The organism is Metapseudomonas otitidis (genome assembly GCF_900111835.1).
Taxonomy (GTDB): domain Bacteria; phylum Pseudomonadota; class Gammaproteobacteria; order Pseudomonadales; family Pseudomonadaceae; genus Metapseudomonas; species Metapseudomonas otitidis.
Genome location: NZ_FOJP01000013.1, coordinates 166952 through 223149, shown reverse-complemented (window position 1 = coordinate 223149; position 56198 = coordinate 166952). Strand labels below are relative to the sequence as shown.

The following is a 56198-nucleotide window of genomic DNA, read 5'->3' as shown; positions in this document are numbered from 1 at the left end:
CTTGTAGCGCACTTGGGCGTCCTTGGCGTAGCGGCTGAACACGAAGGGGCCGGTGCCGATGGGCTGCTGGTTGAGCTGGTTGGTCTTGCCGGCCTTGAGCAGCTGGTCGCCGTACTCGGCGGAATAGATGGAGGCGAAGCCCATGGCCATGTCGGCGAGGAAGGGCGCCTCGGGGCGGCTGAGGGTGAAGCGCACGGTGAGGTCGTCGACCTTCTCCACGGACTTGATCAGCTCGCGCATGCCCATGGCGTCGAAGTAGGCGTAGCCGCGCTGGGCCGACTCATGCCAGGGGTGCTTGGGATCGAGGGCGCGCTGGAAGCTCCAGAGCACGTCGTCCGCAGTCAGGGTGCGGGTGGGGGTGAAGTAGTCGGTGGTGTGGAACTTCACCCCCGGGCGCAGGTGGAAGGTGTAGACGGTGCCGTCGGGGCTGATGTCCCAGCGTTCCGCCAGGGCCGGTTCCAGCTCGGTGGTGCCGGGCTTGAAGGCCACCAGGCGGCTGAACACCGTTTCGGCGGAGGCGTCGGCGGTTACCGCGCCGGTGTACTGGACGATGTCGAAGCCTTCCGGCGCGGCTTCGGTGCAGACCACCAGGTTGGCCGCCTGGGCCAGCGGGGTGCCGGCGGCCAGGGCCACCAGCAGGGGCAGGGTACGGAGCGTCATGCGCATGTGAGTCTCCTTGTGGGGCGCCGCTGGGCGGCGCCCGTCTCAATCTAGAGCAGGTCGAAGGGGAAAGTGCTGACCACGCGCAGTTCGTTCACGCTGCCGTCGATCTGCTGCTTGCTGGCCTTGTGGGACATGTAGGTGACCTTGAAGGTGCTGTCCTTGATGGCCCCGCTCTGCACCTTGTAGGCCGCCATCAGCCCGTACTCGTGGTGGCGTTCGTCGTCCATGCCGCGCACTTCGACGTAGTTGCCGTAGGCGCCGTTGCGATCACCGTCGTAGTGGGTGCCGTCGATGTCCCAGCCCTTGGCGTACCAGGCGGTGGTGGACAGGCCAGGGACGCCGAAGTAGCTCCAGTCGGTCTCGTAGCGGATCTGCGCGGACTTCTCGTTGGGGCCGTTGTAGTCCGAGAGCAGGGAGTTGGCCAGGTAGATGGCCGCCGTTTCGTGGACGTAGTCGAAGTACTCGTCGCCGTCGATCTGCTGCCAGGCCAGGGTCAGCGCGTGGGCCTGGTGGGCGAGGGTGAATGCCAGGCTCCAGGCGTTGTTGTCGATGTAGCCGGCCTTGCGCGAGCCGGTGTCGCGGGTGCGATAGCCGTTCAGCGCGGTGCGCAGGGAAAGGTTTTCGCGGTCCCCCAGGGTGTGGGTGATGCCCAGGTAGTACTGGTCCCAGATGTCTTCGAAGCGGCCACCGTAGGCGGCGATCTCCAGGCTCTCCAGCGGCTTGTAGTTGCCGCCCAGGTAATGCATGTGCTCGCCCTTCACTTCGCGGGTGCCGTACTCGGTGGTGAAGGCTTCGTCGCCTGAGCCGGTACGCGGGCTGACGCGGCGGAAGCTGCCGGCCTGCAGGGCCAGGTTGTCCAGCTCTTCGCTGGTGATGGCGTAGCCGGTGAAGCTGGAGGGCAGGGCGCGGTTGTCGAAGTAGCTGAATACCGGGGTGTCCACCTGGAAGCGGCCGGCCTTCAGCTCGGTGTTGGAGACGCGCAGGCGCACGTTGGCGATGCCCAGCTTGGACCACTCCTCCACGCCGTGGCCGTTGCTGTCGGCCAGGGTGCGGTTGCCGCCACCGCCGATGCGGCCCTTGCCGCGTTCCAGGTTGATGGCGTTGAACGCGGCGACATCGAGGCCGAAGCCGATGGTGCCCTGGGTGTAGCCGGAGCTGTACTTGAGCTGGGTGCCTTGCACCCATGCGCGGCGGCTGTGGGTGCGCTGTGGGCCGTCATCCTTGGGGATGGTGAAGCCGAAGCTGTCCTTCATCTGCTCGCGGGCGGCGAAGTTGCGGGTGCTGAGGGTCAGGCTCTGCCCCTCGATGAACCCGGTGGCGCCGGCCTGGCCCTTCACCGGCTTGTCCACCGCCGGGATGTTCTGTACCTGGGCGGCGTAGCTGGGATTCTCCGGCACCGGTGGCATGGGCTGTTCCTCGGCCCCTGCCGCGCCGGTGGCGGCCAGCAGGGCCAGGGCCAGGGTCGCTCGGGAATGGTCTTTCTTCATGTCGTTCGCTCCTTTGTTGTTATTGCTTCGCTTTGAAGCAAGGAGCGCTGGCGCGGACTGCCGTCGTCATCGGGCAAGCCGGTGACGTCGCACGCAAGCGCAGCTTCCTTGCGGACTCGTTGGGGCAGGTATGAAAAAAGGTCTCCTCCGCTCTGCGGCGGATGGAGGGGTGGGTCACGGAAGACCGGGGCCTGGCGGGGGCAGCCGCCAGGCCCCTGTGCTCACGGGGCGTTGGCCACGCCGTAGAAGGAGTTGGTGGAGAACGGGCTGATGCGGAAGCCCTCCACGCTCCGGCTCATGGGCTGGTAGACGGTGGAGTGGGCGATGGGGCTGATCGGCACCTGGTTGTGCAGGCGCTGCTGGGCCTGTTTGTACAGCTCGGTGCGCTGGGCCTGGTCGGTGCTGGCCTTGGCCTGCTTGACCAGCTTGTCGTAGTCGGCGTCGCACCACTTGGAGACGTTGTTGCCGTTGACCGAGTCGCAGCCGTAGAGGGTGCCGAGCCAGTTGTCCGGGTCCCCGTTGTCGCCGGTCCAGCCGAACAGCATGGCGTCGTGCTCGCCGGCGTGGGCGCGCTTGATGTACTCGCCCCACTCGTAGGTGACGATGCGCGCCTTGACGCCGACCTTGGCCCAGTCGGCCTGGATCATCTCGGCCATCAGCCGCGCGTTGGGGTTGTAGGGGCGCTGCACGGGCATGGCCCAGAGGGTGATCTCGGTGCCTTCGGCGATGCCGGCGGCCTTGAGCAGTTCCTTGGCCTTCTCGGGGTTGTACTCGCTGCCCTTGATGGTCTCGTCGTAGGACCACTGGGTCGGCGGCATGGCGTTGACCGCCAGTTGCCCGGCGCCCTGGTAGACGGCCTCGATGATGGCTGGCTTGTTCACCGCCATGTCCAGCGCCTGGCGCACCTCCACCTTGTCGAACGGCGGGTGGGTGACGTTGTAGGCGATGTAGCCGAGGTTGAAGCCGGGCTGCGAGGGCACCTGCAGGCGCGGGTCTTGCTTGAGGCCCGCGATGTCGGCCGGGCGCGGGTTGAGGGTGATCTGGCACTCGCCGGCCTTGAGCTTCTGGGCGCGCACGGAGGCGTCGGTGTTGATGGCGAAGATCAGGTTGTCGATCTTCACATCCTCGGGCTTCCAGTAGTCCTTGTTGCCGGTGAAACGGATCTGCGCGTCCTTCTGGTAGCGCTTGAACACGAACGGGCCGGTGCCGATGGGCTTCTGGTTGAGCAGCTGCGGCGTGCCGGCCTTGAGCAGCTGGTCGGCGTACTCGGCCGAGTGCACGGCGGCGAAGGGCATGGCCAGGTTCTGGATGAAGGCGGCGTCCACCTGGTTGAGGGTGAACTTGACGGTGTGGTCGTCCAGCTTCTCGACCTTGGCGATGTTCTTGTCCAGGCCCATGTCGGTGAAGTAGGGGAACTCGCTGGGGTAGGCCTTACGGAACGGGTGGTTCCTGTCGAGCATGCGCTGGAAGGTGAACAGCACGTCGTCGGCGCTGAACTCGCGGCTGGGCTTGAAGTACTCGGTGGTGTGGAACTTCACGCCCGGGCGCAGGTGGAAGGTGTAGGCCAGGCCGTCTTCGGAAACGTCCCAGGACTCGGCCAGCGCCGGCCCGGCACGGGTGCTGCCGCGCTCGAACTGCACCAGGCGGTTGAAGAGGGTTTCCGCCGTGGCGTCGAAGTCGGTGCCGGTGGTGTATTGGCCGGGGTCGAAGCCGGCGGGGCTGCCTTCAGAACAGAACACCAGGTTGCTGGCGGCGGAGGCGAAGGAAGTGCCGAGGAGCAGGCCGGCAGCGAGCAGGGCCTGGACGAGGGTGTTCTTGGGCATGCGGGACCTCGATTGTTCTTTTTCTGAGGGCGTCACGGGCTCGCGGCCTTATGGACCGGGCACGTGCTCGGTACAACCCGCTGCGTTCCGGTCCCGGGGTCAGGTGGCCGGCCCTGTGCAGCGGTGAGTGCCCTGGCCGGGGCTCCTTGCCCAACGCCAAAGCGTGGCCGAAATTAAGTCATGCTGAAAAAGTGGTCAACAGAAATTAAGCAAGACTTACATTCAGGCGTCACCGGGCGTCGCATCGTGGTAAATGCGAGAGGTCAGGAGGCGTTGCGGTCGTCGAACAGCGGCATGGTGGTGACGGTCAGCACCTCGGCCACGTTCTCGCCGACGTTGGCCAGGCAGTGGGTCTTGCCGGCGTCGAAGTGCACCGAGTCGCCGGCAGCGAGCGGGTACTGGCGACCGTCGATGGTGTAGACGATCTGCCCGGAGAGCACATAGGCGAACTCCGAGCCCTCGTGGGCGATCAGCTCCGACTGGTAGCCCACCGGCATGTTCATCTTCACCGCGTTGAGCAGGTTGCCGGGGAAGGAGGTGGACAGGCGCTCGTAGGCCAGCGGCTGGCCCTCGATGGTGTAGCGCACGCGCTCGTTCTGGTGGGAGTCTGGCTGGGGCTGCGGCGGCTGGTCGAACAGCGCGTTCATCGGTACGCCGAGGGACTTGGCGATGTTGGCCAGGGAGGAGATGGACACGCCCGTCAGGTTGCGTTCGGCCTGGGAGAGAAAGCTGGCGGTGAGCCCCGATTCGGCGGCGACCTGGTTGAGGGTCTTCTTCGCGGCACGCCGGTAGCGGCGCAGGCGTTCTCCGATGCGGTCGACGGACATGGCGGGTGCTCTGGTGACGGGAGGCGGCCAGTATACCGAGCGGTGCGGCGGGCGGCAGTCCCGGCGCAAGCGCCCGGGCCACCGGCTTGTGGCCGGCGGTGGGCACGGTACCGCGCAAGGGAAGGGTGGAGCTGCCGGGCGATCGTGTCGCCGGGCCTGCGCAGCATAGTGGCTGAAGCTGTCGGGAAGCTGTCAGCGAAAGGTCGAATGGCGCGCGCGTCGTGCATCGGTGGTCATAAAATTAAGTCACACTTAAAAAATCCTTTGACCGCCTCGTTCAGCCTCCCTTAAATTCCGCCGCCGGATTGTCAGACAAGCGAGGACCACGGGATGACCAGGGGTGTAGGCGGCAGCACGCCAGAGGCGGCGCTCGCCCAGTTGCACGACATGACTGCCGGCGCACGGCCCATCGAGGCGGCGGAGTACCACGCACGCATCGCCCGCGCCCAGCGCTTCATGGCCGAGCAGGGCATCGGCGCGTTGTACCTCCATGCCGGGGCCAACCTGCGCTACTTCACCGGCGTGCAGTGGCACCCCAGCGAACGCCTGGTGGGCGCGCTGCTGCCGGCCGTGGGCGAGCTGGAATACCTTGCCCCGGCCTTCGAGGAAGGCACCGTGCGCGGCTTCCAGGTGGTGCCGGGCGCCATCCGCACCTGGCAGGAGCACGAGTCCCCCTACCGCCTGCTGCTGGATCGCCTGGCCGCCCTGGGCCTGGCCGACGACGCCTGCGTGGCGCTGTGCCCGAGCCTGCCGTTCTTCATGTTCGACGGCCTGCGCAATGAGTCGCCGCGCTACCGCTTCATCGACGGCGGCCGCGTCACCCAGCACTGCCGGGCTCGCAAGTCCGCCGCCGAAATCGCCCTGATGCAGCGCGCCAAGGACATGACCCTGGCCGTGCACAAGGCCGCCGCCAGCATCCTCCGCGAGGGCATCACCCCGGCCGAGGTGGAGGCCTTCATCCACCAGGCCCACCGCCGCGTCGGGGCCAGCGGCTCGTACTTCTGCATCGTCCTGTTCGGCGCCGATAGCGCCTTCCCCCACGGCGTGGCCCAGCCCCGGCCATTGCGGGACGGCGACATGGTGCTGATCGACACCGGCTGCCGCCTGCACGGCTACCTCTCGGACATCACCCGCAGCTACGTCTTCGGCACCCCCAGCCCGCGCCAGCGTGCCCTGTGGGACGCCGAGAAGCGCGCCCAGTTGGCCGCCTTCGACGCTGCCCGCCTGGGCGCCCCCTGCGAAGCGGTGGACGCCGCCGCCCGACGCTCCCTGGAGGCCGACGGCCTCGGCCCGGACTACCAGCTCCCCGGCCTGCCGCACCGCACCGGGCACGGCATCGGCGTGGAGATCCACGAAGGCCCCTACCTGGTACGCGGCGACGCCACGCCCTTGGCACCAGGCATGTGCTTCAGCAACGAACCGATGATCTGCGTGCCCGGCGAATTCGGCATCCGCCTGGAAGACCACTTCTACATGGCCGAAGACGGCCCGCGCTGGTTCACCCAGCCGAGCCACTCCATCGACGACCCGTTCGGGTTGGCCTGAGGCGCTGGCCGGGAGCGGCGTGTCCTAACGGGATAGGTCCTCGAAGCTGCTGCGACTGAATCGGGTCACCGCGCCTTATCACCCCCTCCCCGGCCGCCGCCGAGGAAGGGGGGCGGCGCGCTTCTGCAGTCCGACGTTCGCCGGCGCCTATAATCGCCGGCTTCGAACGTGACCCCCGCACAGGACTGCACATGATCCGCCTGGCCCGCCCCGACGAGTACGCCGACCTGGTGGACATCTGGCTGGAGGCCTCCCTCCAGGCCCATGACTTCATCCCCGAAGCCTTCTGGCACAGCCAACGGGACGCCATGCTCAACCACTACCTGCCCGCCGCGGAAAACTGGGTCGTGGAAGAGAACGGCCAGGTGCGTGGCTTCCTGTCCCGGGTCGAGCACCACCTGGCCGCACTCTTCATCCACCCCGACCACCAGCGCAGCGGACTCGGCCGTCGCCTGCTGGACAGCGCCAAGGTGCGGCATCACTCACTGGAACTGAACGTCTACCGCGCCAACGTCAAGGCGGTGGGCTTCTACCGTTCGGCTGGTTTCGAAGTCGTCGCCGAAGCGCGGGATGCCGCGACCAGGCAGCCGGAGTTGACCTTGCGTTGGTTGGGTGAGTTGGGGGCGGGATAAAGATGTACCCATTCGAACCGCAGGTTATTCCCTCCCCTCCAACCTCACCCGCGCAAAGTTGTTCGACCCCAGCGGGTTGAGCTGGTAGCCGCTGACGCCCTTGCGCACGACGGAGAATTGCCGGGGGTGGGCGAGGGGGATCCAGGGGGCTTGCTGGTGGAAGATGCCCAGGGCCTGGCGGTAGAGGGCGGCGCGCTGGGTGTCGTCGCGTTCGGCGCGGGCCTGGCGGATCAGGGCGTCGAAGGCGGGGTCGCACCAGCCGGCGAGGTTTTCGCCGGAGCTTGCTGCAGCGCAGGAGAGGTTGGGGCCGAGGAAGTTGTCCGGGTCGCCGTTGTCGCCGACCCAGCCCATGAACACCAGGTCGTGCTCGCCGTTCTTGGCGCGTTTGATCAGTTCCCCCCATTCGAAGACGCGGATGTCGGCCTGGATGCCGACGGCGGCGAGGTCTGCTTGGAGCATCTGCGCGCCGATGCCGGGGTTGGGGTTGGTGGGGCCACCGCCGGGGCGGGTCCAGATGGAAAGGTGGAAGCCGTCGGCGTGCCCGGCCTCGGCCAGCAGCTGGCGGGCGTGCGCGGGGTCGTGGGCCCAGGGTTTCAGGGCGGGGTCGTAGCCGAGCACGCTGGGCGGGTAGGGGGCGGCGGCGAGGGTGGCGTTGCCTTCGCCGAACTGGGCGCGCAAGTAGGCGTCGCGGTCGAAGGCGAGGTTGATGGCCTGGCGTACGCGCACGTCGTCCAGCGGCGGGTGGCGGGTGTTGAGGCCGACGTAGGCGACCAGCAGGGCGTCCATCCCCAGCACGTTCAGCTCCGGCTCCTGTCGCAGTACCGGGATGTCGGTGGGGCGCGGGTAGATGGCCACCTGGCAGTCGTTGGCCTTGAGCTTCTGCACCCGCACGTTGGGATCGGGAGTGATGGCCAGCAGCAGCCGGTCGATGGCCGGGCGGCCGCCCCAGTAGTCGGGGTGGGCGGTGAAGCGCACCTGGGCGTCCTTCTCATAACGCTGGAAGACGAAGGGGCCGGTGCCGATGGGGCGGCTGTTGAGGGCCTCGGGCGTGCCGGCGGCGAGCAGGTGGTCGGCGTATTCGGCGGAGTAGATGGAGGCGAAGCCCATGGCGAGGTCGGCGAGGAAGGGCGCTTCGGGGTGGCGCAGGACGAAGCGGACGCGGTGGTCGTCGAGCTTTTCGATGCGCTCGATCAACTGCCCCAGGGCCATGGATTCGGCATAGGGAAAGCCCCGGGGCGAGCGGTCGTGCCAGGGGTGCCTGGGGTCGATCTGGCGCTGGAAGCTCCAGAGCACGTCGTCGGCATTGAAGTCGCGGGTGGGGGTGAACCAGGGCGTGGTGTGGAACTTGACGCCCTGGCGCAGGGTGAATTCGTAGCTGAGGCCGTCATCGGAAAGCGTCCAGCGTTCGGCCAGCGCGGGTTCGATGCGGGTGCTGCCGGGGGCGAACTGCACGAGGCGGTCGAAGAGGGTTTCGGCGCTGGCGTCGGCGGTGTTGGCGGCGGTGTACTGGACGATGTCGAAGCCTTCCGGGGCGGCTTCGGTGCAGACCACCAGGCTGGGGGCGGCCTGCGTCCAGAGGGGCAGCAGGAGCAGGAAGGGCAGCAGGCGTGGGTGCATCGGGCGTCCTTGGCGTGATGGCCTGCCGCGAATGCGTGCCTGCGGTGGCGGATGGAGGAGGGCGCCCTGAGCGGGCGCCTGGTGCCGGGAGGGCGGGGCGCGGTGCCCCGCCTGCCGGATTACTTGCCGACGCTCACGCCGTAGAACGAGTTGAGGGCGAACGGGCTGATCTTGAAGTCCTGCACGTTCTTGCGCATCGGTTGGTAGACCGTGGAGTGGGCGATCGGGGTGATCGGCACCTGGTCCTTGAGGATGTGCTGGGCCTGCTTGTACAGCTCGGTGCGCTGGGCCTGGTCGGGGTTGGCCTTGGCCTGCTTGACCAGCTTGTCGTAGTCGGTGTTGCACCACTTGGAGAAGTTGTTGCCGTCGATGGCGTCGCAGCCATAGAGGGTGCCGAGCCAGTTGTCCGGGTCGCCGTTGTCGCCGCTCCAGCCGATCAGCATGGCGTCGTGCTCGCCGCCCTTGGCGCGCTTGATGTACTCGCCCCATTCGTAGGTGACGATGCGGGCCTTGATGCCGACCTTGGCCCAGTCGGCCTGGAGCATTTCGGCCATCAGCTTGGCGTTGGGGTTGTAGGGGCGCTGCACGGGCATGGCCCAGAGGGTGATCTCGGTGCCTTCGGCCACGCCGGCGGCCTTGAGCAGTTCCTTGGCCTTGTCGGGGTTGTAGCCGGCGTCCTTGATGGTCTCGTCATAGGACCACTGGGTCGGCGGCATGCCGTTGACGGCGAGCTGGCCGGCACCCTGGTAGACGGCGTCGATGATGGCCTTCTTGTTCACCGCCATGTCCAGCGCCTGGCGCACTTCGAGTTTGTCGAAGGGCTTGTGGGTGACGTTGTAGGCGATGTAGCCGAGGTTGAAGCCCGGCTGGGACGGCATGTTGAGGTTGGTGTCCTTCTTCAGCGCCTCGAGGTCGGCGGGGCGGGGGAAGAGGGTGATCTGGCACTCGCCGGCCTTGAGCTTCTGCATGCGCACGGAGGCGTCGGTGTTGATGGCGAAGATCAGGTTGTCGATCTTCACGTCCTCGGGTTTCCAGTAGTCCTTGTTGCCGGCGAAGCGGATCTGCGCGTCCTTCTGGTAGCGCTTGAACACGAACGGGCCGGTGCCGATGGGCTTCTGGTTGAGGTCGGCGGCCTTGCCCTGCTGAGCAACTGGTCGGCGTACTCGGCGGACTGGATGGAGGCGAAGCTCATGGCGAGGTTCTGGATGAAGGCCGCGTCCACCTGGTTGAGGGTGAACTTGACGGTCATGTCGTCCAGCTTCTCGACCTTGGCGATGTTGGCGTCCATGCCCATGTCGGTGAAGTAGGGGAATTCGGTGGGGTAGGCCTTACGGAACGGGTGGTCCTTGTCGAGCATGCGCTGGAAGGTGAACAGCACGTCGTCGGCGTTGAAGGTGCGGGTGGGCTTGAAGTACTCGGTGGTGTGGAACTTCACACCCGGGCGCAGGTGGAAGGTGTAGGTGAGGGCGTCGGGGGAGACATCCCACTTTTCCGCCAGGCCGGGGACGACGGCGGTGCCGCCCCGCTCGAACTGGGTCAGGCGGTTGAAGACGGTCTCGGCGGCGGCGTCGAAGTCGGTGCCGGTGGTGTACTGGCCGGGGTCGAAGCCGGCGGGGCTGCCTTCGGAGCAGAACACCAGGTTCCCGGCGGCGCTGGCCAGCGGTGCGCCGGCGATCAGCCCGGCGGCGAGAAGCGCTTGGATGACGGCGTTTTTACGCATTTTGACCTCATGTCTTGTTGTGTTCTTCATCGTGAGGGGCGCCCTCGTAAGGCGCCTCGCCCGAAACTATGCATGGCACATGCCCGAGGCAAGCCATGGTGGGACATGAGTGTAGAAGCTGTGGCGATGCTGTAAGGCGGTGTCGCAATTCTGCAAGTTCGCGACCGTTCGCAGCCTGGGGCCACCCGTTCGTGCAGGTGGCCCTGGCCCCGTGTCAGGGCATCTGCACCTCGATGACGCCATCGGCGGTGACGTTGACGCGGCTGGTGCCGGCTTCGATCTCCGGTGCCGGGGCGTCTTCGGCCATCATCATGCTGGCCTTGGCGGCGCGCATGGCCATCATCGGGCGCGGCTGGAAGCCGTCGCTGTTGAGGTTGAGGCTCACCAGCTTGTAGCCGGAGCCGCCCAGGGCCTGGGTCGCCAGTTGGGCGCGGGCCTTGAAGGCGTCGACGGCATCCTTCAGCAGGGCGTCTTCGTTCTTCTTGCGGGTGGCGTCGGCGATGCTGAAGTCCATGCCGGCCATCTTCAGGCTGCCCATCAGGTCGGCGCTGAGCTGGGACAGCGCGGCGAAGTCGGCGCTTTCCAGGCGCACTTCGGCGCGCTCGCGCCAGCGGGTGATCTTCTGGCCCTTGTCGTCGTAGACCGGGTAGCTGTTGCGGCTGCCGAGGCTGACGGTGATGCCCTTGGTGGCGCGGGCCTTTTCGACGGCAGCGTTGAGGGTGCGGGTGATCTCGGCGGCCAGCTTGGCCGGGTCGCTGTTCTCGGATTCGCTGAACAGGGTGACGTGCATCAGGTCGTGGGCCACGTCCTGGCTGACCTCGGCACGCAGGGCCACCTGGTTGTAGCGTGCCTCGTCGGCCATGGCCGGGAGGCTGGCGAAGGCGGCGGTGGCCAGGGCGAGGGCGGCGGAGAGGCGGGTGATGGCTTGCATGTCGGCTCCTTGTGAGAGGCAGTGGGTGTGCGCGCGGTTTGCGGCAGTCAACAGGGTAGACGGGCGTTCCGTGCGGTCCGGGTTAAGACCGCAGGAATTTTTTTCGTTCGATCACGGCCTCGCCTTTCCACCGCTCTGGCACGCAGGCTGTGCAGTCGCGCTGTCCATGGTCCACCGCTGCGCAACGATGCGGCGAGTTGACGCATATCAGCGGTGCGCCAGGCGCCTTGGTTATACTCCGCCGAATTCTTGGAGTGCCCATGCTCGAACCCTTACACCACCTGTCCGCCAGCCGGCAGAACCTCCTGCGTCTGACCCTCATCCGTGTGCTCGTACTGGCCGCCCAGGCCGGTTCGGTGGGCCTTGCCTACCGCGCGCAATTGCTGGAACTGCCCTGGCTGGAGCTGTCGGTGACCCTGGCGGTTTCGCTGGTGCTCTGTGTGAGCACCACCCTGCGCCTGCGCGGCCCGTGGCCGGTCACCGAGTTGGAGTATTCGGTGCAGCTGGCCTGCGACCTGGTCATCCACAGCGTGCTGCTCTATTACTCGGGCGGCTCCACCAACCCCTTCGTTTCCTATTACCTGGTGCCGCTGACCATCGCCGCCGCCACCTTGCCCTGGGTCTACACCCTGGTGCTGGCGGGGCTGGCGCTGGCGGCGTACACCCTGCTGCTGGTGTGGTTCCACCCGCTGGAGATGCCGGTGGAGCAGCGCGAGGCGATGCTGATCTACGGCATGTGGCTGAGCTTTGCCCTGGCGGCGGCGCTGATAACCTTCTTCGCCGCCCGCATGACCGAGGAGCTGCGCCGCCAGGACCAGCTGCGCGCCGTGCGCCGCGAGGAAAGCATGCGCGACCAGCAACTGCTGGCCGTGGCCACCCAGGCCGCCGGCGCCGCTCACGAGCTGGGCACCCCGCTGGCGACCATGAGCGTGCTGCTCAAGGAGCTGCGCCAGGAGTACGGCGACAAGCCGGCCCTGCAGGATGACCTGGCGCTGCTGCAGGAGCAGGTGAAGCTGTGCAAGGAAACCCTGCAGCAACTGGTGCGCGCCGCCGAGGCGGACCGCCGCCAGGCCGTGGTGGACCAGACCGCCGTGGAATGGCTGGAGGCGACCCTCAACCGCTGGCACCTGATGCGCCCGGAAGCCACCTACCGCTACCAGTGCCTGGGCGTTGGCCTGGCGCCGCGCCTGCGCCCGCCGGCCGACCTGACCCAGGCCCTGCTGAACCTGCTGAACAACGCTGCCGACGCCTGTCCGGAGAAACTCGACATTCGCCTGGACTGGGACCATCAATGGATGGTGCTGAGCATCCGCGACCAGGGCGCCGGCGTTCCCCTGGCCATCGCCGAGCAACTCGGCCGGCCCTTCTTCACCACCAAGGGCAAGGGATTCGGCCTCGGCCTGTTCCTCAGCCAGGCCAGCGTGACGCGCGCCGGTGGCACGGTGAAGCTGTACAACCACGAAGAGGGCGGTACCCTCACCGAGCTGCGCCTACCCCGCAGCCACGGTGTCGCCTGAGCCCACCACGAGAGGACTCGACATGAGCGAAGAACCCCTGATCGACGGCGAAGAACAGCCCCACCTGCTGCTGGTGGACGACGACGCCACCTTTACCCGCGTCATGGCCCGCGCCATGAGCCGCCGGGGCCTGCGCGTGTCGGTGGCCGGCTCGGCCGACGAGGGCCTGGCCCTGGCCAAGGACGACCTGCCGGACTACGCCGTGCTGGACCTGAAGATGGAAGGCGACTCCGGCCTGGTGCTGCTGCCCAAGCTGCTGGAGCTGGACCCGGACATGCGGGTGGTCATCCTCACCGGCTACTCCAGCATCGCCACCGCCGTGGAGGCCATCAAACGCGGCGCCACCAACTACCTGTGCAAGCCGGCTGACGCCGACGACGTGCTGACCGCGCTGCTGTCCCAGCAGGCCGACGTGGAAAGCCTGGTGCCGGAAAACCCCATGTCGGTGGATCGCCTGCAGTGGGAACACATCCAGCGCGTGCTGGCCGAGCACGATGGCAACATCTCCGCCACCGCTCGCGCGCTGGGCATGCACCGCCGCACCCTGCAGCGCAAGCTGCAGAAGCGCCCGGTCCGTCGCTGAGGCCGTACGCGGCGCGCTCCGTAGCCCGGGCTTCAGCCCGGGAGCGGGGTGGGCGACCAGCCCCGGACTGAAGTCCGGGCTACGCCTACGACACGGCACCCGTAGGGGCGACTTCAGTCGCCAAGCGGCGCGCAGCGCCGCCGCCCCACAGGCGCGAATACATTCGTGATGGTGAAGCCAAGGATCGTTCAGAGTCCTCCGGTTTTTCTTCCCCTGAAAGCGTCCTGAAAGCCACTGGTGGCCGGGCCTTGGTATTCTTAGCCGCCTAACCAATCCCGCCCAGGCCCGTCATGTTCTCCGTCGTCCAGCAGATCCTCGGCATCACCGCCCCGGTGTTCACCATGCTGTTCCTCGGCGTGTTGCTGCGCCGCCTGGGCTGGATCGACGCTCCCTTCATCGACACCGCCTCCAGCCTGGTCTTCCGCGGCACCATGCCGACCCTGCTGTTCCTCGGCATCATCAAGGCGGACCTGAGCACCGCCCTGCAGCCCGCGCTCATCGCCTACTTCGTCGTTGCCACCCTGGGCTGCTTCGGCCTGGCCTGGCTCTGGGCCATCTGGCGCTGTCCGGAGGCGGATCGGGGCATCTACACCCAGGGCGCGTTCCGTGGAAACAACGGCATCATCGGCCTCGCCCTGGCCACCAGCATGTACGGCGACTACGGCCTGTCGGTGGGCGGGTTGCTCGGGGGTGTGGTGATCCTCTGCTACAACACCCTGTCGTCCATCGTGCTGACGGTCTACGCACCGGGCATGCGCGCCGATCCCTGGAGCCTGATCAAGGGCGTGCTGAAGAATCCGCTGATCATCGGCGTGCTCGCCGCCATCCCCGTGGCCTACCTGCAACTGCCACTGCCGGCCTGGCTGATCACCTCCGGCGAGTACTTCGCCCAGATGACCCTGCCGTTGGCGCTGATCTGCATCGGCGGCACCCTGTCGCTGGCGTCCCTGCGCGAGAGCGGCCGCCTGGCCATCAGCTCCAGCCTGATGAAGATGGTCTGGCTGCCGCTGCTGGCCACAGCCGGTGCCTGGGCCCTGGGGTTCCGCCAGGCCGAGCTGGCGATCCTCTTCCTCTACTTCGGCAGCCCCACGGCTGCCGCCAGCTTCGTCATGGCGCGGGCGGTGAACGGCAACCATGCGCTGGCTGCCTCCATCATCGTCATCACCACCCTGGCTGCCGTGGTCACCACCAACATCGGCCTGCTGAGCCTGCAGCTGCTGGGCCTGATCTAGGCCCGGTGCCCCGGCCTGCGGGGCCTTGGGCAAGCTGTATCAAAATGTGAGGCGCTTCCGACTCCTCGGTCCCGCGCGTTGCGTCTTGGCGTGGGGAGGGCTAGCATCGCGGCCTTTGCGCCATTAACGGATTAAACATGCGCGCCGTTTCGCTGCTCAGCCTGCTGCTCCTGGCCCCCCTTGTCTGGGCGGCCGAGCCGTCCGCGACGCTGGAGGGCCCCAGTGCTGGCTGGCGCTACGCCGGCCTGCTCGATCGCAGCGAAAACCCGGCGGTTGCCTACCCGACGCCGCCCATCGACCGGGGCGCACAGCGCAACCGCACCCTCATCGAAGGACGCCTGGCCAACATCGGCCACGTCCGCCCGCCGCACCGCCTGGTGGTCAACGGCAACCCACTGCCGCTCTACACCGATGACGCCGGACGTTTCGTCCGCCCGTACGCGTTCGGCGCCGGCTCCAACAGCGTCGAAGTGGTGTCCGGCGACGGCAAGTCGCTCAAGCGCGTGCAGTTCTACGAAGCCAACACCGGCCGCACCCCGGCGCGCCTGCGCGTGGTGCTCGGCTGGGACGATCCCAAGGCCGAACTCGACCTGCACATCGTCACCCCCGACGGCCAGCACGCCTTCTGGGCCGACCCGGTGATGAGCAACGGCGGCGGCCTGGACACCGACAGCGTCGACGGCCCCGGCCCGGAAATGTTCACCATGGCCGCGCCCCTGCACGGCACCTACCTGGTGTACGTGAACTACTGGGGCAACTACGGCGCCAATGGCTACAACTTCGAAGCCGGCAGCAACCAGAACGAGGTCATCACGTCGCAGATCAGCCTGGTGTTCAACGAGAACACCGTGAACGAGAAGCGTGAGTCCTTCGTCGTGCCCTTGCGGGCCATCGGTGAGCTGGTGCTCGTCAAATCCTTCAACTTCTGATGTCCCGCCGCGTGGATGAACCGGGGTTTTTCACCATGAACCAGAACACCACTCCTGAAAGCGCCCGCACTGCCCTGGCGCGTCACCCGCGCGCTCTGGCCCTCGGCCTGCTGCTGCCGCTGGCGGCCGCCGGCCTGCTGGGGGGCTGCGACAAGCAGGAGCCGCGCGACCTGGCGGAACAGAGCGCCCTGGGGCTGGACCTCAAGCGCCCTGACGCCCTGATCGAAAGCGCCTCCCTCAGCCGCCTGCCCAAGGACATCCTCGCGGTGCCGCTGCTGCGCGACACCCTCACCGAGGACTTCGTCTTCTACTACCAGGACAACGCCGACCGCCTCGGCCTGGCCGGCAGCCTGCGTCGCATCATCTACGAGCACGACCTCAAGCTGCAGGACTCGCTGATCGACGAACTGCTCGACCAGCCCGCTGAAGTCGCGGCCTGGCGGGGTGCCGACGGCAAGCTCAAGCACGTGCTGGTGACCCTGCAGCGCGGCGGCCTGGCCCGCGTGCTGGAGCCCCTGGCCCACGCCGCACTGGACGACACCCAGCTGAGCCAGGTGGGCGAGCTGCGGGTGGACGGCGACAGCGTGCCGCTCTACAGCCTGCGCTACCTGGGCGAGCGCTCGGTGCTGCTGGCCAGTCATGGCGACAAGCTGCTGGTGCTCTCCAGCCCCGGCATGCTGCTGGACGAATCCGGCAAGCTGGCCCGCGCCGAGACCGAGACGGTCGAAGGCCTGATGGCCGGCGATGATCCCTTCCCCGAGCGTTTCGGCCTCAAGGCCCGTGGCCAGGAGCAGCAGCGCATCGCCCTGGGCGGTGAATTCCTCGCCTTCGGCTACCAGCGCTTCCTGCCCAGCTTCGCCGGCCTGCGCTTCGAGATGGACGACAAGGGCTGGCGCAGCTACGTCGCCCTCAACGAGGTGGACGACCAGGCCAAGTTCGACTTCAAGCCCGTGTGGCAGGCCATGCCCATGGGCGCCAGCGCCTGCGTCGCGCTGCCCGTGGCACCGGGCGTGAATGCCCGCCTGCTGGACCGCGTCGGTGCCGGCAAGGAGGTCACCGAACAGCTCGGCAAGCGCCTCGGCACCACCGCCGGCCTGTGCTGGTACGCCGACTCCCGCCTGCATTCGCCGCTGTTGGTCGCCCACCTCGACGAGGCGGCCTCCGGCCAGATGGACCCGGCCATCGAAGGCCTGTTCGGCTCGGTGATCGGTGCCTTCGAACCCTATGCCGAAGGTGGCCGCTTCCCGCTGGAGAGCCAGACCCGTGGCGCCGCCCGCATCTGGGCCCGCGACGTCGGTTCCAACTTCGGCCAGTACCCCGCATCCCAGAGCGCCAACCCCGATGCCCTGGCCTCCCGTGGCTACTTCCACGTGAGCCTGGCGCGCCATGGCGACACCCTGCTGTTCTCCCTGGACGACAAGCTGGTGACCAAGGGCCTGGATACCCTCGACAAGCGCTTCCCGCCGCTGGGCGAGACCCTGCCCAAGGACGCCCTGGTGCCGGCCTACCTGGCCCCCGAAGGCCTGGCCAAGCTGCTGGAGCGGGAAACCCTCGACAGCCTGCCGAGCAACGACGAGCCGGTGTTCCGCAACGCCGCCGAAGCCCACCTGCTGCCCAAGCTGCGGGCTCTCGGTGGCCACGGCAAGTACGCCCTGGCATTGCCGGCCGACACCCAGGCCAGCGACCCGTGGGAATGGCTGCCCCTGGAATGGCGCTCCCTGTGATCCGTCGCCTGCCGTTCGGGCTGGCCGCGCTGCTGATGGCGTGGAGCCTGGTGCTGCGCGCCGACGAAACGGTGGGGCTCGACCCCGAGCAGTCCCAGGTGTTCCGCGCCTGGTTCGTGCGCATCGCCCAGGAGCAGCTGCGCCAGGGCCCGAGCCCGCGCTGGCACCAGCAGGATTGCGCCGGCCTGGTGCGCTTCGCTGCCAACGAGGCGCTCAAGGTCCACGACGCCAAGTGGCTGCGCGCCAATGGCCTGTCCAACCGCTACCTGCCGCCGGAGCTGGAGCTGAGCGACGCCCAGCGCCAGCTCGCACAAAACTGGCAGCAGGGCGGTGGCAAGGTCGGCCCCTACGTCAACGCCATCAAACTCATTCAGCACAACAGCCGGTTCGCCGGCCGCGACCTCAACCAGGCCCGTCCCGGCGACCTGATCTTCTTCGACCAGGGTGATGACCAGCACCTGATGATCTGGATGGGGCGGGAAATCGCCTACCACACCGGCACCAGCACCCCGACCGATAACGGCATGCGCTCCGTCAGCCTGCAACAACTCATGAAATGGAAGGACACCCGATGGATCCCCGACGAATCCAACCCCAACTTTATCGGCATCTATCGACTGAACTTCCTCGCCCGATGAACGCCAGCCCCCTGCGCCGTGCGGCGCGCCTGTCCGCTGCCGCGCTGATGGCGCTGGTACTGCCCCTGGCCCTGCCGGCGCTCACCCAGGCCGAGGACGAGGTGCCGGCCAGCGGCTACACGCCCCTGGCGGGCGAGTCCTTCTTCCTGCTCTCCGACAGCAGCTTCGCCACCGATGAAGTGGCCCAGGTGCGCCTGGAGGCTCCGGGCCGCGACTACCGCCGCTACCGGATGGAGGAGTACGGCGGCGTCGACATCCGTGTGTACCGCATCGAGAACCCCCTCGACTTCCTCAAGCGGCAGAAGAACCTGCACCGCGTGAGCACCGAGGGCGACTTCAAGGGCGAGGGCCTGTCCAACACCCTGGCCTACCTCTGGGACAACTGGTACCGCAAGTCGCGTCGGGTGATGCAGCGGGCCTTCTCCTACGAGTCGCGCAAGCAGGTCACCGAAGAAGCCCCCGAACTGAGCATGGGCGAGGCCATCCGCCAGCCCACCGAGTTCACCCCGCAGGTGCAGTACGCACCGCTCAAGGGCATGCCGATGGTGGCGCAGTTCCGCTACCCGCTGTGGCAGGCCAAGCCCATCGAACCGCCGAAGGGCGTCGAGCTGGCCGGCTCCTCCAGCCAGTTCACCAGCACCCAGCCGGGCAACGTCTACATCCCCCTCGGCAAGCTCAAGCCCGGCCTGTACCTGACCGAAGCCATCGTCGGTAAATACCGCGCCACCACCGTGGTGTTCGTCTCCAACACCGTGGCCGTGAGCAAGATCGCCGGCGGTGAGCTGCTGGTGTGGACCGCCCGCAAGCACGAAGGCACGCCCGTGGCCGATGCCAAGGTGCTGTGGAGCGACGGCCTGGGCGTGATGACCAGCGGCACCACCGACGCCCAGGGCCTGCTGCGCCTCGGCCACGGCAGCCCCGAGCGCTCCTACGTGCTGGGCGAGGACGCCGAAGGCGGCGTGTTCGTCTCCGAGAACTTCTATTACGACAGCGAGATCTACGACACCAAGCTCTACGCCTTCACCGACCGCCCGCTGTACCGCCCGGGCGACTGGGTCGAGGTGAAGATCGTCGGCCGCGAATTCAAGAACGCCCGCGACTCGGTCGCCCCCACCGCCGCGCCGCTGAAACTCAGCGTGCTCGACGCCAACGGCACCGAGCTGCAGACCCTGGACCTGGCGCTGGACGGCCAGTCCGGCACCCAGGGTCGCTTCCAGCTGCCGCGCAACGCCGTGGCCGGGGGCTACGAACTGCGCTTCCGCTACCGCGACCAGATCTACAGCAGCGCCTTCCGAGTGGCCGAGTACATCAAGCCGCACTTCGAAGTGTCGCTGGACCTGGCCAAGCCGGACTTCCGCACCGGCGAACCGGTCAAGGGCGCCCTGGTGCTGCTCTACCCGGACGGCAAGCCGGTGGCCAACGCCCGCCTGCAACTGAGCCTGCGCGCCCAGCAGCTGTCGATGATCGACAACGAGCTGCAGTACCTCGGGCAGTTCCCGGTGGAGCTGGAGAGCACCGAGCTCACCACCGACGCCCAGGGCCGTGCCGAACTCAACCTGCCGGCCGCCGAGAAGCCCAGCCGCTACCTGCTCACCGTGTTCGCCAGCGACGGCGCCGCCTACCGCGTGCGCACCAGCAAGGAGATCCTCATCGAGCGCGGCGCCGCCCGCTACGCCCTGACCGCGCCGCAGCGCTTCAGCAGCGCCGGTGAGTCGGTGCACTTCAGCTTCCGCAGCGAGCGCCCGAGCGACCTCAAGCCGGCCCGCTACGACTGGGTCCGCCTGGAAGACCAGAGCACCCAGGGTGGCACCCTGGCCGGCGGCAGCGACGGCTTCGACCTGAAGTTCGAGCGCCCCGGCACCTACAGCATCACCCTGAAGGACGACAAGGGCCTGATCCTCGGCGCCACCGGCCACTCGGTCAGCGGCGACGGCGTGAAGTCTGTGGCCGGCACCATCGAGATCGTCCTCGACAAGGCCGAGTACAAGGCCGGCGAGGAAGCCCTGGCGCTGATCACCTTCCCCGAGCCGGTGAGCGATGCCCTGCTGACCCTGGAGCGCGACAAGGTGGAAGCCACCGCGCTGCTGTCCAAGGGCGGCGACTGGCTGAAGCTGGAGCGCCTTTCCGACACCCAGTACCGCGCGCGCATTCCGGTGGGCAAGACCTTCTCGCCCAACATCACCTTCTCCGCGCTGTACACCCGTGGCGGCGACTACAGCTTCCAGAACGCCGGCATCAAGGTGGCCACGCCGCAGATCGACATCGAGGTGGTGGCCGACAAGGAAGTGGCCCGCCCGGGTGACACCGTCACCGTCGAGCTGACCACCCGCTACGAAGGCAAGCCCACCGCCTCGCGCCTCACCGTCAGCGTGGTGGACGAGATGATCTACGCGCTGCAGCCGGAGATCGCCCCGGGCATCGACCAGTTCTTCTACCACCCGCGCCGCAACAACGTGCGCACCAGCGCCAGCCTCTCGTTCATCGCCTACGACCTGGCCCTGCCCGGCAGCGCCACCGCGCCCGGCCGCGCCAACCGCAGCGACCGCGGCGTGAAGGTGCTGGAGCGTCCGCGCCGCGAGGACGTGGACACCGCCGCCTGGCAGCCGGACCTGGTCACCGACGCCAACGGCAAGGTGCGCTTCAGCTTCCGCGTGCCGGACTCCCTGACCCGCTGGCGCATCACCGCGCGGGCCATGAACGCCGATGGCCAGGTGGGCCAGAAGCGCCAGTTCGTGCGCTCCGAGAAGCCGCTGTACCTCAAGTGGAGCGGCCCCACCAGCTTCCGCAAGGGCGACCGCCCGACCCTCGGCCTGTTCGCCTTCAACCAGGGCGAAGCCGGTTCCAAGGCCGAGTTGGTGACCCGTTACGCCGGCCAGGAACAGCGCACCACGGTGGAACTGGCCAAGGGCATCAACTACCTGCCGCTGACGGTTCCGGCCGTGGCCGAAGGGGACTTCCACGCCGAACTGGTGCGTGACGGCCAGGCCGTCGATGCCCTCGACGTGGCCCTGCACCTGGCCGCCGACGGTTGGCCGAGTGCCCAGAGCAAGAGCCTGGTGGCCTACGCCGGCAAGACCGAGCTGGGCCTGCCGGCCGATGCCAGCGCCATCCGCCTGCGCCAGGACGACAACGGCCAGGCTCTGTTCCGTGGCGCCCTCGACGACCTGCTCGCCTACCCCTATGGCGGCGTCGAGCAGACCGCCAGCCGCCTGCTGCCGCTGGCCGTGGCCTACCCGACCCTGGCCCAGGGCGAGCGCCGCGTGAGCGACCGCCTGCGCCTGGTCATGCAGACCGGTCGCCTGCGCCTGGTGCAGATGGCCGGCCCGGAAGCGGTGTTCACCTGGTGGGGCGACGAGGCCGATGCCGACGCCTTCCTCACCGCCTACGCCTACTACGCCGACTGGTACACCAGCCGTGCCCTGGAGGTTCAGCTGCCGCCGGACCACTGGCAGCGTGTGCTGGACACCTACGCCGCCCAGGCCCCCAACACCCCGCTGCTGCAGCGAGCCCTGGTGCTGGCCTTCGCCCGCGACATGGGCTTGCCGGTGAACACCCTGATGGAAGGCCTGATGGCCGACCTGGCCGCCGCCGGTGACGGCGAGGACGTGCCCGAGGTGGACGACGGCCGCGCCAGCCTGGTGATGGCCGCACCGGAGTCGTCCCTCGGCCTGGCGGCTGCCCGCGTGCTCACCGCCGGTCTCGCCCGTCAGCTGCAAGTCCGCGTGCCGGCAGCGCTGGACGCTCAGCTGGGTGCCGCCCGCGAGCGCCTGTCCGCCAGCCAGCAGCCCTTCGCCGAAGCCCTCGGCCTGTACCTCAATGGGGCCGACCCGGTGCGTGCGGCTGCCCTGCTCAAGCGCCTGGCGCCGGGGCAGTCCACCGTCGAGCGCGCCCTGGCCCTGACCTGGCTGCAGCGCAGCCTGGACAAGGCCGGTCCCGACCTGGCCATCGCCCCGCAAGGCGACTGGCAGGCCCGCGAAGGCGACAGCGGCGAACGCTACTGGCAGTGGCATGGCCAGGGTGTGCCCGCCACCCTTGACCTGCCGACCGACCTGGCTCACCCGGTGGACGTGCGCCTGGATTACCAGAGCGCCCAGGCTGCCGGCGCGGGTGCCGCACTGCCGGTGGAGATCAGCCGCCGCCTGCTGCGCCTGGTGCCGGGCAGCGAGCCCTTCACCTTCAAGGCCGAAGAGGCCAAGCCCGGTGACATCTCCAGCGACGCCCTCTACCTGGACGAAGTGGTGCTGAACGCCCAGGCCGGTCGCGCCCTGCGCTACGGCCTGCTGGAAGTGCCGCTGCCGCCCGGTGCCGATGTCGAGCGCACCACCTGGGGCATCCAGGTTTCCGGCCTGGAAGGCGAGGAAGCCTCCGCCCTGGAGAAGGCCCGCAACGAGCCGGGGCAGATGGTCTACGCCGTCCCGGTGGATCGCCTGGAAGGTGCCCTGGTGCTGCGTCACCTGGTGCGCTTCTCGCAGAAAGGCGAGTTCCAGCTGCCGCCGGCGCGCTACGTCCGCCTCTACGCGCCGCAGGAGCAGGCGCTGGAGAGCGAACCGGCGCTGGGACAGATCAAGGTCGATTGAGATTGACCAGGGGCCTGCGCGTGGCCGCTGCGCTGCTGGCGCTGGCGGCCCTCCCGGTGGGGGCCGCCGAGGCGCCCCTCGCCTTGGCCTGGCGTACCCCGACCGGTAACGAACTGCTCGAACTGGACCGCAGCCGCGTGTTGGCGCGCAGTCCCTTGCCCGCCGAGCGCCAGGCGCCCCTGGGCAGCCTGTGGAAACTCTTCGTCTACGCCTACCTGGTGGACCGGCAACAGCCGGACCCCGGCTACCAGTGCCTCGGCCACGACCGTGACGAGGTGTATTGCTGCAACCCCGGCGAACGCATCGACCGTGACCAGGCTCTGGTGAAATCCTGCGGCCTGTATTTCGACCCGGCACGCCTCGGGGTGACCCCGGATGACTGGTCCCGCTACTGGCAGGCACGCAGTGCCCCGGCCTGGCTGCACCGCCTCGATGCGCTGAAGCCCGAGGCGCGGGTCCCGGTGGCCGACCTGCTGGCCCAGCTGCAGACCCTGCCGGCCCAGGACGAGGCCCGCCGCGTGCTGCTCGATGTACCGCTCCAGGCCCGTGATGCCGGCGTGCTCGCCACCCTGGGCGCGCGCCTGCGGGTGAAGACCTGGAGCTGGCTCGCCGACGCCGATCCCCAGGCCCGCCAGGGCGGCTTCGCCGGCTGGCTGAACGACGGCACGCCGGTCTGGGCCAGCGGCCCCGGCACCAGCCAGCGCGTTCTCGGGCAGTACGCCGAGGTGCTCGAACGCACGTTGCCGGTGAGCTGGCCCCGCGAGCCGGGCAGCTGCGTGGAGGTGCGCCTGTTCAGCCGCTATCCGCTGCGCGAGGTGAGCCTCGCCGGCCAGTCCACGCCTGTGGCGCCCGGTGCCCTGCGCGGGCGCTATCAGGTGCTGTTCGAGAACGGCAACCGCCTGGACATCGAAAGCCAGGGCGAGCTCTTCCTCGAGCGCCGTGACGACGGCCTGGCGCTGACCGCTCACCTGGAGCGCGAGGACTATGTGGCCCGCGTGCTCGACCGCGAGGCGGCACCCGAACCCGCCGAGGCCGCCAAGGCCCTGGCCGTGGCAGTGCGGACCTACCTGGTGCAGAACGCCGTGCGCCGTGGCGAGTGCCTGGTCATCGACGACAGCAGTTCCAGCCAGCGGGTCGCCCCCCGCCCGGCTTCCGCTGCTAGTCGCAGCATCGCCGCCTGGACCGCCGACCTGGTGCTGGCTGGCAGCACGGTGACCTACCACAGCGAGCGCGCCGGCCCGGATCGCCTGTCCTGGCAGCAGGCCGTGGCGGAGGCCAAGGAGGGTGTGCGCTACGACAGCATCCTCGCCCGTGCCTTCCCCCGCGCCAGCCTCAGCCGCTGGGACAAGCCCGTGGCAGCCTGCCAGGCCCTGCCCAACGCCGAGGACTGGCTGCGCCGCCAGCGCCGCGAGTGGCGCCCGGTGCTGGATGCCGAGCCGGGCTACGCTGAAATCCCGCAGTTCTCGGTGTGCCGCCTGGCCTCCGGCCGACCCCATGTCGACCGCGAGCGGCGGCGCATCTTCGTGCGCGGCCTGTTTTCCCTGCAGGACCGCCTCGACCTGACCCACGAATACCTGCACCTGGCCTTCGAAGCCCACCCCAATGGCCAGGACGAAGCCTACGTCGAGCGGCTCGCCCGCCAACTGCTACTGGAATGATCCCCATGCGCTGCGCCTCCCTTGCTTCCCTGTTCCTGGCCCTGACGCCGCTGCTCGCCAGCGCCGAGGTGCGACTCGATACGCCGCGCGGTGGCTGGCGCGAAGGCGCCGGCTCGGGCGAGCACTTCATGCAGGAGGTCAACTACCCGGCCTCCTCGGTGAACACCGCGTCGGACCAGGCCGATACCGCGCTGATCAAGGGCGCGATCACCGGCATGCCGAAGGCGGCCAGCGGCCCCGGCACCCTGGTGGTCAACGGCGTGAGCATGCCGCTGAAGGTGGACGAGGACGGCAGTTTCCAGCGGCCCTTCGTGTTCCCCTCCGGCAGCAACAGCGTCGAAGTGCGCAGCCCGGACGGCAAGCAATCCCACCGCGTGCAGTTCTACAGCCGGGCCAAGGGCGGCGTACCGGCACGCATGCGCGTGGTGCTCTCCTGGGATGCCGACAACACCGACCTGGACCTGCACCTGGTGACGCCGGACGGCGCCCACATCTGGTACGGCGACCGCAGCGCGCCCAACGGCACGGCGCTGGACGTGGACGTGACCACCGGCTACGGCCCGGAAATGATCGCCAGCCCGACCCCGCTCAAGGGGCAGTACCTGGTGTACGTGAACTACTACGGCGGCGGTTACTACGGCAGCGACGACGGCACCGAAGGCCCTGCCCAGCCGCTGATCACCGCCCAGGTGACGGTCATCACCGAGGAAGGCACACCGAGCGAGAAGCAGGAAAACTTCATCGTGCCCATGCGCCAGCCGGGCGAACTCACCCTGGTAAAGAGCTTCAGCTACCCCTGATCGGTTCTTTGGGCTGAGCCTCGGCGCATGCTGGGGCGCCTGGGGCGGTGGATCGATGGTGCGCGAACCGCCCTACGCGTCGTATGAGCGCCGAGCGGTGCGCACGACGTTGGCCTGGTGAGCGGGGTTTGATGCGGTTCGCGGGCTCACCACATCCTACGGGTGAAGGCGTGCCGGCGGCTGGGGCTTATCGGTCGCTCTCCCTCAAGATCTGCCAGCCCTCGCGGAACCGAAGGGTGGGCCGGGCGGCGTTCCGCTTCAGCCCACCAACGAAGCAGCTGTCAGCTCCTTGGGTGGATGGAAACAGCGCCATCCCCCTACGCTTTTTCCTCCCACAGTTTCGGCGCCGGCGGGCGTCAGCCCTGCGGGTCCGCCTGCCAGGCGTCGACCACTTCCTGGGCGGCGCGGAAGGCGTCGATGGCGGCCGGTACGCCGGCGTACACCGCGCAGTGCAGCAGCGCCTCGCGGATTTCCTCTACGCTGCAGCCATTGTTCAAGGCCCCGCGCACGTGGCCTTTCAGCTCCTGAGGGCACTTCAGGGCGGTGAGGGCGGCGAGGGTGATGAGGCTGCGGGTCTTGCGGTCGAGCCCTTCGCGGTTCCATACGCCGCCCCAGGCGTGTTCGTTGACGAAGTCCTGCAGGGGCTGGGTGAATTCGGTGGCATTGCCCAGGGCGCGGTCGACGAAGGCGTCGCCCATCACTTCGCGGCGGACCTGGACGCCGGGTTTGCGTGCATCGCTCATGGTGATTCTCCAGTCAGTCGAGGGATTCCAGCCGCACCGGGGCCACGCCGCTGCGCAGCATGTCCAGCGCTTCGGCGGCGCGGCGCGAGAGGTCGATGAGGCGGCCGCGCGTGTGGGGGCCGCGGTCATTGATGCGCACCACGACGCTGCGGTCGTTGTTCAGGTTGGTGACTTTCACCCGGGTGCCGAAGGGCAGGGTGCGGTGGGCGGCGGTGAGGGCGTTCTGGTCGAAGCGCTCGCCGCTGGCGGTGCGCTTGCCGTGGTGGCGTGCGCCGTAGTACGAGGCTTCGCCGTCCTCACGGTAGGTGCCGCCGGTTTCACCGGAAAAGAAGCCGGGTGTGCTGCAGCCGGCCAGCAGGGCCAGGCCGGCCAACAGCGGAAGTGAGCTGAGGGATCGCCACATCAGGACGTCTCCAGGGAGCGGTTGACCGGTGCTTGTGCGCAGCGTCGGGCTTCCTGACGCTGCACCGGGTCAACCGGGAATCCCGTTCCGGCCCTCCGTGGCCGGTCGTTCGCCGGGCCAACCCATGGGTTGGCCAGTCCGGCTCACCCTTCGAGTTTCTTCTTCAGCAGTTCGTTCACTTGCCCCGGGTTGGCTTTGCCCTTGGAGGCTTTCATGGCCTGGCCGACGAAGAAGCCGAACATCTTGCCGCGCTTGGCTTCGTCGCTGGCGCGGTACTGCTCGACCTGCTCGGCGTTGGCGGCGAGGACTTCGTCGAGCATGGCTTCGATGGCACCGGAATCAGTGACCTGCTTGAGGCCCTTCTTCTCGATGATCGCGTCGGCGCTGCCTTCACCGGCGGCCATGGCTTCGAAGACCATCTTGGCGATCTTGCCGGAGATGGTGTTGTCCTTGATGCGCAGGATCATGCCGCCCAGGTGCTCGGCGGAAACCGGCGATTGCTCGATCTCCAGGCCGTCCTTGTTGAGCAGGCTGGAGAGCTCGCCCATCACCCAGTTGGCGGCCAGCTTGGCGTCGCCGCAGGTGCGCTGCACGGCCTCGAAGTAGTCGGCCATCTCGCGGCTGGCGGAGAGCACGCTGGCGTCGTAGGCGGAGAGGCCGAACTGGCTTTCGAAACGCTCGCGCTTCTGCACCGGCAGCTCCGGCAGCTGGGCGCGCACTTCGTCGAGGAAGCTCTGCTCGATCACCACCGGCAGCAGGTCGGGGCAGGGGAAGTAGCGGTAGTCGTTGGCTTCTTCCTTGCTGCGCATGGAGCGGGTTTCGTTGGCTGCCACGTCGTAGAGCACGGTTTCCTGGACGATCTTGCGGCCGGATTCCAGCTCGTCGATCTGCCAGGCGATCTCGGCGTTGATGGCGCGCTCGATGAACTTGAACGAGTTGACGTTCTTGATCTCGCGGCGGGTGCCGAACTCGGCCTGGCCCTTGGGGCGCACCGAGACGTTGCAGTCGCAGCGCAGCGAGCCTTCGGCCATGTTGCCGTCGCAGATGCCGAGGTAGCGCACCAGGGCGTGGATGGCCTTGGCGTAGGCGACGGCTTCCTTGGCGCTGCGCATCTCCGGCTCGGAGACGATCTCCAGCAGCGGGGTGCCGGCGCGGTTCAGGTCGATGCCGCTCATGCCGTGGAAGTCTTCGTGCAGGCTCTTGCCGGCGTCCTCTTCCAGGTGCGCGCGGGTGATGCCGATGCGCTTGACTGTGCCGTCTTCCAGGGTGATGTCCAGGTGGCCCTTGCCGACGATGGGCAGGTCCATCTGGCTGGTCTGGTAGCCCTTGGGCAGGTCCGGGTAGAAGTAGTTCTTGCGGGCGAAGACGTTGCGCGCGCCGATCTCGGCGTCGATGGCCAGGCCGAACTTGAGCGCCATGCGCACGGCTTCCGCGTTGAGCACCGGCAGGGTGCCGGGCATGCCCAGGTCAACCAGGCTGGCCTGGGTGTTGGGCTCGGCGCCGAAGGTGGTGGCGCTGGCGGAGAAGATCTTCGATTGGGTGCTGAGCTGTGCGTGGATTTCCAGCCCGATCACGGTTTCCCATTGCATGTGTGTCGTCCTCAGAATCCGGCCGGGGCCTGTTTGTGCCAGTCGGTGACCTGCTGGTACTGGTGGGCCACGTTGAGCAGGCGGCCTTCCTGGAAGTAGGGCGCAAGCAGCTGCACGCCCACCGGCAGGCCGTCGACGAAGCCGGCGGGCATGGACAGCCCCGGCAGGCCGGCGAGGTTGGCGGTGATGGTGTAGATGTCTTCCAGGTACTCGGCGACGGGGTCGTTGTTCTTCGCGCCCAGTTTCCAGGCCGGGTTGGGCGTGGTCGGGCCGAGGATGACGTCGACATCGGCGAAGGCCGCGACGAAGTCGTTCTTGATCAGGCGGCGGATCTTCTGGGCCTTGAGGTAGTAGGCGTCGTAGTAGCCGGCGGACAGGGCGTAGGTGCCGACCATGATGCGGCGCTTCACTTCGCTGCCGAAGCCTTCGGCGCGGGAGCGCTTGTACAGGTCCATCAGGTCCTTGGGGTCTTCGCAGCGGTGGCCGAAGCGCACGCCGTCGAAGCGCGACAGGTTGGAGCTGGCCTCGGCCGGGGCGATGACGTAGTAGGCCGGGATGGCGTGCTGCATGTTGGGCAGCGAGATGTCCTTGACGGTGGCGCCGAGCTTCTTCAGCTCTTCCACCACGGCCATCACGGCCGCGCCGATGCGTGCGTCGAGGCCGGCACCGAAGTACTCCTTCGGCAGGCCGATGCGCAGGCCGGCCAGGGGCTGGGCGAGGGCGGCGAGGTAGTCGTCTACCGGGGCGTCGACGCAGGTGCTGTCCTTCGGGTCGAAGCCGGCGATGGCGCCGAGCATCAGGGCGCAGTCCTCGGCGGTGCGGGCCAGCGGGCCGCCCTGGTCGAGGCTGGAGGCGTAGGCCACCATGCCCCAGCGCGAGACGCGGCCGTAGGTGGGCTTGATACCGGTGAGGTTGGTGAAGGCGGCGGGCTGGCGGATCGAGCCGCCGGTGTCGGTGCCGGTGGCGGCGGGCACCAGGCGCGCGGCGACGGCGGCGGCGGAGCCACCGGAGGAGCCGCCGGGCACGCGGTCCAGCGCCCAGGGGTTCTTCACCGGGCCGTAGTGGCTGGATTCGTTGGCGGAGCCCATGGCGAACTCGTCCATGTTCAGCTTGCCGAGGGTGACGGCGCCGGCGGCCTTGAGCTTCGCGACCACGGTGGCGTCATAGGGCGCCTTGAAGTTGTCGAGCATCTTCGAGCCGCAGCTGGTGCGCACGTCGAGGGTGCAGAACAGGTCCTTGTGGGCGATCGGCGCACCGAGCAGGGCGCCGTTCTCGCCGGCGGCGCGACGGGCGTCGGCGGCACGCGCCTGTTCCAGGGCCTGGTCGGCGGTGACGGTGATGAAACTGTTGAGCTGCGGGTCGAGGGCCTGGATGCGCGCCAGCAGGGCGCTGCTCAGCTCCTCGGAGGAGAATTCCTTGGCGGCCAGCGCGCGGGCGATCTCGGCCAGGGTCAATTGATGCATGGGGTAACCCTTTCCTTAGTCGATGACTTTGGGGACGAGGTAGAGGCCGTTCTCGACGGCCGGTGCGATGGCCTGGTAGGCGTCGCGGTGGTTCTCCTCGGTCACTTCGTCAGCGCGCAGGCGCTGGGTGGCTTCGAGGGGGTGGGCCAGCGGCTCGACGCCGTCGGTGTCCACGGCCTGCATCGCATCGATCAGGCCGAGGATGTTGTTCAGGGTCTCGGTGGTACGCGGGATATCGCCTTCGTTCAGGCCCAGACGGGCCAGGTGGGCGATCTTTTCCACGTCGGAGCGTTCAAGCGCCATCGGGTTCTCCAACTGAAAATGCGGTGGCCGCCGGGGGCATCCGACCGGGTGGGAGGAGGGTCGGGAACGGTACCGCGAACGGGCGGTCAAAGGCCGCGATGATGGGCCCGGAGGCCCAGAAAAACCGGCAATTTAGCACAACGCCTGCCTTGCCCAAAATCCCTGCCGTTGTTAGAGTTTGCCGCACTTTTTTACCCACGCGTTGCCTAGGGTCCCTCTCCCATGTTCAAGAAACTGCGTGGCATGTTTTCCAGTGATCTGTCGATCGACCTGGGCACTGCCAATACCCTTATTTATGTGCGCGAACGCGGCATCGTCCTGAACGAGCCGTCCGTGGTCGCGATCCGCAACCACGGCAACCAGAAGAGTGTCGTGGCCGTCGGTACCGAAGCCAAGCGCATGCTCGGTCGTACTCCCGGCAATATTTCCGCCATCCGCCCGATGAAAGACGGTGTGATCGCTGACTTCAGCGTCTGCGAGAAGATGCTGCAGTACTTCATCAACAAGGTTCACGAGAACAGCTTCCTGCAGCCCAGCCCCCGTGTGCTGATCTGCGTACCGTGCAAGTCGACCCAGGTCGAGCGCCGTGCCATCCGTGAATCCGCCCTGGGCGCCGGTGCCCGCGAAGTGTTCCTCATCGAAGAACCCATGGCTGCGGCCATCGGTGCCGGCCTGCCGGTCGAGGAAGCCCGTGGTTCCATGGTCGTCGACATCGGCGGCGGCACCACCGAGATCGCCCTGATCTCCCTGAACGGCGTGGTCTATGCCGAATCCGTACGCGTGGGCGGCGACCGTTTCGACGAGTCCATCGTCACCTACGTGCGCCGCAACTACGGCAGCCTGATCGGCGAATCCACCGCCGAGCGCATCAAGCAGGAAATCGGCACCGCTTTCCCCGGTGGCGAAGTCCGCGAGATCGACGTCCGTGGCCGCAACCTGGCCGAAGGCGTACCGCGCAGTTTCACCCTGAACTCCAACGAAGTGCTCGAAGCGCTGCAGGAATCCCTGGCGACCATCGTCCAGGCGGTCAAGAGCGCGCTGGAGCAATCCCCGCCGGAACTGGCGTCCGACATCGCCGAGCGTGGCCTGGTGCTCACCGGCGGTGGCGCCCTGCTGCGTGACCTGGACAAGCTGCTCTCCCAGGAAACCGGCCTGCCGGTGATCGTCGCCGAGGACCCGCTGACCTGCGTGGCCCGTGGCGGCGGCCGTGCCCTGGAAATGATGGATCGCCACGCGATGGACCTGCTCTCCACCGAGTAAGGTCGGAGAGCCCATTCGCCTTAGGAGCGGCCCATCAAACCGCTATTCGCCAAGGGACCCTCGCTCGGCGTGCGCCTGCTGGCGTTCGCCGTGCTGTCCGCTGCCCTGATGGTGGTGGACGCCCGCTTCGAGACCCTCAAGCCCGTTCGCAGCCAGCTGGGATCGGTCCTTACGCCCTTCTACTGGCTGGCGGACCTGCCCGTGCGCGTGTGGGACGGCATCAGCGACCAGTTCACCAGCCGCAGCGTGCTCATCGCCGAGAACGAGAAGCTCAAGGCCGAGGCCCTGCTGATGCAGCGCCGGCTGCAGAAGCTGGCGGCTCTCACCGAGCAGAACGTGCGCCTGCGCGAGCTGCTCAACTCGTCTGCCCTGGTGGACGAGAAGGTGCTGGTGGGCGAGCTGATCGGCGTCGACCCCAACCCCTTCACCCACCGCATCCTCATCGACAAGGGCGAGAAGGATGGCGTGTTCCTCGGTCAGCCGGTGCTCGACGCCCGTGGCCTGATGGGACAGGTGGTGGAGGTCATGCCCTACACCTCCCGCGTGCTGCTGCTCACCGACACCACCCACAGCATCCCGGTGCAGGTGAACCGCAACGGCCTGCGCGCCATCGCCAGCGGCACCGGCAACCCGGAGCGCCTGGAACTGCGCCATGTGGCCGATACCGCCGACATCAAGGAAGGCGACCTGCTGGTGAGTTCCGGCATGGGCCAGCGCTTCCCGGCGGGCTACCCGGTGGCCACCGTGAAGGAAGTCATCCACGACTCCGGCCAGCCCTTCGCCATCGTCCGCGCGGTGCCCACCGCTGCTCTCAACCGCAGCCGCTACGTGCTGCTGGTATTCACTGACACCCGGAGCCCCGAGGAGCGTGCCAATGCCGCTGCCGAGGCCCAGGAAGCCGCCGACCGCGAGGCCGCCAGCAAGGCCGCCCAGCCCCAGGGCGCTGCACAGCCGGCACCGGCTGCGACGCCTGCTGCATCCCCGGCGCCTGCAGCCGCGCCCGCTGCGCCTGCCCAGGCGGCTCCCGCTTCCCGAGGCAACCACTGATGGCCACTGCGCGCCCCCGCAATGGCTGGGTGATCGGCTTCAGCCTGCTGGTCTCCCTGCTGCTCAGCGTCGCGCCGATGCCCAGCTTCATGGAGGTCGGTCGCCCGCTGTGGCCCGCCCTGCTGCTGACCTACTGGACTCTGGCGCTGCCCCAGCGCGTGGGCATGACCACCGCCTGGATCGTCGGCATCGCCCAGGACGTGCTCTACGGTTCGTTGCTGGGGCAGAACGCCCTGGTGCTGGCCCTGGTCACCTTCCTCGTGCTCAATCTGCACCAGCGCCTGCGCATGTTCCCCATGTGGCAACAGAGCCTGGTGCTGATGGTGGTCTTCGGCCTGGCGCAACTGGTGCAGCTCTGGCTCAACGCCCTCACCGGCAACCGCCCGCCGACCCTCTTGTTCCTCCTGCCCGCCCTGGTGAGCGGGCTGCTCTGGCCCTGGGTCTTCGCCGCCATGCGCGGCCTGAGTCGGCGCCTCAACGTCCACTGATCGCCTTGCGGCCATGCCGCGGGGTCTTCTCGACATGGAGAAGTCTGCATGGCCACGCTCCACCTGGCCTCCGGATCGCCCCGCCGCCGCGAACTGCTGGCGCAGATCGGCGTTCCCTTCCAGCCCCTGGGCGCCCCCATCGATGAAACCCCGCTGCCTGGCGAATCCGCGCCCGCCTACGTCGAGCGCCTGGCACGGGAAAAGGCCGCCGCCGGCCTGGCAGCGCTGGGCGCTGCGAGCGACGGCCACTGCGTACTGGGTGCCGACACCGCCGTGGTGTTGGACGGTCGCATCCTTGGCAAGCCCCTGGACCGTGACGATGCCCTGGCCATGCTGGCCGCGCTCTCCGGGCGCGAACACCAGGTGCTCACCGCCGTGGCCCTGGCCGATGGCTCCCGCTGCGTCTCCCGCCTGGTGACCAGCCGGGTGCGCTTCCGTGACATCTCCCTGGCCGAGCGCGAGGCCTACTGGGCCAGCGGCGAGCCCACCGACAAGGCTGGCGGCTATGCCATCCAGGGCCTGGGCGCGGTCTTCGTCGCCGATCTGCAGGGCAGCTATTCCGCCGTGGTCGGGCTACCGTTGCTGGAAACGGCGGAACTACTCGGGCAGTTCGGCATTCCTTGTTGGCAACGCCTCAGGTAGGTTTTCAGCATGAGCGAAGAGATCCTGATCAATATCACGCCGATGGAATCGCGCGTGGCGGTGGTGGAAAACGGCGTGCTGCAGGAAGTGCACGTCGAGCGGACCCAGCGTCGCGGCATCGTCGGCAACATCTACAAGGGCAAGGTGGTGCGCGTGCTGCCGGGCATGCAGGCGGCGTTCGTCGACATCGGCCTGGACCGCGCCGCCTTCATCCACGCCTCGGAAATCTCCACCCGCGAAGGCAGCGCGGTGGAGAACATCACCGCGCTGGTGCATGAAGGGCAGAGCCTGGTGGTGCAGGTCACCAAGGACCCCATCGGCACTAAGGGCGCGCGCCTGACCACCCAGCTGTCGATCCCCTCGCGCTACCTGGTGTACATGCCGCGCACGGCCCACGTGGGCATCTCCCTGAAGATCGAGGACGAAGCCGAGCGCGAGCGCCTCAAGCAGGTGGTGGCCGATTGCGTCGCCGCCGAGGGCATCGAGGAAGTCGGCGGCTTCATCCTGCGCACGGCCGCCGATGGTGCCCGTCGCGAAGACATCCTGGTGGACATCCGCTACCTGCGTCGCCTGTGGGAGCAGATCTCCGGGCAGATGCAGACCGCCTCCACCCCCTCGGTGATCTACGAGGACCTGAGCCTGGCCCTGCGCACGCTGCGTGACCTGGTGAACCCGCGTATCGAGAAGATCCGCATCGACTCCCGCGAGACCTTCCAGAAGGTCACCCAGTTCGTCGACGAACTGATGCCTGAGATCGCCGACCGCCTGGAGCACTACCCCGGCGAACGGCCGATCTTCGACCTGTACGGCGTCGAGGACGAGATCCAGAAGGCCCTGGAGCGCAAGGTGCTGCTGAAGTCCGGCGGCTACCTGATCATCGACCCCACCGAGGCGATGACCACCATCGACGTGAACACCGGCGCCTTCGTTGGCCACCGGACCCTGGAAGAGACCATCTTCAAGACCAACCTCGAGGCTGCCACCGCCATCGCCCGCCAGCTGCGCCTGCGCAACCTCGGCGGGATCATCATCATCGACTTCATCGACATGGAAGACGAGGAGCACCAGCGGCAGGTTTTGCGGACCCTGGAGAAGCAGCTGGAGCGCGACCACGCCAAGACCAACATCATCGGTATCACCGAGCTCGGCCTGGTGCAGATGACCCGCAAGCGCACCCGCGAAAGCCTCATGCAGAACCTCTGCGAGCCCTGCCCGAGCTGCCAGGGGCGCGGCATGCTGAAGACGCCGGAAACCATCTGCTACGAGATCTTCCGCGAGATCCTCCGTGAGGCCCGCGCCTACCAGGCCGAGGGTTACCGGGTGCTGGCCAACCAGAAGGTGGTGGACCGCCTGCTGGACGAGGAGTCCGGCAACGTCGCCGACCTGGAGGCCTTCATCGGGCGCACCATCAAGTTCCAGGTCGAGGCCATGTATTCCCAGGAGCAGTACGATGTCGTCCTGCTCTGAGGGCCCCCGCTGAATGGCGCGCCAGGGTCTGCTGCTGGTCACCCTCCTGAGAACCCTCCTGGCCCTCTGTGCACTGGGGCTGGTGTTGGCTGCGCTCTATGTCAGTCTCGGTCGGCAACTGGTGCCGATGGTGGCGGAGTACCGCGACGACCTGCGCGCCCGCGCCAGCGATGCCTTGGGCCAGGATGTCGAGATCGGTGCCCTGGAAGGCAGCTGGCAGGGCTTTGCACCGGTGGTGGTGGCCCGTGACGTGGTCATCGGCCGGGGCGACGAGGTGTTGCGGCTGGATCAGGTCCGGCTGGTGCCGGACGTGCTCGGCAGCCTCCTGCAGCGCGCGCCGAAGCTGGCCAGCCTCGAACTCGACGGCCTGAACCTGCAGGTGGTGCAGGACGAAAGCGGCCATTGGGCCGTCGCGGGCGTGCCGTCCCGTCCTGATTCCCCCGCGCTGCGCCCCGCCCAACTGATCCAGGGCTTCCAGTCCGTGGGCCGGTTCGCGTTGGTCAACAGCCAGGTCACCGTTCAGCCCTGGCAGCAGCAGCCGGCGACCTTCACCTACGTCGAGGCGGCACTCTCCGGCAGTGCATCGTCCCAGCAACTGGAGGGGCGCCTGGTGCTGGCCGACGGGCAGCCGCTGAGCCTGCGCCTTGACACCCGACTGGACCCCGAGGACTGGCTGGCCAGCGAAGCCCATGCCTACCTGAGCCTGCCCCAGACCGACTGGGCCCGCTGGTTGCCCAAGTCGATCGCCAACGATTGGCGCCTGAGCAAGGTGCTGGGTGGCGGTGAGCTGTGGGCGGAGTGGTCCCGTGGCGAACTGCGCCGCGCGGTGAGCCGGTTGCGTGTCGGTGAGCTGAAAGGCAGCCGTCGTGACCAGGCCCCCGTGACCCTCCAGGACCTCGCGGTGGATGCCTACTTCGACCGCACCGCCGCCGGCATGCGCCTGCAACTGGACTCGCTGTCCATGACCGTGGGCGAGCAGCGCTGGGGCGGCGTGCACCTGCTGGCCGAAGAGGCTGGAAGCGAGGACGCGCGGGAATGGCGTGTGCGTGCCGACCGCATCGACCTGAAACCCCTGGTGCCCCTGGTCAAGGGGCTTGCGCCCCTCAACGACCTGGCGCGGGAACTGGTGGATGGCCTCGATCCCAAGGGTGCCCTGCGCAACGTACAGGCCACCTGGCGACCGGATGCTCCCCTCGGCCAGCGCCTGGCCTACAGCACCAACCTGGAGCGCCTGAGCTTCGGCGCCGTGCACGGCGCGCCGGCGGCAGAGAACGTCAGCGGCAGCCTGACCGGCAACCTGGCCGGCGGCGAACTGCGTCTGGACGCCGATGACTTCGCCTTGCACCTCGACCACCTGTTCCCCAAGCCCTGGCACTACCGCGAAGCCCACGCCCGGCTGACCTGGACGCTGGATGAGCAGGCCTTCACCCTGGTCGCCCCCTACCTGCGGGTGGAGGGCGAGGAGGGACACATCGCCGGTGACTTCCTCATCCGCCTGCTGCGCGACCCGGCCGGCGAGGACTACATGGACCTGCGCGTCGGCCTCAGCCAGGGCGACGCGCGCTTCACCGAGAAATACCTGCCGACGCTGTCCTCCGGCCTCAGCCCGGAGCTGGCGGAGTGGCTCAAGCGCTCGATCAAGGGCGGCGGCATCGACGAGGGCTTCTTCCAGTACCAGGGCTCCCTGTTGCACGCCTCGCCGCCGGAGGCGCGCTCCATCAGCCTGTTCTTCAAGGTGCGTGACGCCCAGCTCGACTACCAGCCCGGCTGGCCGGCCCTGACTGACGCCCGGGGCGACGTGTTCGTCGAGCACACCGGCGTGCGGGTTCGGGTGCCCAGCGGGCGCATCCTCGACAGCCAGGTGAGTGATGCCCGCGCCGACGTGCCCCACGTGGACAGCGGCAAGGTGCCCCACCTGAAGCTGACCGCCAGGCTCGACAGCAGCTTCGCCGACGGGCTGAAGATCCTCCAGCAGGCGCCGACCCCCGCCGCACAGGTGATGGCCGGTTGGCAGGGCGAAGGCACCCTGGATGGCAACCTGGACCTGGACATCCCCCTGGCGAAGGCCGGCGGGGAGCCGCGTGTGGTGGTCGACCTCGCCACCCAGGACGCGCGCCTGCGCTTCGCCACTCCGAGTCTCGAACTCAGCGCTCTGAACGGCGCTTTCCGCTACGACACGGCTAGCGGCCTGAGCAGCAAGGACATCCGCGCCCGGGTCTTCGGCCGCGACGTTGCCGCCCGTGCCACCGCCGAAGGCCGCAACGGCCAGGCGCGCAGCCGCATCCAGGCCAACGGCGTGGTGGCGCTGAAGGACCTGACCGCCTGGCTCGGCGTCAATCGTCCGCTGCCGGTCAGCGGTGCCGTGCCCTATCGGCTCGACCTGCTGCTGGACGGCAAGGACAGCCAACTGAAAGTGGACTCGACCCTCAAGGGCGTGGCCATCGATCTGCCGGCGCCCTTCGGCAAGCCCGCCGAGGCCGTGCGCGACAGCCAGTGGCGCATGACCCTGGACGGCGCCGAGCGACGCTACTGGTTCCAGTACGGCGACCTTGCCGACCTGGCGCTGGCGGCCCCGGCCAACGATTTTTCCGGCTGCCGTGGCGAGCTGATGCTCGGCTCCGGGCGTGCCGTGCTGCCGACCGCTCGTGGCGTGCGCGTGCGGGGCGTGCTGGACGACCTCGACCTGGCCGCCTGGCAGGGCGTGCGCCAGCGTTACGCCGAGAAGGATGCCGGCAATGCCGTCGGCCTGCTGCAAAGCGCTGACCTGCGCATCGGCCGGTTCAGCGGCATGGGACTGGAGCTGCAGGATTTCCGCGTTGGTCTGCAACGGGGCGATGCGGCCTGGAAGGTGGACCTGGACAGCAACCTGCTGCAGGGCACCATCAGCCTCCCGGACGCCCAGGGCGCGCCGGTGGCGCTGGACCTGGCGCGCCTGCGCCTCCCCAAGCCGGCGGACGACGACAAGGACGACACGCTCGGCCCCGACCCGCTCAAGGATCACGACCCCCACTCTCTGCCGGCACTGGACGTGCGCATTGCCCAGGTCCAGCTGGGCGACGAGCCGCTGGGCGCCTGGTCGTTCAAGGCGCGTCCGGTGGCCAGCGGCACCCAGTTCAGCGAGCTGTCGCTGGACCTCAAGGGGCTGCACATCGACGGCGCCCTCGGCTGGGAAGGCAGCGCGGGTGCCAGCAGCACCTGGTACAAGGGGCGCCTGGCGGGCAAGAACCTCGCCGACGTGCTGCTGGCCTGGAAGTACGCCCCCACCGCCACCAGCGAGCGCTTCCGCCTGGACGTGGATGGGCGCTGGCCCGGCTCGCCGGCCTGGGTCAGCCTGAAACGCTTCAACGGTTCTCTTGATGCGGCACTGCGCAAGGGCCAGTTCGTCGAGGCCGACGGCAGTGCCCAGGCCCTGCGGGTGTTCGGCCTGCTCAACTTCAACTCCATCGGCCGCCGCCTGCGCCTGGACTTCTCCGACCTGCTGGGCAAGGGCCTGGCCTACGACCGGGTGAAGGGCGTGCTGGAGGGCACCGACGGGGTCTTCGTGACCCGCAAGCCCATCGTGCTCGAAGGGCCCTCCAGCGGGCTGGAGCTCAATGGCACCCTGGACATGGCCCACGAGAGCATCGACGCCAAGCTGCTGGTGACCCTGCCGGTGACCAACAACCTGCCGCTCGCCGCACTGATCGTCGGCGCCCCGGCCATTGGTGGTGCGCTGTTCGTGGTGGACAAGCTGCTGGGGGACCGGGTCGCCCGCTTCGCCAGCGTGCAGTACAAGGTGCGCGGCCCCCTGCAGGACCCGAAGTTCACCTTCGACAAGCCGTTCGAGAAACCCGATTCATGACGGGCCGTTGCATGGCCGTTGTCGTACGCCGGAGGACGCCATGGAGTTCGCGGTAATCCAGATGACCAGCCAGGACGACGTCCTGGCCAACCTCGACGCCGCTCGGCGCCTGCTGGCCGACGCGGCAGGGCAGGGCGCGCGCCTGGCCGTGCTGCCGGAGAACTTCGCCGCCATGGGCCGGCGCGACCTGGCTCGGCTGGGGCAGGCCGAGGCCCGTGGCGAAGGGCCGATCCTGCCCTGGTTGAAACAGACCGCCCGCGACCTCAGGTTATGGATCGTGGCCGGCACCTTGCCCCTGCCACCCGAAGGCCGCCCGGACGCCAAGCCCAACGCCTGCTCGCTGTTGGTGGATGAGCACGGCGAGCGGGTCGCGCGCTACGACAAGATCCACCTGTTCGACGTGGATGTGGCCGATGCCCGGGGGCGTTATCGCGAGTCCGACGACTACGCCTTCGGCGACCACGTGGTGCTGGTCGATACACCGGTGGGGCGCCTGGGGCTGACGGTCTGCTATGACCTGCGCTTCCCCGAGCTGTACGGCGCATTGCGCGAGGCCGGGGCCGAGTTGATCACCGCGCCGTCGGCATTCACGGCGGTGACCGGTGCGGCGCATTGGGAGGTGCTGGTACGCGCCCGCGCCATCGAGACCCAGTGCTACCTGCTGGCGGCCGGGCAGGGCGGCGTTCATCCGGGGCCGCGGGAAACCCATGGGCATTCGTCTATCGTCGATCCATGGGGGCGTGTCCTGGCCGAGGCCGGAAAGGGTGAGGCGGTACTGCTGGCCCGGCGCGATGCCGAGGAGCAGCGGGCGATCCGCCAACGAATGCCGGTGACGGCACACAGACGATTCAAGACGCCGGCCGAACCCGCGCCGGTGATTACGGAGTAGCTATGAGCCAGATGTTGTTATCCGTCAGTGACCGCCTGCTGGCGCCGGGCGGCCTTGCCATCGAGCAGTTGCAGGGTGTTCTCGGCGAGGTGGCCGGTCCGGGCATCGATGCCGCCGACCTGTATTTCCACGGGCTGGTTTCCGAGTCCTGGGTGCTGGAGGACGGCATCGTCAAGGACGGCAGCTTCCACCTCGACCAGGGCGTGGGCGTGCGTGCCCAGTCCGGCGAGAAGACCGGCTTCGCCTACAGCAACGCCATCACCCCCGAGGCACTGAGCCAGGCGGCCCGTGCGGCCCGGTCCATCGCCCGGGCCGGGCAGCAGGGACGCGTGCAGGCCTTCGCCAGCCCCGAGGTGGCCCGGCTCTATGCGCCGGACAGCCCGCTGGACGTGATCAGCCGTGCCGAGAAGGTCGCGCTGCTGCAGCGCATCGACCAGGCCACCCGCGCGCTCGACCCGCGCATCAAGCAGGTCACCGTGAGCATGGCCGGGGTCTGGGAGCACGTGCTGGTGGCCGCCAGCGACGGCAGCCTGGGCAGTGATGTGCGCCCGCTGGTGCGTTTCAACGTCAGTGTGATCGTCGAGCAGAACGGTCGCCGCGAACGCGGTGGCCACGGCGGCGGCGGGCGGACCGACTACCGCTACTTCCTCCAGGAAGACCGCGCCATGGGCTATGCCCGCGAGGCGCTGCGCCAGGCGCTGGTGAACCTGGAAGCGGTGCCGGCACCGGCCGGCACGCTGCCGGTGGTGATGGGTGCCGGCTGGTCCGGCGTGCTGCTGCACGAGGCGGTGGGCCACGGCCTGGAAGGCGATTTCAACCGCAAGGGCAGTTCGGCCTACAGCGGCCGTATCGGCGAGAAGGTTGCCTCCAGCCTGTGCACCATCGTCGATGACGGCACCCTGGCCGGTCGCCGTGGTTCGCTGAGCGTGGACGACGAAGGCACCCCGACCCAGTGCACCACGCTGATCGAGAACGGCGTGCTCAAGGGCTACATGCAGGACAAGCTCAATGCGCGGCTGATGGGCGTGGCGCCTACCGGCAACGGCCGTCGCGAGTCCTACGCGCACCTGCCGATGCCGCGCATGACCAACACCTACATGCTGGCGGGGGAGAGCGACCCGGAGGAGATCATCGCCTCGGTCCCGCGCGGCATCTACTGCGCCAACCTCGGCGGTGGCCAGGTGGACATCACCAGCGGCAAGTTCGTGTTCTCCACCAGCGAGGCGTACCTCATCGAGAACGGCAAGATCACCGCGCCGGTGAAGGGCGCGACGCTGATCGGCAATGGGCCGGAGGCGATGAGCCGGGTGTCCATGGTGGGCAACGACCTGGCACTGGACAGCGGCGTGGGGACGTGTGGCAAGGACGGGCAGTCGGTGCCCGTGGGCGTCGGTCAGCCGACGCTGAAGATCGATGCGATCACAGTGGGAGGCACCGGCGCCTGATGCGGCGCGGTGCTACGGGCCGTTGGCCCCGGCGTGGCCGGGGTGCGGGCCCGTGGCGGTCTTCAGCGCAGGCCGCGTTGGATTTCGTCCAGTTCGCGGATGTACTTGAAGACCTTGCGTGCGGCGGCGGGCGGCTTGTTGCGGGCCGCTTCGTGCTGGGCATGGCGGATCAGGCCGCGCAGGTGCTGGCGGTCAGTGTCCGGGTAGTCGGCCACGAAGGCTTCGAGGGTTTCGTCGTCGCCGGCGATCAGGCGATCACGCCAGCGTTCGAGGCTGTGGAAGCGCTCGTTGTATTCGCGGGTGGTGTTGTCGACCTGGTCCACCATGGCGACGATGGCCTCGACATCCTGCTCGCGCATCAGCTTGCCGATGTACTGCAGGTGGCGTTTGCGGGCGATGTGGGCCTTGTGCTTGGGCGCCTCGACCAGGGCCTTGCGCAGCGCATCGGTGAGCGGGAGCTTGTCCTGCATGTCGGGCTTGAGGGTGGTCAGGCGTTCGCCCAGGTCCTGCAGGGCCTGCAGCTCGCGTTTGACCTGGGACTTGCTCTTCTCTCCGGAGAAGTCGTCGTCGAGATATTCAGGCATGGGGGTGGTCCAGTGGAAAACGCCGCCATGATAACCAGTCGGAGGGGGATTGTCCGTCCCGGCTGGCGCCGCGTTCGCGGCGGGTGGGGCAGGGCGCGCGGCGCCCGCCCCGTCGAAACGGGTTTGAGAAATCGGAGTGGCTATGAGTGACGTACAAGGTGTTGGCCCGCAGGCCCTTCCGGAGCTGCAGGCGCAGGTAGAGCGCATCATCGCCGAGGCCGCCCGCCAGGGCGCGACGGCCTGCGAGGTGGCGGTGTCGATGGAGCAGGGGTTGTCCACCACGGTGCGTCAGCGCGAGGTGGAAACGGTGGAGTTCAACCGTGACCAGGGTTTCGGCATCACCCTTTATGTAGGGCAGCGCAAGGGCTCGGCGAGCACCTCGGCCAGCGGCGAAGAGGCTATTCGCGAGACCGTGGCGGCGGCCCTGGCGATTGCCAAGCACGCCTCGGAAGACGACTGCGCGGGGTTGGCCGACCCGGCCCTGATGGCCCGCGACCTGCCGGAGCTGGACCTCTACCACCCCTGGGCCATCAGCCCGGAGCAGGCGGTGGAGCTGGCGCTCACCTGCGAAGCGGCGGCCTTCGATGCCGATCCGCGCATCACCAATGCCGACGGCACCACCCTCAGCACCCACCAGGCCTGCCGCGTGTACGGCAACAGCCATGGCTTCGTCGGGGGCTACGCCAGCACCCGCCACAGCCTGAGCTGCGTGATGATCGGCGGCAGCGAAGGCCAGATGCAGCGTGACTACTGGTACGACGTGAACCGCATTGGCACCCAGCTGGCGGATCCGGCGAGCATCGGTCGCCGCGCCGCCGAGCGCACCGTCAGCCGCCTGGGGGCCCGGGCGGTACCCACCTGCGAGGTGCCGGTGCTGTTCGCAGCGGAGCTGGCCACGGGGCTGTTCGGCAGCTTCCTGTCAGCCATTTCCGGCGGCAACCTGTACCGCAAGTCCTCTTTCCTGGAGGGCGCGCTGGGCCAGCGCCTGTTCCCTGAGTGGCTGAGCATCGATGAGCGCCCGCACATCCCGCGCGCCATGGCCAGCGCGGCGTTCGACAACGATGGCCTGGCCACCTACGCCAAGCCGTTCGTGGAGAAGGGCGACCTGGTGTCCTATGTGCTGGGCACCTATTCCGGGCGCAAGCTCGGCCTGCCGAGCACGGCCAATGCCGGCGGCGTGCACAACCTGTTCGTCAGCCATGGCCCGGAAGACCAGAAGGCGCTGCTGCGCCGCATGGGGCGTGGCCTGTTGGTGACAGAGCTGATGGGACAGGGACTGAACATGGTGACCGGCGACTATTCCCGTGGTGCGGCCGGCTACTGGGTGGAGAATGGCGAGATTCAGTTCCCGGTGCAGGAAGTGACCATCGCCGGCAACCTGAAGGACATGTTCCGCCAGATCCTCGCTGTGGGCTCCGACCTGGAGATGCGCGGCAACATCCGCACCGGCTCGGTGTTGATCGAGCGGATGACTGTTGCTGGCAGCTGATCGCCTCCACACGCTCCGCCCCTGAGAACGCGCCCAATGGGCGCGTTTTCGTTTCTTTTTCTGCTTTTTCAAGCGCTTTCATCGAAACGCAGCCCCCGGCTGGCGAGCGGGCCTGCACAACGGCGCTTGGCAATTATCTCTAAATATTATTATTCTCATTCGCGAATGATTTTCGTTAGAGGTTTGCCATGCAGTCCTGCCGCGAGGAAAACCCGGCTACCGCCCGCTGGCGCTCGACCGGCCTGCGCATCCGCTGCGCGCTGTGTCCGGACGAGCCGCGCCTGCTGGTGCGCTACCTGAACGAGGCCCGGCAACTGGCCGAGCGCCAAGGCGCCTCGCCCTGGCGCATCTTCGAGGCCTGCCTCGACCTGCTGCTGCGCAGCGCGGAAGACCGGGCGCTCCCGGCCCACTGGCGGGCGCAGTGCCTGGACTACGCCTATCTCCCCCTGCAGGAGCTGCGCCACCACGCGCGCAGCTCTGCCCTGCAGCGCCGCCTTCGCGCGCTGCAATGGCGCCTGGCCACCCTGAACCTGGCGCCGTCCCTCCGTTACCACGATCCCGAAGAAGGAGCCCAGCGTGACTGACACCCGAATCGAACGCGACAGCATGGGCGAGCTGGCCGTGCCCGCCCATGCCCTTTATGGCGCCCAGACCCAGCGGGCGGTGAACAACTTCCCGGTGTCCGGCCTGCGGATGCCGGCGCCCTTCATCCGCGCCCTGATCCTGGCCAAGGCGGCGGCGGCCCGCGCCAACGTGGAATTGGAGCAGATCAGCCCGGCCATGGGCGATGCCATCGTGGGGGCCTGCCAGGAACTGTTGGCTACGGACTTCATGGCGCACTTCCCGGTGGATGTGTTCCAGACCGGCTCCGGCACCAGCTCCAACATGAACGCCAACGAGGTGATCGCCACGTTGGCCGGGCGCCTGCTCGGCGAGCCGGTGAGCCCCAACGACCACGTGAACTGCGGGCAGAGCAGCAATGACGTGATCCCCTCCAGCATCCATATCAGCGCGGCCATCGAACTCACCGAAGGCCTGCTGCCGGCGCTGGGCCACCTGCTGCAGGTGCTGTGCGAGAAGTCCCTGGCGGTCCGCCCTTATGTGAAGACCGGGCGTACCCACCTGATGGATGCCATGCCGGTGCGCATGAGCCAGGTACTCGATGGCTGGGCGCAGCAGGTGCAAAGCAACATCGAGCACCTGCGTGCACTGCTGCCGAGCCTGCAGCAACTGGCCCAGGGCGGCACGGCAGTAGGCACCGGGATCAACGCCCATCCGCGTTTCGCCGAGCGCTTCTGCGATGAGTTGAATACCTTGACCGGCCTGCGCTTCGCCCCTGGCAGCAACTTCTTCGCCCTGATCGGTTCCCAGGACAACGCCGTGGCCCTGTCCGGACAACTGAAGACGGTGGCGGTGTCGCTGATGAAGATCGCCAACGACCTGCGCTGGATGAACTCGGGGCCGCTGGCGGGGCTGGCGGAGATCGAGCTGGAGGCCCTGCAGCCGGGCTCTTCGATCATGCCGGGCAAGGTCAACCCGGTGATTCCGGAAGCGACGGCGATGGTGGCCGCCCAGGTCATCGGCAACGACGCCGCCATCACCCTGGCGGGGCAGTCCGGCAACTTCGAGCTGAACGTGATGCTGCCGCTGGTGGCCCACAACCTGCTCGGCAGCCTGCAGGTGCTCACCACCAGCAGCCGACTGCTGGCGGACCGCGCCGTGGCGAGCTTCACCGTCAACCAGCCGAAGCTGCAGGAAGCGCTATCGCGCAACCCCATTCTGGTGACGGCGCTGAACCCCATCATCGGCTACCTGAAGGCGGCGGAAATCGCCAAGCAGGCCTACCGCGAGGGACGCCCGGTGATCGATGTGGCCGAGGAGCACACCGCACTGTCCCGGGCCGAGCTGGAGCAGTTGCTCAATCCCGAGAAACTCACCGAGGGCGGTCTCTAGCCGCTCCACCGGGCGCCGCTCCGGTGGCGCTCCTGTTCTGGAGGTGTCGCATGGAATATTGGAAACGCATCATCACGGCGGGCAACCGCTGCTTCCACGACGGGGACTGGATCGAGGCGCGCGAGCTCTACCTGCGTGCGCTGGCCCAGGCGCAGATGCTGCTGGAGCGTTGGCCGGAACCGGCCGAGGCGGTGTCTGCACTGGTGGTGTCGTACCACAACCTGGGTGATCTGCACCTGATGCTGGAGCAGCCGGAGGAGACCGCCGAGTACCTCTGCGCCTGCCACGAGCGCCTGCTGCAGCTGGTGTATGACGCTCGCCAGCCGCAGGACCTGCGGGAGATGGCGCAGCGCCACAGTGGGCGGACCTACGCCACGCTGATGCAGTTCATTCAGGACCACGGCACCTACCCGCGCACCGACCGTTTGCTGGACCGCGGCGCTCCCGTCGCCCGCCGAGCACCCGCCATGAGCCGCCATTACCACTGAGAGAGGAACACCCTCCATGCCTTACGTCTTGCCTGCCTTGCCCTATGCCTACGACTCGCTGGAACCGCACATCGATGCGGCCACCATGGAGATCCACCACAGCAAGCACCACCAGGCCTACGTGAACAACCTGAACGCGGCGCTGGAGGGCAACGCCCTCGGGCATCTGCCGGTGGAGCAGGTGCTGCGTCGCCTCGATGAGCTGCCCGAGGCCTTGCGCGTGGCGGTGATCAACAACGGGGGCGGGCATGCGAACCACAGCCTGTTCTGGACCGTGATGTCGCCGGCAGGTGGCGGTGAGCCCGGTGGAACCCTGCGTACGGCCATCGAAGCGGAGCTGGGTGGTTTCGCTACCTTCAAGGAGGCCTTTACCCAGGCCGCGCTGAAGCGCTTCGGCAGTGGCTGGGCATGGCTGTCGGTGACGCCCGAACGGCGCCTGGTGGTGGAGAGCACCGGTAACCAGGACAGTCCGCTGATGCACGGCAATACGCCGGTGCTGGGTCTGGACGTGTGGGAACACGCCTATTACCTGCGCTATCAGAACCGCCGGCCGGAATACATCGGGGCGTTCTACAACGTGGTGGATTGGGCCGAGGTGGAGCGGCGCTACCGAGAGGCGCTGGCCTGATGGCGGCGCCCTTGCGTATGGCGTCCCTGGCCCGTCGACGACGGCTGGTGGGGGCAGGCCTGCCCAGCGGCTTGTCGCTGCGGCAGGTGCTGGGCATCGCACTGGTGCTGATCGGGGCGCTGCTGCTGGGGTGGCGGGCGCTGCTGGCCACCGAGCGGGTGCTGGAGCCGCACCTCTGGCATGCGCTGATGGCCGGGAGCCTCTGCGCCCTGGGCACGGCCGTCGGCACCTTGCCGGTGCTGTGCCTGGGCCGTCTGTCGGCCCGGGCGTCCAATGCCCTGCTTGGCTTCGGGGCCGGCGTAATGTTGGCGGCGACGGTGTTCTCGCTGTTGATGCCGGGGCTGGAGGCGGCGGGGCAGTTGGGGTTCTCCCGCTGGTCGGCGGGTTTTCTGGTCAGCATTGGCTTGCTGTTGGGTGCCAGTGCGCTGTTCGGCCTGGGGCGCCTGTTGCCGGATCAGGCGTTACCCGTCGATGCCGGGGCTGGCGTGCGTCTGGCGCCTCGGGTGGTGCTGTTCGTGATCGCCATCGTGGTGCACAACATTCCGGAAGGCATGGCGGTGGGCGTGGCGGCTGGCGCGGGCCTGGCCGGCGCGGACAGCCTGGCGCTGGGCATTGCGCTGCAGGACCTGCCGGAGGGGCTGATCATTTCCCTGGTGCTGGCAGGGGCGGGGATGTCGCGGGGACGGGCGCTGCTGATCGGCGCGGCATCCGGGTTGGTGGAGCCGCTGTTCGCGCTGCTGTGCGCGTGGCTGGTGCAGGTCTCGACTGTGCTGCTGCCGTGGGGCCTGGCCCTGGCTGCGGGGGCGATGCTCTTCGCGGTGACTCACGAGATCATCCCGGAGTGCCACAGGCGTGGACATCCAGTGGCCGGGAGTCTGGGGTTGGCGTTCGGCTTCTGCCTGATGATGGTGCTGGATACGGCGCTGGTGTAGCGAGGGCGGCGTGGTTATTCGCCTTCGTCGAACTTGTTGTTGATCAGCTCAATCAGGGCGTTGAGGGCTTCGTCGCCCTGGTCCCCATCGGTGTGCAGGTGGATAGGCGTGCCTTTGCCGGCGGCCAGCATCATCACGGCCATGATGCTCTTGCCGTCCACCAGGCTTTCCGGGGAGCGTCCGACGCGGACCTGACACGGGAAGCGGCCTGCCACGCCGACGAACTTCGCCGCAGCGCGGGCGTGCAGGCCGAGCTTGTTGCAGATGGTGATTTCACAGGCAGGCATCGCGTGGGTCCTTTCAGGTGAGGTCGCGGTGGCGAACCTGGACGTTCTTGAGAAGCGGTTTGAGGGCGCGCCCGATGCGCTCGGCGAGGTACACGGAGCGGTGGTGACCGCCGGTGCAGCCGATGGCGATGGTGACGTAGGCGCGGTTGCTGGCGGCGAACCGGGGCAGCCATTTGTTCAGATAACCGACGATGTCCTGGTACATCTCCTCGACATCGGGCTGGGCGGCCAGGTAGTCGGCCACGACGCCGTCGAGCCCAGAAAAGTCCCGCAGGTCGGGTTTCCAGTAGGGGTTGGGCAGGCAGCGCACGTCGAATACCAGATCGGCGTCCACCGGCATGCCGCGCTTGAAGCCGAAGGACTCCACCAGGAAGGCGGTGCCGGGTTCGGGCTTGTTGAGCAGGCGCAGCTTGATGGTGTCGCGCAGCTGGTAGAGGTTCAGGTGCGTGGTGTCGATCTTGAGGTCGGCGAGGTCGGCAATCGGCGCGAGCAATTTGCTCTCGTCGTGGATGGCCTCGGCCAGGGATCGGTTCTCGGTGGTCAGCGGGTGGCGCCGGCGGGTCTCGGAGAAGCGCTTGAGCAGCGTCTCCTCGTCCGCGTCCAGGTACAGCAGGTCGCAGAGGATGTGCTTGGCGCGGGCCTCGGCGAGCAGCTCCGGGAAGCGCTGGAGCTGGCTCGGCAGGTTGCGGGCGTCGATGGACACCGCAACCTGGGGGTGAAGCAGTTCGGTGTGCAGCAGGGCGCGCTCGGCAAGCTCGGGAAGGAGCCCGGCGGGGAGGTTGTCGATGCAGTAGAAGCCGTTGTCTTCGAGTACGTCGAGTGCCGTGCTCTTGCCGGATCCGGAACGACCACTGACGATGACCAGGCGCATGCCGGTGCCTACTGTGCGTTCTGCACGTCGACGACCACCTGGTACAGGTTCTCGCTGTCCTGCGCGTGACGCAGGCGATCCCGTACGTCGCTGCGGTCGAGCATGCTGGCGATCTGGCGCAGCAGCTCCAGGTGCTCATCGGTCGCCGCTTCGGGGACCAGCAGTACGAACAGCAGGTCCACAGGGGCGCCGTCGATGGCGTCGAAATCAACGGCCGCATCCAGGCGCAGCACGGCACTCACCGGCGCAGCGCAGCCCTGAAGGCGACAGTGGGGAATGGCGATGCCGTTGCCGAAGCCGGTCGAGCCGAGCTTTTCGCGGGCAACGAGGCTTTCGAAGATGTCTTGCGAGTCGAGATCCACCAGGTCGCGTGCGACGAGGCTGGCGATCTGTTCCAGCACGCGTTTCTTGCTGCCGCCCGGCACGTTCACGAGTGAACGGCCGGGGGTCAGGATTTGCTCAAGTCGGATCATAGGGAAGGGGAGAGGTCAGCGGACGGTCGCGCCCTGCTGGCGGTTGAGCTGCTTTTCCTTGTGCTTGATCAGTTGGCGGTCGAGTTTGTCGGTCAGCAGGTCGATGGCGGCGTACATGTCTTCATGCTCGGCGTTGGCAACGACCTCGCCGCCTGCAATGTGCAGGGTGGCTTCGATCTTCTGCTTCAGCTTCTCGACCTGCATGATCACTTGCACGTTGGTTATCTTGTCGAAGTGGCGCTCCAGACGTTCGAACTTTTCGATCACGTAGTCGCGCAGGGCGTCGGTCACATCCAGTTGATGTCCACTGATGTTGACTTGCATACCGCTTTCTCCTTATTGCCCGTGTGTAAGAGACAGGCTAACGGGCCTGCCACCGGAACACTTTGGCGTGGATCAATCCGCTCACATCAGTCGCTTGCGTTCGCTGGAAGGTGCGATGCCAAGCGATTCCCTGTACTTGGCGACTGTGCGGCGGGCCACTTGGATACCCTGTGCTTCCAGTAAACCAGCGATCTTGCTGTCGCTCAACGGCTTTTTGGCATTTTCGGCGGCCACCAGTTTCTTGATGATCGCGCGGATCGCGGTGGACGAGCATTCGCCACCTTCGGAGGTGCTGACGTGGCTGGAGAAGAAGTATTTCAGCTCGTAAATGCCACGTGGCGTGTGCATGAATTTCTGGGTGGTGACGCGAGAAATCGTGGACTCGTGCATCCCGACCGCCTCGGCGATGTCGTGCAGGACCAGCGGCTTCATGGCTTCGTCGCCGTATTCGAGGAAGCCTCGCTGATGCTCCACGATCTGGGTAGCCACCTTCATGAGGGTTTCGTTGCGGCTTTGCAGGCTCTTGATGAACCAGCGTGCCTCTTGCAACTGGTTGCGCATGAAGGTGTTGTCCGCGCTGGAGTCGGCACGGCGCACGAAACCGGCGTAGTGCGGGTTGACGCGCAGGCGGGGCACGGCCTCCTGGTTCAACTCGACCAGCCAACGGTCGTTGTGCTTGCGAACGATTACGTCGGGCACGACGTATTCCGGTTCGCTGGCTTCGATCTGCGAGCCCGGGCGGGGATTGAGCGCCTGAATCAGTTCGATGACCTGGCGCAGCTCGTCTTCCTTGAGCTTCATGCGGCGCATGAGCTGGCTGTAATCGCGGCCGCCGAGCAGGTCGAGGTAGTCGCCCGTGAGGCGCTGGGCTTCACCCAGCCAGGGGGTATTGGTAGGCAGTTGGCGAAGTTGCAGCAGCAGGCATTCGCGCAGGTCGCGTGCGCCGACGCCGGCGGGTTCGAACTGCTGGACCCGATTGAGCACGACCTTGACCTCATCCACCTCGATGCCCAGTTCGGGGTCGAAGGATTCGGTGATCTCCTCGAGGGTTTCTTCGAGGTAGCCGTCGTTGTTGATGCAATCGATGATGGTGACGCCGATCAGGCGGTCGGTGTCCGACATCGGTGCGAGGTTCAGTTGCCACAGCAGGTGGCTTTGCAGGCTCTCCCCGGCGGAGGTGCGGGAGGTGAAGTCCCATTCGTCATCATCGGAGCTGGGCAGGCTGCTGGCGCTGGTCTGGTACACGTCTTCCCAGGCGGTATCGACGGGAAGTTCACTGGGGATGCGTTCATGCCACTCGCCCTCGTCGATGCCCTCGCTGTCGCTGGTGGGCACGGTGGTTTCCTGGAAGCTTGCTTCCTGGCTACCGGAGTTGGGCTGCTGCTCGCTCTCCGCCATGGGGTCGGAGTTATCGAAATCCTCCCCTTCCTCCTGGCGTTCGAGCATGGGGTTGGACTCCAGCGCTTCCTGGATCTCCTGCTGCAGGTCCAGGGTGGAGAGTTGGAGTAGGCGGATGGCCTGTTGCAGCTGCGGGGTCATCGTCAGCTGCTGGCCCATCTTCAGGACAAGCGATGGTTTCATGGCAGGGGGCTTTGCACCTTATTCGCCGGCGCGTGTGCGCCATCCACTACAGGACGCCGAGGCGCCACCAGGAAGCAAATTATATGCCTGACCTTGAATGATTTTTCCAGCAGGCGCAACGCCCTTGTGCGGCGCTGCGTGGCTCAGAGGCGGAATTCGTGCCCCAGGTAGACTTCCTTGACCAGCTGGTTGGCCAGGATTTCCTCGGCGGTGCCTTCTGCGATCAGCTGGCCGTCGTTGACGATGTAGGCCGTCTCACAGATGTCCAGCGTCTCGCGAACATTGTGATCGGTGATGAGTACGCCGATGCCCTTGTTCTTGAGGTGGTGGATGATCTGCTTGATATCGCCCACGGAGATGGGGTCGACGCCGGCGAAGGGTTCGTCCAGCAGGATGAACTTCGGCGCGGTGGCCAGTGCACGGGCGATCTCGACGCGGCGACGCTCACCGCCGGAGAGGCTCATGCCGAGGCTGTCGCGGATGTGGCTTATGTGGAACTCCTGCAACAGGCTTTCCAGCTCACGATGACGCCCGGCGCGATCCAGGTCCTTGCGGGTTTCCAGGATCGCCATGATGTTGTCCGCCACGCTCAGCTTGCGGAAGATCGAGGCTTCCTGCGGCAGGTAGCCGATACCGGCGCGCGCCCGGCCATGCATGGGCTGGTGGGTGACGTCCTGCTGGTCGATCAGGACACGGCCCTGATCAGCCTTGACCAGGCCCACGATCATGTAGAAGCAGGTGGTCTTGCCTGCACCGTTGGGGCCGAGCAGACCGACGATCTGGCCGCTCTCGATGGACAGGCTGACGTCACGGACCACCTGGCGGCTCTTGTAGCTCTTGGCCAGGTGCTGGGCTTTGAGGATCGCCATTACTGTGCTTGTCCCGCTTGCTTCTTGGGCTGGATGACCATGTCGATGCGCGGACGCGGCGTGCCGACGTTGGTGCCGGTGGCACGACCTGCGTTGACGATCTGACGGCGGGTGTCGTAGACGATCTTCTCGCCTTCGAAGGTATTGCCTTCCTGGATCACCTTCGCCTGGTCGATCAGTACGATGCGTTCGTTGGAAGCGAAGTACTGGATGGTGCGCCCGTAGGCCTTGACGATCTGCTTGTCCGGAGCCGGCTTCTGCTCGTAGTACGCCGGCTTGCCCACCGAGGTGAACACATCCAGCTCGCCCTGGGCGTTCTGGGTGATGGTTACGGTGTCGCCGGTGATCTTCAGGGTGCCTTGGGTAATGACCACGTCACCGCGATAGACTGCTACGCCCTGCTTGTCATCGAGCTCGGCGCTGTCCGCCTGGACACGGATGGGCTGGTCGCGGTCGCTGGGCAGTGCCCAGGCGCTGGCACTTCCGAGTGCGGCACCCAGGCTGAGCAGTAGGGGGAGGGTTTTAACGAACCTCATGCTGGCCTCTTACGTTGGACAGCAGGAGCATCCTGCCGTCATTCAAGTACGCTTTCATTCCTTGTGCCGTGGTGACCCCGTTGGCGGCGTCGATTTTAACGGCTTGCTCGGTCTGCGCATATTCCTGATCTGGGAATACGGTCAGTCGGCTGGTGGTCAGAATGGTCGGCCGTCCCTTGGGGTCGGTGCGGGCCACGCGGACCTGTTCGATCAGTTCGACCTGCTTGCCCTCCGGGCCCACCTCTCCGCGTTCGCTCTGAACATGCCAAGGGTAGTCGGTGCCGCGATAAAGCTGCAGGTCCGGCTTGGTCAGCATCGTCACATCGGTGGCCTTGATGTGCTCGAGCTTGTCCGCCGTCATTTCATAGTGGCGCTTGCCATCTTCCTGGAACTGCACGCTGGTGGCATTGATGACGTAGAAGTCGATGGCGTTTTCGTCCCCGGCGGGCTGTGCCTGGCGGTCCATGAAGCTCTCGGGGCGGATGTTCCAGTAGCCCAGTGCGATCAGCAGGGCGGCAAGGGGCGCAAGGATCAGGGCGAGGCGAACGTTCTTGGGCATGGCTGGACCTACAGGTAGGCGGCTTGCGCGGTGTCCAGGGTGTCCTGGGCGCGCATGATCAGTTCGCAGAACTCGCGTGCTGCACCTTCTCCGCCCTTGGCCACGGTGACGCCATGGGCATGCTGGCGCACGAAGGCGTCGGCGCTGGCAACGGCCATGCCCAGGCCAACTCGGCGGATCACGGGCAGGTCGGGCAGGTCGTCGCCCAGGTAGGCGACCTGGCTGTAGTCCAGCCCCAGTTCGCCCAGCAGTTCATCGAGAACGACCAGTTTGTCCTCGCGGCCCTGGTACAGGTGATGGATACCGAGGTTGCGTGCACGGCGCTCCACCACCGGGGTGCTGCGTCCGGAGATGATGGCCGTGCGTACGCCGGAGTTGATCAGCATCTTGATGCCGTGGCCGTCCAGGGTATTGAAGGTCTTGAATTCGCTGCCGTCTGCCAGGAAGTAGAGCTTGCCATCGGTGAGCACGCCATCCACGTCAAAGACTGCCAGGCGGATCGCCTGGGCACGCTGGTGCAGGTGTTCGCTCATCAGATCACTCCGGCGCGGGTCAGGTCGTGGATGTGCAGGGCGCCGACGGGGGTGTCGTTGTCATCCACCACCACCAGCACGTTGATCTTGTGGTCTTCCATGATCTTCAAGGCTTCGGCCGCCAGCATTTCGCCGCGTGCGGTCTTGCCGTGCACGGTCATGACCTCGTCGATGCTCGCCTGGTGCACATCGACGCCCTTGTCGAGGGTCCGGCGCAGGTCGCCGTCGGTGAAGATGCCGGCGAGACGGCCGTCATTCTCCAGCACGATGGTCATGCCGAGCCCCTTGCGGGTCATTTCCAGCAGGGCGTCGCGCAGCGAGGTGCCACGGGCGACCCGGGGCAGCGCGTCGCCACTGTGCATGACGTTTTCCACTTTCAGCAGCAGGCGACGGCCCAGCGCACCGCCCGGATGCGAGAAGGCGAAGTCTTCTGCAGAGAAGCCGCGTGCTTCCATCAGGGCAATGGCCAGGGCATCGCCCAGCACCAGTGCCGCCGTGGTGGAGGAGGTGGGTGCCAGGTTGAGCGAGCAGGCTTCCTTGTCCACGCGGGCATCAAGGCGTGCCTCGGCCGCTTTTGCCAGCGCCGATTCCGGGTTGCCGGTCATGCTGATGAGCGGGATGCCCAGGCGCTTGATCAGCGGCAACAGGGTGACGATCTCCGCCGTCGAGCCGGAATTGGAGAGGGCCAGTACCACGTCGTCGCGCGTGATCATACCCATGTCGCCGTGGCTTGCTTCCGCCGGGTGGACGAAGAAGGAAGGCGTGCCGGTGCTGGCCAGGGTCGCGGCGATCTTGCGGCCGACGTGGCCGGATTTGCCCATGCCGACCACCACGACACGCCCCTTGCAGGCAAGGGCGAGTTCGCAGGCTTTGATGAAATCGCCGTCGATTCGCTGGAGAAGGGCGTCAATGGCGTCGCGTTCCAGTCGGATGGTGCGTTGCGCGGATTGGATCAGATCGCTGGACTGGCTCATGTCTTGAGTGCAGTGGCCGAGGAAAAGGCGCGGATTATACCGGTAAAGCTTGAATCGCTCACGTTCGATCGTCGTCAATGATGCGTCGAACCTGTCACGCTCCTGAACGAAGCTGTCTGCGGCCTTGGGCGGCCCAGGGCGCAATGCTATGATCCGCCGCCTGTTCGGCCACCTCGCCGGGCCGTGTCCCGTCTGCAGGATACGACGTCCATTGAGGGATGGCCGCATCGCAAGGAGTACAGATGAGCGCCGATAACGCTTATGCCGTGGAGCTGAAAGGCCTGACCTTCAAGCGCGGCGAGCGCAGCATTTTTCGCGACGTTGACATACGCATACCCCGTGGCAAGGTCACCGGGATCATGGGGCCGTCCGGCTGTGGCAAAACCACGCTCCTTCGCCTGATCGCTGCTCAACTGAAGCCGGCGTCGGGAGAAGTCTGGGTCAATGGTCAGAACCTGCCCTCGCTTTCCCGTTCCGAACTCTTCGACATGCGCAAGCAGTTCGGCGTGCTGTTCCAGAGTGGCGCGCTGTTCACCGATCTGGATGTGTTCGAGAACGTGGCCTTCCCGCTGCGCGTCCATACCCAGCTCCCCGAGGAGATGATCCGCGACATCGTGCTGATGAAGCTCCAGGCCGTCGGGTTGCGTGGCGCCATCGACCTGATGCCCGATGAACTCTCCGGCGGTATGAAACGGCGCGTTGCGCTGGCACGGGCCATCGCCCTGGATCCGCAGATCCTGATGTATGACGAACCCTTCGTGGGCCAGGACCCGATCGCCATGGGCGTTCTGGTGCGCCTGATCCGCCTGTTGAACGACGCGCTGGGCATCACCAGCATCGTCGTCTCCCATGACCTGGCGGAGACCGCGAGCATCGCCGACTACATCTATGTAGTGGGGGATGCGCAGGTGCTTGGCCAGGGCACTCCGGCCGAGCTGATGGACTCGGACAATCCGCGGATCCGCCAATTCATGAAGGGCATCCCCGACGGGCCGGTGCCGTTCCACTTCCCGGCGCCCGATTACCGCAACGACTTGCTGGGAGAGCATTGATGCGCAAGAAGTCCCCGCTCGAGCGCATCCGCCTGCTCGGGCGCGCCGGCCTTGACGTGGTCGAGGCGCTCGGCCGTTCCACCCTGTTCCTGCTGCGCGCCCTGTTCGGCCGCACCGGGACCGGGTCCGGCTTCCAGTTGCTGGTCAAGCAGCTTTATTTCGTTGGCGTGCTGTCGCTGCCGATCATCGTCGTCTCCGGCATCTTCATCGGCATGGTGCTGGCATTGCAGGGCTACAACATCCTCGTTGGCTACGGGTCCGAGCAGGCTGTCGGGCAGATGGTCGCACTGACCCTGCTGCGCGAGCTCGGGCCGGTTGTCACGGCGCTGCTGTTCGCAGGGCGTGCCGGCTCCGCGCTGACCGCCGAGATCGGCAACATGAAATCCACCGAGCAGCTCTCCAGCCTGGAGATGATCGGTGTCGACCCGCTCAAATACATCATCGCGCCTCGCTTGTGGGCTGGCTTCATCTCGATGCCGGTGCTCGCGCTGATCTTCAATGTGGTCGGCATCTGGGGCGGCGCGATGGTGGCCATCGACTGGCTCGGCGTCTATGACGGCTCGTTCTGGTCGAACATGCAGAACAGCGTCGAATTCACAGAAGATGTACTCAATGGCGTGCTGAAAAGCCTGGCTTTCGCCTTCGTCGCCACCTGGATCGCCGTGTTCCAGGGTTACGACTGCGAGCCCACTTCCGAAGGGATCAGCCGCGCAACGACTAAAACCGTGGTCTATGCCTCGTTGGCCGTGCTGGGGCTCGACTTCATCCTGACCGCCCTGATGTTTGGAGATTTCTGATGCAAATCCGCACCCTGGAAATTGGTGTCGGCCTGTTCCTCCTGGCCGGGTTGCTTGCCCTGCTACTGTTGGCGCTGCGTGTCAGTGGGCTGTCCGTCGGCAGCGCCGGCGAGACGTACAAGGTTTATGCACATTTCGACAATATCGCCGGTCTCACTGTCAGAGCGAAGGTGACCATGGCCGGCGTGACCATCGGCCGGGTCACGGCCATCGACCTCGATCGCGACAGCTACACCGGTCGCGTCACCATGGAGCTGGAGAAGAAGGTGGACAACCTGCCGACCGATTCCACCGCGTCCATCCTGACCGCCGGCCTGCTGGGCGAGAAGTACATCGGGATCAGCGTCGGCGGCGACGACCAGTTGCTGAAGGACGGCAGCACCATCCGTGATACCCAGTCCGCGCTGGTGCTGGAGGACCTGATCGGCAAGTTCCTGCTCAATACGGTCAACAAGGACACCAAGTGAGGACCTTCGAAATGATCAAAGCCCTGCGAAACGGCCTGTTGCTGCTGCTGGCGGCGTTGCCCCTGCTGGCCAATGCGGCACCGAGTGCCCGCGATGTGGTGCAGCAGACCACCGACAAGCTGCTCAGCGATCTCAAGGCCAACAAGGCCCAGTACCGCAGCAACCCAAGTGCTTTCTACGATGCGCTGAACGGCATTCTTGGCCCGGTTGTGGATGCCGACGGCATCTCCCGCAGCATCATGACCGTCAAATACTCGCGCCAGGCCACCCCGGAGCAGATGACCCGCTTCCAGGAGAACTTCAAGCGCAGCCTGATCC

51 protein-coding genes and 1 pseudogene (2 of these 52 running past the window's edge) are annotated in these 56198 nt (G+C 67.2%); 29 read left to right on the top strand and 23 right to left on the bottom strand.

All coding sequences use genetic code 11. The features are described 5' to 3' along the window. The 4 genes from BM198_RS18425 to BM198_RS18410 all read right to left on the bottom strand — a co-directional run. On the bottom strand, positions 1-666 hold the 5' end (the start) of the coding sequence (locus BM198_RS18425; RefSeq protein WP_074971647.1) for an ABC transporter substrate-binding protein. Its footprint begins 927 nt before the window's first position; only the first 666 of its 1593 coding nucleotides appear in the window; its start codon is at positions 664-666; its stop codon lies beyond the left edge, outside the window. A gap of 44 nt (positions 667-710) precedes the next feature. Then, complete coding sequence (locus tag BM198_RS18420; RefSeq protein ID WP_074971646.1) at positions 711-2150, bottom strand: OprD family outer membrane porin; 1440 nt, start codon at positions 2148-2150, stop codon at positions 711-713. Between the two features lie 221 nt (positions 2151-2371). Further along, on the bottom strand, positions 2372-3973 hold the full coding sequence (locus BM198_RS18415) for an ABC transporter substrate-binding protein (protein ID WP_074971645.1): 1602 nt from the start codon (positions 3971-3973) through the stop codon (positions 2372-2374). Positions 3974-4236: 263 nt separating this feature from the next. Beyond that, positions 4237-4800: a helix-turn-helix domain-containing protein gene (locus tag BM198_RS18410; protein WP_044406946.1), complete on the bottom strand. Its 564-nt coding sequence runs from the start codon at positions 4798-4800 to the stop codon at positions 4237-4239. 330 nt (positions 4801-5130) lie between these two features. Between BM198_RS18410 and BM198_RS18405 the strand changes: the two genes are divergently transcribed. After that, positions 5131-6345, top strand: a complete 1215-nt coding sequence (locus BM198_RS18405; protein ID WP_074971644.1) for a M24 family metallopeptidase — start codon at positions 5131-5133, stop codon at positions 6343-6345. Positions 6346-6536: 191 nt separating this feature from the next. Beyond that, positions 6537-6977, top strand: a complete 441-nt coding sequence (locus BM198_RS18400) for an N-acetyltransferase (protein WP_074971643.1) — start codon at positions 6537-6539, stop codon at positions 6975-6977. A gap of 24 nt (positions 6978-7001) precedes the next feature. On the opposite strand, the gene BM198_RS18395 is transcribed toward BM198_RS18400, so the two are convergent. The 3 genes and pseudogenes from BM198_RS18395 to BM198_RS18385 form a co-directional block, all read right to left on the bottom strand. Then, entirely contained in the window at positions 7002-8594 is a 1593-nt protein-coding gene (locus BM198_RS18395; protein ID WP_074971642.1) for an ABC transporter substrate-binding protein, read from the bottom strand. Between the two features lie 119 nt (positions 8595-8713). Next, positions 8714-10314, bottom strand: a pseudogene (locus BM198_RS18390) (ABC transporter substrate-binding protein). A gap of 214 nt (positions 10315-10528) precedes the next feature. Further along, on the bottom strand, positions 10529-11245 hold the full coding sequence (locus tag BM198_RS18385) for an SIMPL domain-containing protein (RefSeq protein WP_044409818.1): 717 nt from the start codon (positions 11243-11245) through the stop codon (positions 10529-10531). A gap of 260 nt (positions 11246-11505) precedes the next feature. On the opposite strand from BM198_RS18385, the gene BM198_RS18380 reads away from it, so the two are divergent. The 9 genes from BM198_RS18380 to BM198_RS18340 all read left to right on the top strand — a co-directional run bounded on the left by BM198_RS18380 (position 11506) and on the right by BM198_RS18340 (position 24903). Next, positions 11506-12762: an ATP-binding protein gene (locus BM198_RS18380; RefSeq protein WP_044409815.1), complete on the top strand. Its 1257-nt coding sequence runs from the start codon at positions 11506-11508 to the stop codon at positions 12760-12762. A gap of 22 nt (positions 12763-12784) precedes the next feature. Then, complete coding sequence (locus BM198_RS18375; protein ID WP_044409812.1) at positions 12785-13345, top strand: response regulator transcription factor; 561 nt, start codon at positions 12785-12787, stop codon at positions 13343-13345. 290 nt (positions 13346-13635) lie between these two features. Beyond that, complete coding sequence (locus BM198_RS18370; protein WP_074971641.1) at positions 13636-14577, top strand: AEC family transporter; 942 nt, start codon at positions 13636-13638, stop codon at positions 14575-14577. Positions 14578-14714: 137 nt separating this feature from the next. Continuing rightward, entirely contained in the window at positions 14715-15506 is a 792-nt protein-coding gene (locus BM198_RS18365; RefSeq protein ID WP_074971640.1) for a YfaP family protein, read from the top strand. Between the two features lie 35 nt (positions 15507-15541). Then, a complete protein-coding gene (locus BM198_RS18360) occupies positions 15542-17230 on the top strand; it encodes a DUF2138 domain-containing protein (RefSeq protein ID WP_044409849.1) in 1689 nt (562 codons plus the stop codon). Further along, a complete protein-coding gene (locus tag BM198_RS18355; RefSeq protein ID WP_107329472.1) occupies positions 17230-17868 on the top strand; it encodes a DUF1175 domain-containing protein in 639 nt (212 codons plus the stop codon). Before BM198_RS18360 ends, BM198_RS18355 begins: the two co-directional genes overlap by 1 nt. Next, positions 17865-22445 (top strand): alpha-2-macroglobulin family protein, encoded by a 4581-nt coding sequence (locus BM198_RS18350; RefSeq protein ID WP_074971639.1) that lies wholly within the window; start codon positions 17865-17867, stop codon positions 22443-22445. The genes BM198_RS18355 and BM198_RS18350 overlap by 4 nt, the downstream gene beginning before the upstream one ends. A 2-nt stretch (positions 22446-22447) precedes the next feature. Continuing rightward, entirely contained in the window at positions 22448-24103 is a 1656-nt protein-coding gene (locus BM198_RS18345) for a DUF2300 domain-containing protein (protein ID WP_074971638.1), read from the top strand. 5 nt (positions 24104-24108) lie between these two features. Then, on the top strand, positions 24109-24903 hold the full coding sequence (locus BM198_RS18340; protein ID WP_044409798.1) for a YfaP family protein: 795 nt from the start codon (positions 24109-24111) through the stop codon (positions 24901-24903). A 356-nt stretch (positions 24904-25259) separates the two neighbouring features. Here BM198_RS18340 and BM198_RS18335 read toward each other — a convergent pair whose 3' ends face one another. The 5 genes from BM198_RS18335 to gatC all read right to left on the bottom strand — a co-directional run bounded on the left by BM198_RS18335 (position 25260) and on the right by gatC (position 29404). Next, positions 25260-25646 carry a carboxymuconolactone decarboxylase family protein gene (locus BM198_RS18335; RefSeq protein ID WP_074971637.1) on the bottom strand — a complete coding sequence of 129 codons (387 nt, stop codon included), beginning with the start codon at positions 25644-25646 and terminating at the stop codon, positions 25260-25262. 13 nt (positions 25647-25659) lie between these two features. Beyond that, positions 25660-26049: a septal ring lytic transglycosylase RlpA family protein gene (locus BM198_RS18330; protein WP_044409792.1), complete on the bottom strand. Its 390-nt coding sequence runs from the start codon at positions 26047-26049 to the stop codon at positions 25660-25662. A 143-nt stretch (positions 26050-26192) separates the two neighbouring features. Further along, a complete protein-coding gene (gene gatB / locus BM198_RS18325; protein ID WP_074971636.1) occupies positions 26193-27638 on the bottom strand; it encodes an Asp-tRNA(Asn)/Glu-tRNA(Gln) amidotransferase subunit GatB in 1446 nt (481 codons plus the stop codon). Positions 27639-27649: 11 nt separating this feature from the next. Further along, positions 27650-29101: an Asp-tRNA(Asn)/Glu-tRNA(Gln) amidotransferase subunit GatA gene (gene gatA, locus BM198_RS18320; RefSeq protein ID WP_074971635.1), complete on the bottom strand. Its 1452-nt coding sequence runs from the start codon at positions 29099-29101 to the stop codon at positions 27650-27652. Between the two features lie 15 nt (positions 29102-29116). Further along, the gene (gene gatC / locus BM198_RS18315; protein ID WP_074971634.1) at positions 29117-29404 is read right to left on the bottom strand and encodes an Asp-tRNA(Asn)/Glu-tRNA(Gln) amidotransferase subunit GatC; all 288 of its coding nucleotides are present in this window, start codon (positions 29402-29404) and stop codon (positions 29117-29119) included. A 222-nt stretch (positions 29405-29626) separates the two neighbouring features. On the opposite strand from gatC, the gene mreB reads away from it, so the two are divergent. From mreB to tldD, 8 genes are read left to right on the top strand one after another with little or no spacing between them, the layout of a single operon-like run. Next, the gene (gene mreB, locus BM198_RS18310; protein WP_021217765.1) at positions 29627-30664 is read left to right on the top strand and encodes a rod shape-determining protein MreB; all 1038 of its coding nucleotides are present in this window, start codon (positions 29627-29629) and stop codon (positions 30662-30664) included. A gap of 33 nt (positions 30665-30697) precedes the next feature. Next, positions 30698-31711, top strand: coding sequence for a rod shape-determining protein MreC (gene mreC / locus BM198_RS18305; protein WP_074971633.1), 1014 nt, complete (start codon positions 30698-30700; stop codon positions 31709-31711). Beyond that, a complete protein-coding gene (mreD, locus tag BM198_RS18300) occupies positions 31711-32199 on the top strand; it encodes a rod shape-determining protein MreD (protein WP_044409775.1) in 489 nt (162 codons plus the stop codon). The genes mreC and mreD overlap by 1 nt, the downstream gene beginning before the upstream one ends. Positions 32200-32247: 48 nt before the next feature. After that, complete coding sequence (locus tag BM198_RS18295; RefSeq protein ID WP_074971632.1) at positions 32248-32841, top strand: Maf family protein; 594 nt, start codon at positions 32248-32250, stop codon at positions 32839-32841. Between the two features lie 9 nt (positions 32842-32850). Then, positions 32851-34308, top strand: coding sequence for a ribonuclease G (rng, locus tag BM198_RS18290; RefSeq protein WP_044409769.1), 1458 nt, complete (start codon positions 32851-32853; stop codon positions 34306-34308). 13 nt (positions 34309-34321) lie between these two features. Beyond that, positions 34322-38149, top strand: a complete 3828-nt coding sequence (locus tag BM198_RS18285) for a YhdP family protein (protein WP_074971631.1) — start codon at positions 34322-34324, stop codon at positions 38147-38149. Positions 38150-38189: 40 nt separating this feature from the next. Next, the gene (locus tag BM198_RS18280; protein ID WP_074971630.1) at positions 38190-39038 is read left to right on the top strand and encodes a carbon-nitrogen hydrolase family protein; all 849 of its coding nucleotides are present in this window, start codon (positions 38190-38192) and stop codon (positions 39036-39038) included. Positions 39039-39040: 2 nt separating this feature from the next. Then, a complete protein-coding gene (gene tldD / locus BM198_RS18275; protein WP_074971629.1) occupies positions 39041-40483 on the top strand; it encodes a metalloprotease TldD in 1443 nt (480 codons plus the stop codon). 62 nt (positions 40484-40545) lie between these two features. On the opposite strand, the gene yjgA is transcribed toward tldD, so the two are convergent. Next, the gene (yjgA, locus tag BM198_RS18270) at positions 40546-41067 is read right to left on the bottom strand and encodes a ribosome biogenesis factor YjgA (protein WP_044409758.1); all 522 of its coding nucleotides are present in this window, start codon (positions 41065-41067) and stop codon (positions 40546-40548) included. Between the two features lie 142 nt (positions 41068-41209). On the opposite strand from yjgA, the gene pmbA reads away from it, so the two are divergent. The 6 genes from pmbA (at position 41210) to BM198_RS18240 (ending at position 46557) form a co-directional block, all read left to right on the top strand. Continuing rightward, the gene (gene pmbA / locus BM198_RS18265) at positions 41210-42556 is read left to right on the top strand and encodes a metalloprotease PmbA (RefSeq protein ID WP_044409756.1); all 1347 of its coding nucleotides are present in this window, start codon (positions 41210-41212) and stop codon (positions 42554-42556) included. 188 nt (positions 42557-42744) lie between these two features. Beyond that, positions 42745-43140 (top strand): hypothetical protein, encoded by a 396-nt coding sequence (locus BM198_RS18260; protein WP_044409753.1) that lies wholly within the window; start codon positions 42745-42747, stop codon positions 43138-43140. Beyond that, entirely contained in the window at positions 43133-44509 is a 1377-nt protein-coding gene (locus BM198_RS18255; RefSeq protein WP_074971628.1) for a class II fumarate hydratase, read from the top strand. The genes BM198_RS18260 and BM198_RS18255 overlap by 8 nt, the downstream gene beginning before the upstream one ends. A gap of 50 nt (positions 44510-44559) precedes the next feature. Further along, the gene (locus BM198_RS18250; protein WP_044409748.1) at positions 44560-44997 is read left to right on the top strand and encodes a tetratricopeptide repeat protein; all 438 of its coding nucleotides are present in this window, start codon (positions 44560-44562) and stop codon (positions 44995-44997) included. 16 nt (positions 44998-45013) lie between these two features. Next, positions 45014-45625: a superoxide dismutase gene (locus BM198_RS18245; protein ID WP_074971627.1), complete on the top strand. Its 612-nt coding sequence runs from the start codon at positions 45014-45016 to the stop codon at positions 45623-45625. Continuing rightward, entirely contained in the window at positions 45625-46557 is a 933-nt protein-coding gene (locus tag BM198_RS18240; RefSeq protein WP_373323455.1) for a ZIP family metal transporter, read from the top strand. The genes BM198_RS18245 and BM198_RS18240 overlap by 1 nt, the downstream gene beginning before the upstream one ends. A 14-nt stretch (positions 46558-46571) precedes the next feature. Here the strand turns inward: BM198_RS18240 and BM198_RS18235 are convergent, their stop codons facing one another. The 10 genes from BM198_RS18235 to BM198_RS18190 form a co-directional block, all read right to left on the bottom strand. Next, positions 46572-46844: an HPr family phosphocarrier protein gene (locus BM198_RS18235; RefSeq protein ID WP_074971626.1), complete on the bottom strand. Its 273-nt coding sequence runs from the start codon at positions 46842-46844 to the stop codon at positions 46572-46574. A gap of 13 nt (positions 46845-46857) precedes the next feature. Further along, a complete protein-coding gene (rapZ, locus tag BM198_RS18230) occupies positions 46858-47715 on the bottom strand; it encodes an RNase adapter RapZ (RefSeq protein WP_074971625.1) in 858 nt (285 codons plus the stop codon). Between the two features lie 8 nt (positions 47716-47723). Continuing rightward, positions 47724-48188: a PTS IIA-like nitrogen regulatory protein PtsN gene (gene ptsN, locus BM198_RS18225; protein ID WP_074971624.1), complete on the bottom strand. Its 465-nt coding sequence runs from the start codon at positions 48186-48188 to the stop codon at positions 47724-47726. 15 nt (positions 48189-48203) lie between these two features. Beyond that, positions 48204-48512 carry a ribosome hibernation-promoting factor, HPF/YfiA family gene (gene hpf / locus BM198_RS18220; protein WP_044409703.1) on the bottom strand — a complete coding sequence of 103 codons (309 nt, stop codon included), beginning with the start codon at positions 48510-48512 and terminating at the stop codon, positions 48204-48206. A gap of 81 nt (positions 48513-48593) precedes the next feature. Next, positions 48594-50093, bottom strand: a complete 1500-nt coding sequence (locus BM198_RS18215; protein WP_074971623.1) for an RNA polymerase factor sigma-54 — start codon at positions 50091-50093, stop codon at positions 48594-48596. A gap of 143 nt (positions 50094-50236) precedes the next feature. Beyond that, entirely contained in the window at positions 50237-50962 is a 726-nt protein-coding gene (lptB, locus tag BM198_RS18210) for an LPS export ABC transporter ATP-binding protein (protein WP_044409697.1), read from the bottom strand. Then, the gene (lptA, locus tag BM198_RS18205; RefSeq protein WP_044409694.1) at positions 50962-51498 is read right to left on the bottom strand and encodes a lipopolysaccharide transport periplasmic protein LptA; all 537 of its coding nucleotides are present in this window, start codon (positions 51496-51498) and stop codon (positions 50962-50964) included. Before lptA ends, lptB begins: the two co-directional genes overlap by 1 nt. Beyond that, on the bottom strand, positions 51485-52057 hold the full coding sequence (lptC, locus tag BM198_RS18200) for an LPS export ABC transporter periplasmic protein LptC (RefSeq protein WP_044409691.1): 573 nt from the start codon (positions 52055-52057) through the stop codon (positions 51485-51487). Before lptC ends, lptA begins: the two co-directional genes overlap by 14 nt. 8 nt (positions 52058-52065) lie before the next feature. Continuing rightward, positions 52066-52590, bottom strand: a complete 525-nt coding sequence (locus BM198_RS18195; RefSeq protein ID WP_074971622.1) for a KdsC family phosphatase — start codon at positions 52588-52590, stop codon at positions 52066-52068. Then, a complete protein-coding gene (locus BM198_RS18190; RefSeq protein WP_074971621.1) occupies positions 52590-53564 on the bottom strand; it encodes a KpsF/GutQ family sugar-phosphate isomerase in 975 nt (324 codons plus the stop codon). Before BM198_RS18190 ends, BM198_RS18195 begins: the two co-directional genes overlap by 1 nt. Before the next feature lie 242 nt (positions 53565-53806). On the opposite strand from BM198_RS18190, the gene BM198_RS18185 reads away from it, so the two are divergent. The 4 genes in view from BM198_RS18185 to BM198_RS18170 are tightly spaced (at most 11 nt apart) and all read left to right on the top strand, a layout consistent with a single transcriptional unit that may run on beyond the window. Then, positions 53807-54616 (top strand): ATP-binding cassette domain-containing protein, encoded by an 810-nt coding sequence (locus BM198_RS18185; RefSeq protein WP_069563937.1) that lies wholly within the window; start codon positions 53807-53809, stop codon positions 54614-54616. After that, on the top strand, positions 54616-55413 hold the full coding sequence (gene mlaE / locus BM198_RS18180) for a lipid asymmetry maintenance ABC transporter permease subunit MlaE (RefSeq protein WP_044409679.1): 798 nt from the start codon (positions 54616-54618) through the stop codon (positions 55411-55413). Before BM198_RS18185 ends, mlaE begins: the two co-directional genes overlap by 1 nt. Beyond that, a complete protein-coding gene (gene mlaD / locus BM198_RS18175; protein ID WP_044409676.1) occupies positions 55413-55880 on the top strand; it encodes an outer membrane lipid asymmetry maintenance protein MlaD in 468 nt (155 codons plus the stop codon). Before mlaE ends, mlaD begins: the two co-directional genes overlap by 1 nt. Before the next feature lie 11 nt (positions 55881-55891). Then, positions 55892-56198 carry the start of an MlaC/ttg2D family ABC transporter substrate-binding protein gene (locus BM198_RS18170; RefSeq protein ID WP_044409674.1) on the top strand. It continues 341 nt past the right edge of the window, so only the first 307 of its 648 coding nucleotides appear in the window; its start codon is at positions 55892-55894; the stop codon falls past the right edge of the window.

Bases quoted from the DNA above. Each gene is read 5' to 3' on its own strand.
- rng (WP_044409769.1), top strand. From the start codon at position 32,851: ATGAGCGAAGAGATCCTGATCAATATCACGCCGATGGAATCGCGCGTG.
- BM198_RS18250 (WP_044409748.1), top strand. From the start codon at position 44,560: ATGGAATATTGGAAACGCATCATCACGGCGGGCAACCGCTGCTTCCAC.
- gatB (WP_074971636.1), bottom strand. From the start codon at position 27,638: ATGCAATGGGAAACCGTGATCGGGCTGGAAATCCACGCACAGCTCAGC.
- BM198_RS18400 (WP_074971643.1), top strand. From the start codon at position 6,537: ATGATCCGCCTGGCCCGCCCCGACGAGTACGCCGACCTGGTGGACATC.
- hpf (WP_044409703.1), bottom strand. From the start codon at position 48,512: ATGCAAGTCAACATCAGTGGACATCAACTGGATGTGACCGACGCCCTG.
- BM198_RS18365 (WP_074971640.1), top strand. From the start codon at position 14,715: ATGCGCGCCGTTTCGCTGCTCAGCCTGCTGCTCCTGGCCCCCCTTGTC.
- BM198_RS18415 (WP_074971645.1), bottom strand. From the start codon at position 3,973: ATGCCCAAGAACACCCTCGTCCAGGCCCTGCTCGCTGCCGGCCTGCTC.
- BM198_RS18195 (WP_074971622.1), bottom strand. From the start codon at position 52,590: ATGAGCGAACACCTGCACCAGCGTGCCCAGGCGATCCGCCTGGCAGTC.
- mreB (WP_021217765.1), top strand. From the start codon at position 29,627: ATGTTCAAGAAACTGCGTGGCATGTTTTCCAGTGATCTGTCGATCGAC.
- BM198_RS18260 (WP_044409753.1), top strand. From the start codon at position 42,745: ATGCAGTCCTGCCGCGAGGAAAACCCGGCTACCGCCCGCTGGCGCTCG.
- lptC (WP_044409691.1), bottom strand. From the start codon at position 52,057: ATGCCCAAGAACGTTCGCCTCGCCCTGATCCTTGCGCCCCTTGCCGCC.
- BM198_RS18385 (WP_044409818.1), bottom strand. From the start codon at position 11,245: ATGCAAGCCATCACCCGCCTCTCCGCCGCCCTCGCCCTGGCCACCGCC.
- BM198_RS18240 (WP_373323455.1), top strand. From the start codon at position 45,625: ATGGCGGCGCCCTTGCGTATGGCGTCCCTGGCCCGTCGACGACGGCTG.
- BM198_RS18185 (WP_069563937.1), top strand. From the start codon at position 53,807: ATGAGCGCCGATAACGCTTATGCCGTGGAGCTGAAAGGCCTGACCTTC.
- lptB (WP_044409697.1), bottom strand. From the start codon at position 50,962: ATGGCGATCCTCAAAGCCCAGCACCTGGCCAAGAGCTACAAGAGCCGC.
- yjgA (WP_044409758.1), bottom strand. From the start codon at position 41,067: ATGCCTGAATATCTCGACGACGACTTCTCCGGAGAGAAGAGCAAGTCC.
- BM198_RS18330 (WP_044409792.1), bottom strand. From the start codon at position 26,049: ATGTGGCGATCCCTCAGCTCACTTCCGCTGTTGGCCGGCCTGGCCCTG.
- BM198_RS18370 (WP_074971641.1), top strand. From the start codon at position 13,636: ATGTTCTCCGTCGTCCAGCAGATCCTCGGCATCACCGCCCCGGTGTTC.
- BM198_RS18285 (WP_074971631.1), top strand. From the start codon at position 34,322: ATGGCGCGCCAGGGTCTGCTGCTGGTCACCCTCCTGAGAACCCTCCTG.
- BM198_RS18420 (WP_074971646.1), bottom strand. From the start codon at position 2,150: ATGAAGAAAGACCATTCCCGAGCGACCCTGGCCCTGGCCCTGCTGGCC.
- BM198_RS18380 (WP_044409815.1), top strand. From the start codon at position 11,506: ATGCTCGAACCCTTACACCACCTGTCCGCCAGCCGGCAGAACCTCCTG.
- BM198_RS18375 (WP_044409812.1), top strand. From the start codon at position 12,785: ATGAGCGAAGAACCCCTGATCGACGGCGAAGAACAGCCCCACCTGCTG.
- mlaE (WP_044409679.1), top strand. From the start codon at position 54,616: ATGCGCAAGAAGTCCCCGCTCGAGCGCATCCGCCTGCTCGGGCGCGCC.
- BM198_RS18235 (WP_074971626.1), bottom strand. From the start codon at position 46,844: ATGCCTGCCTGTGAAATCACCATCTGCAACAAGCTCGGCCTGCACGCC.
- BM198_RS18350 (WP_074971639.1), top strand. From the start codon at position 17,865: ATGAACGCCAGCCCCCTGCGCCGTGCGGCGCGCCTGTCCGCTGCCGCG.
- BM198_RS18335 (WP_074971637.1), bottom strand. From the start codon at position 25,646: ATGAGCGATGCACGCAAACCCGGCGTCCAGGTCCGCCGCGAAGTGATG.
- tldD (WP_074971629.1), top strand. From the start codon at position 39,041: ATGAGCCAGATGTTGTTATCCGTCAGTGACCGCCTGCTGGCGCCGGGC.
- BM198_RS18245 (WP_074971627.1), top strand. From the start codon at position 45,014: ATGCCTTACGTCTTGCCTGCCTTGCCCTATGCCTACGACTCGCTGGAA.
- lptA (WP_044409694.1), bottom strand. From the start codon at position 51,498: ATGAGGTTCGTTAAAACCCTCCCCCTACTGCTCAGCCTGGGTGCCGCA.
- pmbA (WP_044409756.1), top strand. From the start codon at position 41,210: ATGAGTGACGTACAAGGTGTTGGCCCGCAGGCCCTTCCGGAGCTGCAG.
- BM198_RS18280 (WP_074971630.1), top strand. From the start codon at position 38,190: ATGGAGTTCGCGGTAATCCAGATGACCAGCCAGGACGACGTCCTGGCC.
- mlaD (WP_044409676.1), top strand. From the start codon at position 55,413: ATGCAAATCCGCACCCTGGAAATTGGTGTCGGCCTGTTCCTCCTGGCC.
- BM198_RS18405 (WP_074971644.1), top strand. From the start codon at position 5,131: ATGACCAGGGGTGTAGGCGGCAGCACGCCAGAGGCGGCGCTCGCCCAG.
- gatC (WP_074971634.1), bottom strand. From the start codon at position 29,404: ATGGCGCTTGAACGCTCCGACGTGGAAAAGATCGCCCACCTGGCCCGT.
- BM198_RS18340 (WP_044409798.1), top strand. From the start codon at position 24,109: ATGCGCTGCGCCTCCCTTGCTTCCCTGTTCCTGGCCCTGACGCCGCTG.
- gatA (WP_074971635.1), bottom strand. From the start codon at position 29,101: ATGCATCAATTGACCCTGGCCGAGATCGCCCGCGCGCTGGCCGCCAAG.
- rapZ (WP_074971625.1), bottom strand. From the start codon at position 47,715: ATGCGCCTGGTCATCGTCAGTGGTCGTTCCGGATCCGGCAAGAGCACG.
- BM198_RS18190 (WP_074971621.1), bottom strand. From the start codon at position 53,564: ATGAGCCAGTCCAGCGATCTGATCCAATCCGCGCAACGCACCATCCGA.
- BM198_RS18395 (WP_074971642.1), bottom strand. From the start codon at position 8,594: ATGCACCCACGCCTGCTGCCCTTCCTGCTCCTGCTGCCCCTCTGGACG.
- BM198_RS18215 (WP_074971623.1), bottom strand. From the start codon at position 50,093: ATGAAACCATCGCTTGTCCTGAAGATGGGCCAGCAGCTGACGATGACC.
- mreD (WP_044409775.1), top strand. From the start codon at position 31,711: ATGGCCACTGCGCGCCCCCGCAATGGCTGGGTGATCGGCTTCAGCCTG.
- BM198_RS18360 (WP_044409849.1), top strand. From the start codon at position 15,542: ATGAACCAGAACACCACTCCTGAAAGCGCCCGCACTGCCCTGGCGCGT.
- ptsN (WP_074971624.1), bottom strand. From the start codon at position 48,188: ATGATCCGACTTGAGCAAATCCTGACCCCCGGCCGTTCACTCGTGAAC.
- BM198_RS18295 (WP_074971632.1), top strand. From the start codon at position 32,248: ATGGCCACGCTCCACCTGGCCTCCGGATCGCCCCGCCGCCGCGAACTG.
- BM198_RS18410 (WP_044406946.1), bottom strand. From the start codon at position 4,800: ATGTCCGTCGACCGCATCGGAGAACGCCTGCGCCGCTACCGGCGTGCC.